Annotated in this window: 54 protein-coding genes and 2 tRNA genes (1 of these 56 cut by a window edge); 31 read left to right on the top strand and 25 right to left on the bottom strand. The window is 72.6% G+C overall.

Annotated features, from left to right (window positions below):
• Positions 1-684: class F sortase (locus B7P34_RS13885; RefSeq protein ID WP_223267831.1), on the top strand; the 684-nt coding region annotated here is incomplete at its 5' end.
• Positions 685-702: 18 nt separating this feature from the next.
• On the opposite strand, the gene B7P34_RS13890 is transcribed toward B7P34_RS13885, so the two are convergent.
• Entirely contained in the window at positions 703-1,221 is a 519-nt protein-coding gene (locus B7P34_RS13890; RefSeq protein ID WP_106676347.1) for a MarR family winged helix-turn-helix transcriptional regulator, read from the bottom strand.
• 130 nt (positions 1,222-1,351) lie between these two features.
• Between B7P34_RS13890 and B7P34_RS13895 the strand changes: the two genes are divergently transcribed.
• A complete protein-coding gene (locus tag B7P34_RS13895; RefSeq protein ID WP_106676349.1) occupies positions 1,352-2,503 on the top strand; it encodes a questin oxidase family protein in 1,152 nt (383 codons plus the stop codon).
• A 177-nt stretch (positions 2,504-2,680) separates the two neighbouring features.
• Here the strand turns inward: B7P34_RS13895 and recQ are convergent, their stop codons facing one another.
• Together recQ and B7P34_RS39390 are read right to left on the bottom strand one after the other, a co-directional pair.
• Positions 2,681-4,597, bottom strand: a complete 1,917-nt coding sequence (recQ, locus tag B7P34_RS13900) for a DNA helicase RecQ (RefSeq protein ID WP_106676350.1) — start codon at positions 4,595-4,597, stop codon at positions 2,681-2,683.
• Positions 4,598-4,688: 91 nt separating this feature from the next.
• Entirely contained in the window at positions 4,689-6,779 is a 2,091-nt protein-coding gene (locus B7P34_RS39390) for a restriction endonuclease (RefSeq protein ID WP_189382754.1), read from the bottom strand.
• Between the two features lie 212 nt (positions 6,780-6,991).
• On the opposite strand from B7P34_RS39390, the gene B7P34_RS13910 reads away from it, so the two are divergent.
• Positions 6,992-8,224, top strand: coding sequence for a cytochrome P450 (locus B7P34_RS13910; RefSeq protein WP_223267832.1), 1,233 nt, complete (start codon positions 6,992-6,994; stop codon positions 8,222-8,224).
• Positions 8,225-8,229: 5 nt separating this feature from the next.
• Positions 8,230-9,501, top strand: a complete 1,272-nt coding sequence (locus tag B7P34_RS13915; RefSeq protein ID WP_106676449.1) for a cytochrome P450 — start codon at positions 8,230-8,232, stop codon at positions 9,499-9,501.
• A gap of 95 nt (positions 9,502-9,596) precedes the next feature.
• Here the strand turns inward: B7P34_RS13915 and B7P34_RS13920 are convergent.
• From B7P34_RS13920 to B7P34_RS37470, 3 genes are all read right to left on the bottom strand, one after another.
• Positions 9,597-9,669, bottom strand: a tRNA-Arg gene (locus B7P34_RS13920).
• A 39-nt stretch (positions 9,670-9,708) separates the two neighbouring features.
• A complete protein-coding gene (locus B7P34_RS38555; RefSeq protein WP_223267833.1) occupies positions 9,709-10,071 on the bottom strand; it encodes a hypothetical protein in 363 nt (120 codons plus the stop codon).
• A 1-nt stretch (position 10,072) separates the two neighbouring features.
• Positions 10,073-10,222, bottom strand: a complete 150-nt coding sequence (locus B7P34_RS37470; RefSeq protein ID WP_189382756.1) for a hypothetical protein — start codon at positions 10,220-10,222, stop codon at positions 10,073-10,075.
• A 101-nt stretch (positions 10,223-10,323) separates the two neighbouring features.
• Here B7P34_RS37470 and B7P34_RS13930 point away from each other — a divergent pair, with 101 nt between their 5' ends.
• The gene (locus tag B7P34_RS13930) at positions 10,324-10,956 is read left to right on the top strand and encodes a TetR family transcriptional regulator (protein ID WP_106676354.1); all 633 of its coding nucleotides are present in this window, start codon (positions 10,324-10,326) and stop codon (positions 10,954-10,956) included.
• On the opposite strand, the gene B7P34_RS13935 is transcribed toward B7P34_RS13930, so the two are convergent.
• Positions 10,922-12,241 carry a M6 family metalloprotease domain-containing protein gene (locus B7P34_RS13935; RefSeq protein ID WP_223267834.1) on the bottom strand — a complete coding sequence of 440 codons (1,320 nt, stop codon included), beginning with the start codon at positions 12,239-12,241 and terminating at the stop codon, positions 10,922-10,924. The genes B7P34_RS13930 and B7P34_RS13935 overlap by 35 nt on opposite strands.
• A gap of 409 nt (positions 12,242-12,650) precedes the next feature.
• On the opposite strand from B7P34_RS13935, the gene B7P34_RS13940 reads away from it, so the two are divergent.
• The 3 genes from B7P34_RS13940 to B7P34_RS13945 are packed head-to-tail and all read left to right on the top strand — an operon-like array spanning position 12,651 to position 15,045.
• Positions 12,651-13,364, top strand: coding sequence for a TetR/AcrR family transcriptional regulator (locus B7P34_RS13940; RefSeq protein WP_223267835.1), 714 nt, complete (start codon positions 12,651-12,653; stop codon positions 13,362-13,364).
• Positions 13,361-13,528, top strand: coding sequence for a hypothetical protein (locus B7P34_RS37475; protein ID WP_189382758.1), 168 nt, complete (start codon positions 13,361-13,363; stop codon positions 13,526-13,528). The genes B7P34_RS13940 and B7P34_RS37475 overlap by 4 nt, the downstream gene beginning before the upstream one ends.
• An 8-nt stretch (positions 13,529-13,536) precedes the next feature.
• A complete protein-coding gene (locus B7P34_RS13945; protein ID WP_106676357.1) occupies positions 13,537-15,045 on the top strand; it encodes an MFS transporter in 1,509 nt (502 codons plus the stop codon).
• Between the two features lie 96 nt (positions 15,046-15,141).
• Here the strand turns inward: B7P34_RS13945 and B7P34_RS13950 are convergent, their stop codons facing one another.
• Positions 15,142-15,684 carry a MarR family winged helix-turn-helix transcriptional regulator gene (locus B7P34_RS13950; protein ID WP_106676359.1) on the bottom strand — a complete coding sequence of 181 codons (543 nt, stop codon included), beginning with the start codon at positions 15,682-15,684 and terminating at the stop codon, positions 15,142-15,144.
• 119 nt (positions 15,685-15,803) lie between these two features.
• On the opposite strand from B7P34_RS13950, the gene B7P34_RS13955 reads away from it, so the two are divergent.
• Complete coding sequence (locus tag B7P34_RS13955; protein WP_353620245.1) at positions 15,804-16,658, top strand: dioxygenase family protein; 855 nt, start codon at positions 15,804-15,806, stop codon at positions 16,656-16,658.
• Positions 16,659-16,838: 180 nt separating this feature from the next.
• Here B7P34_RS13955 and B7P34_RS13960 read toward each other — a convergent pair whose 3' ends face one another.
• Complete coding sequence (locus B7P34_RS13960) at positions 16,839-17,306, bottom strand: hypothetical protein (protein ID WP_106676360.1); 468 nt, start codon at positions 17,304-17,306, stop codon at positions 16,839-16,841.
• 445 nt (positions 17,307-17,751) lie between these two features.
• Between B7P34_RS13960 and B7P34_RS13965 the strand changes: the two genes are divergently transcribed.
• Entirely contained in the window at positions 17,752-18,753 is a 1,002-nt protein-coding gene (locus B7P34_RS13965) for a sigma-70 family RNA polymerase sigma factor (protein ID WP_106676362.1), read from the top strand.
• Between the two features lie 137 nt (positions 18,754-18,890).
• Here the strand turns inward: B7P34_RS13965 and B7P34_RS13970 are convergent, their stop codons facing one another.
• Positions 18,891-19,850 (bottom strand): helix-turn-helix transcriptional regulator, encoded by a 960-nt coding sequence (locus B7P34_RS13970; RefSeq protein WP_106676363.1) that lies wholly within the window; start codon positions 19,848-19,850, stop codon positions 18,891-18,893.
• 129 nt (positions 19,851-19,979) lie between these two features.
• Here B7P34_RS13970 and B7P34_RS13975 point away from each other — a divergent pair, with 129 nt between their 5' ends.
• Together B7P34_RS13975 and B7P34_RS13980 are read left to right on the top strand one after the other, a co-directional pair.
• Positions 19,980-21,467 (top strand): MFS transporter, encoded by a 1,488-nt coding sequence (locus B7P34_RS13975; RefSeq protein ID WP_106676365.1) that lies wholly within the window; start codon positions 19,980-19,982, stop codon positions 21,465-21,467.
• Positions 21,468-21,601: 134 nt separating this feature from the next.
• On the top strand, positions 21,602-22,381 hold the full coding sequence (locus B7P34_RS13980) for an LppX_LprAFG lipoprotein (RefSeq protein ID WP_189382764.1): 780 nt from the start codon (positions 21,602-21,604) through the stop codon (positions 22,379-22,381).
• On the opposite strand, the gene B7P34_RS13985 is transcribed toward B7P34_RS13980, so the two are convergent.
• The 5 genes from B7P34_RS13985 to B7P34_RS14005 all read right to left on the bottom strand — a co-directional run bounded on the left by B7P34_RS13985 (position 22,371) and on the right by B7P34_RS14005 (position 25,907).
• Positions 22,371-22,904, bottom strand: coding sequence for a DUF6879 family protein (locus B7P34_RS13985; protein WP_106676369.1), 534 nt, complete (start codon positions 22,902-22,904; stop codon positions 22,371-22,373). The two genes, B7P34_RS13980 and B7P34_RS13985, sit on opposite strands and share 11 nt — an antisense overlap.
• 75 nt (positions 22,905-22,979) lie before the next feature.
• The gene (locus B7P34_RS13990) at positions 22,980-24,146 is read right to left on the bottom strand and encodes a methyltransferase domain-containing protein (protein WP_106676371.1); all 1,167 of its coding nucleotides are present in this window, start codon (positions 24,144-24,146) and stop codon (positions 22,980-22,982) included.
• Entirely contained in the window at positions 24,143-24,442 is a 300-nt protein-coding gene (locus B7P34_RS13995; protein WP_106676372.1) for a hypothetical protein, read from the bottom strand. Before B7P34_RS13995 ends, B7P34_RS13990 begins: the two co-directional genes overlap by 4 nt.
• 86 nt (positions 24,443-24,528) lie before the next feature.
• On the bottom strand, positions 24,529-25,374 hold the full coding sequence (locus B7P34_RS14000; protein WP_106676374.1) for a helix-turn-helix domain-containing protein: 846 nt from the start codon (positions 25,372-25,374) through the stop codon (positions 24,529-24,531).
• Entirely contained in the window at positions 25,371-25,907 is a 537-nt protein-coding gene (locus tag B7P34_RS14005) for a DUF6879 family protein (RefSeq protein ID WP_146166814.1), read from the bottom strand. Before B7P34_RS14005 ends, B7P34_RS14000 begins: the two co-directional genes overlap by 4 nt.
• 381 nt (positions 25,908-26,288) lie before the next feature.
• On the opposite strand from B7P34_RS14005, the gene B7P34_RS14010 reads away from it, so the two are divergent.
• From B7P34_RS14010 to B7P34_RS14035, 6 genes are all read left to right on the top strand, one after another.
• Complete coding sequence (locus B7P34_RS14010) at positions 26,289-27,197, top strand: hypothetical protein (RefSeq protein ID WP_106676378.1); 909 nt, start codon at positions 26,289-26,291, stop codon at positions 27,195-27,197.
• Positions 27,198-27,279: 82 nt separating this feature from the next.
• On the top strand, positions 27,280-27,738 hold the full coding sequence (locus B7P34_RS14015) for a GntR family transcriptional regulator (RefSeq protein ID WP_106676380.1): 459 nt from the start codon (positions 27,280-27,282) through the stop codon (positions 27,736-27,738).
• Positions 27,735-28,640 (top strand): ATP-binding cassette domain-containing protein, encoded by a 906-nt coding sequence (locus B7P34_RS14020; RefSeq protein WP_223267836.1) that lies wholly within the window; start codon positions 27,735-27,737, stop codon positions 28,638-28,640. Before B7P34_RS14015 ends, B7P34_RS14020 begins: the two co-directional genes overlap by 4 nt.
• Positions 28,637-29,605: an ABC transporter permease subunit gene (locus B7P34_RS14025; RefSeq protein ID WP_106676382.1), complete on the top strand. Its 969-nt coding sequence runs from the start codon at positions 28,637-28,639 to the stop codon at positions 29,603-29,605. The genes B7P34_RS14020 and B7P34_RS14025 overlap by 4 nt, the downstream gene beginning before the upstream one ends.
• Positions 29,606-29,787: 182 nt before the next feature.
• Positions 29,788-30,573 (top strand): class I SAM-dependent DNA methyltransferase, encoded by a 786-nt coding sequence (locus B7P34_RS14030; protein WP_106676384.1) that lies wholly within the window; start codon positions 29,788-29,790, stop codon positions 30,571-30,573.
• A gap of 28 nt (positions 30,574-30,601) precedes the next feature.
• A complete protein-coding gene (locus B7P34_RS14035; RefSeq protein ID WP_223267837.1) occupies positions 30,602-31,363 on the top strand; it encodes a VIT1/CCC1 transporter family protein in 762 nt (253 codons plus the stop codon).
• A gap of 201 nt (positions 31,364-31,564) precedes the next feature.
• Here the strand turns inward: B7P34_RS14035 and B7P34_RS14040 are convergent, their stop codons facing one another.
• Positions 31,565-32,659: a P1 family peptidase gene (locus tag B7P34_RS14040; RefSeq protein WP_189382766.1), complete on the bottom strand. Its 1,095-nt coding sequence runs from the start codon at positions 32,657-32,659 to the stop codon at positions 31,565-31,567.
• Between the two features lie 13 nt (positions 32,660-32,672).
• Complete coding sequence (locus tag B7P34_RS14045) at positions 32,673-33,872, bottom strand: low temperature requirement protein A (RefSeq protein ID WP_106676391.1); 1,200 nt, start codon at positions 33,870-33,872, stop codon at positions 32,673-32,675.
• 170 nt (positions 33,873-34,042) lie between these two features.
• Between B7P34_RS14045 and B7P34_RS14050 the strand changes: the two genes are divergently transcribed.
• On the top strand, positions 34,043-34,246 hold the full coding sequence (locus tag B7P34_RS14050) for a hypothetical protein (RefSeq protein ID WP_106676392.1): 204 nt from the start codon (positions 34,043-34,045) through the stop codon (positions 34,244-34,246).
• A gap of 68 nt (positions 34,247-34,314) precedes the next feature.
• Here B7P34_RS14050 and mscL read toward each other — a convergent pair whose 3' ends face one another.
• The 5 genes from mscL to B7P34_RS14075 form a co-directional block, all read right to left on the bottom strand.
• On the bottom strand, positions 34,315-34,788 hold the full coding sequence (gene mscL, locus B7P34_RS14055; protein WP_106676394.1) for a large conductance mechanosensitive channel protein MscL: 474 nt from the start codon (positions 34,786-34,788) through the stop codon (positions 34,315-34,317).
• Positions 34,789-34,880: 92 nt separating this feature from the next.
• Positions 34,881-35,732, bottom strand: coding sequence for an S-methyl-5'-thioadenosine phosphorylase (locus B7P34_RS14060; RefSeq protein ID WP_189382768.1), 852 nt, complete (start codon positions 35,730-35,732; stop codon positions 34,881-34,883).
• A 154-nt stretch (positions 35,733-35,886) separates the two neighbouring features.
• Entirely contained in the window at positions 35,887-36,198 is a 312-nt protein-coding gene (locus tag B7P34_RS14065; protein WP_106676396.1) for an FmdB family zinc ribbon protein, read from the bottom strand.
• A 66-nt stretch (positions 36,199-36,264) separates the two neighbouring features.
• Positions 36,265-37,536 carry an MFS transporter gene (locus B7P34_RS14070; protein ID WP_106676398.1) on the bottom strand — a complete coding sequence of 424 codons (1,272 nt, stop codon included), beginning with the start codon at positions 37,534-37,536 and terminating at the stop codon, positions 36,265-36,267.
• 214 nt (positions 37,537-37,750) lie between these two features.
• Positions 37,751-39,331, bottom strand: a complete 1,581-nt coding sequence (locus tag B7P34_RS14075; RefSeq protein WP_106676399.1) for a potassium/proton antiporter — start codon at positions 39,329-39,331, stop codon at positions 37,751-37,753.
• Between the two features lie 258 nt (positions 39,332-39,589).
• Here B7P34_RS14075 and B7P34_RS14080 point away from each other — a divergent pair, with 258 nt between their 5' ends.
• On the top strand, positions 39,590-42,466 hold the full coding sequence (locus B7P34_RS14080; protein WP_106676401.1) for a penicillin acylase family protein: 2,877 nt from the start codon (positions 39,590-39,592) through the stop codon (positions 42,464-42,466).
• Positions 42,467-42,606: 140 nt separating this feature from the next.
• On the opposite strand, the gene B7P34_RS14085 is transcribed toward B7P34_RS14080, so the two are convergent.
• Positions 42,607-43,230: a 5-formyltetrahydrofolate cyclo-ligase gene (locus tag B7P34_RS14085; protein ID WP_106676403.1), complete on the bottom strand. Its 624-nt coding sequence runs from the start codon at positions 43,228-43,230 to the stop codon at positions 42,607-42,609.
• Positions 43,231-43,281: 51 nt separating this feature from the next.
• Between B7P34_RS14085 and galU the strand changes: the two genes are divergently transcribed.
• The 7 genes from galU (at position 43,282) to B7P34_RS14120 (ending at position 48,674) form a co-directional block, all read left to right on the top strand.
• Positions 43,282-44,184 carry a UTP--glucose-1-phosphate uridylyltransferase GalU gene (galU, locus tag B7P34_RS14090; RefSeq protein ID WP_106676405.1) on the top strand — a complete coding sequence of 301 codons (903 nt, stop codon included), beginning with the start codon at positions 43,282-43,284 and terminating at the stop codon, positions 44,182-44,184.
• A 76-nt stretch (positions 44,185-44,260) separates the two neighbouring features.
• Positions 44,261-45,538, top strand: a complete 1,278-nt coding sequence (gene glp, locus B7P34_RS14095; RefSeq protein WP_223267840.1) for a molybdotransferase-like divisome protein Glp — start codon at positions 44,261-44,263, stop codon at positions 45,536-45,538.
• A gap of 62 nt (positions 45,539-45,600) precedes the next feature.
• Complete coding sequence (moaC, locus tag B7P34_RS14100) at positions 45,601-46,104, top strand: cyclic pyranopterin monophosphate synthase MoaC (RefSeq protein WP_106676409.1); 504 nt, start codon at positions 45,601-45,603, stop codon at positions 46,102-46,104.
• Positions 46,101-46,622: a MogA/MoaB family molybdenum cofactor biosynthesis protein gene (locus tag B7P34_RS14105; protein ID WP_106676411.1), complete on the top strand. Its 522-nt coding sequence runs from the start codon at positions 46,101-46,103 to the stop codon at positions 46,620-46,622. The genes moaC and B7P34_RS14105 overlap by 4 nt, the downstream gene beginning before the upstream one ends.
• 41 nt (positions 46,623-46,663) lie before the next feature.
• Positions 46,664-47,242, top strand: coding sequence for a GNAT family N-acetyltransferase (locus B7P34_RS14110; RefSeq protein WP_223267841.1), 579 nt, complete (start codon positions 46,664-46,666; stop codon positions 47,240-47,242).
• Positions 47,243-47,393: 151 nt separating this feature from the next.
• A complete protein-coding gene (sepX, locus tag B7P34_RS14115; RefSeq protein ID WP_106676415.1) occupies positions 47,394-48,509 on the top strand; it encodes a divisome protein SepX/GlpR in 1,116 nt (371 codons plus the stop codon).
• A gap of 91 nt (positions 48,510-48,600) precedes the next feature.
• Positions 48,601-48,674: transfer RNA gene (locus tag B7P34_RS14120), tRNA-Ala, on the top strand.
• 90 nt (positions 48,675-48,764) lie between these two features.
• Here the strand turns inward: B7P34_RS14120 and B7P34_RS14125 are convergent.
• Positions 48,765-51,083 (bottom strand): alpha-N-acetylglucosaminidase, encoded by a 2,319-nt coding sequence (locus B7P34_RS14125; protein ID WP_106676417.1) that lies wholly within the window; start codon positions 51,081-51,083, stop codon positions 48,765-48,767.
• A gap of 259 nt (positions 51,084-51,342) precedes the next feature.
• Between B7P34_RS14125 and B7P34_RS14130 the strand changes: the two genes are divergently transcribed.
• From B7P34_RS14130 to B7P34_RS14140, 3 genes are read left to right on the top strand one after another with little or no spacing between them, the layout of a single operon-like run.
• Positions 51,343-51,855 (top strand): hypothetical protein, encoded by a 513-nt coding sequence (locus B7P34_RS14130; protein WP_106676419.1) that lies wholly within the window; start codon positions 51,343-51,345, stop codon positions 51,853-51,855.
• A gap of 20 nt (positions 51,856-51,875) precedes the next feature.
• Positions 51,876-53,132, top strand: a complete 1,257-nt coding sequence (locus B7P34_RS14135; protein WP_106676421.1) for a sensor histidine kinase — start codon at positions 51,876-51,878, stop codon at positions 53,130-53,132.
• Positions 53,133-53,189: 57 nt separating this feature from the next.
• The gene (locus B7P34_RS14140) at positions 53,190-53,684 is read left to right on the top strand and encodes a hypothetical protein (RefSeq protein WP_106676423.1); all 495 of its coding nucleotides are present in this window, start codon (positions 53,190-53,192) and stop codon (positions 53,682-53,684) included.
• Positions 53,685-53,765: 81 nt separating this feature from the next.
• Here the strand turns inward: B7P34_RS14140 and B7P34_RS14145 are convergent, their stop codons facing one another.
• Positions 53,766-54,251 (bottom strand): GNAT family N-acetyltransferase, encoded by a 486-nt coding sequence (locus tag B7P34_RS14145; protein ID WP_106676425.1) that lies wholly within the window; start codon positions 54,249-54,251, stop codon positions 53,766-53,768.
• A 35-nt stretch (positions 54,252-54,286) separates the two neighbouring features.
• On the opposite strand from B7P34_RS14145, the gene B7P34_RS14150 reads away from it, so the two are divergent.
• On the top strand, positions 54,287-54,652 hold the 5' portion of the coding sequence (locus tag B7P34_RS14150; protein ID WP_189382770.1) for an exodeoxyribonuclease III. It continues 423 nt past the right edge of the window; only the first 366 of its 789 coding nucleotides appear in the window; it begins with the start codon at positions 54,287-54,289; its stop codon lies beyond the right edge, outside the window.

Here is a 54,652-nt window from a genome sequence, read left to right on the forward strand (position 1 = left end):
GCCGCCCGGCCCGGCCGCCGCCCGCCGTCCCCCCAGGCGCGCGACTCCCGGCGCAAGGCCGTCGTCGCCGTGCTGCTCGCCGCGGCCCTGTGCGCGGGCAGCTGGCTGATCCGGCGCGGGGCCGACATCCAGGACCCGCCCCCGCAGCCCTCCGCGGCCGAGGCGTTCTCCGCCACCGGGCCCCGTACGGAGCCGGAGCGCGGCGAGCGCGCGGTACCGCCGCTGCCGATCGCCGTGCCCACGCGCGTACGGATCCCGGCCATCGACGTCGACGCGCCGCTGGAGCCCCTGCGGCTGCTCGACGACGGCAGCCTCTCCAGCCCGCGGGACGACGAGAGCAACGTCGCCGGCTGGTACGCGGACGGCGCCGCGCCCGGCACGACCGGCACCGCCGTCGTCGCCGGCCACGTCGACACCACCACCGGGCCCGCCGTCTTCTACAACCTCGGCGCCCTGAAGAAGGGGTACCGCGTGGAGATCGCGCGCGCGGACGGCCGGACGGCGCTCTTCACCATCGACGCGATCGAGGTGTACAGCCGGACGGACTTCCCCTCGCAGAAGGTGTACGGGCCCGCGAAGCGCGCCGAGTTGCGGCTGATCACCTGCGGGGGCGGGTTCTCGGAGGAGAGTCACGCCTATCTGGGGAACGTGGTGGTTTATGCGCACCTGAGTGGGGTGCGGTGAGTCGGGCGGGCGGGGTCGTCAGGCGCCGTCGGACGGTGCGCCGCCCCCGGCGGCCTGCGTCTCGCGGGCCCACGCCGTCAGGCCCGCGACGAACCCCGCCCGGTCGCGGGGCGACAGGCTGTCGAGCGCGCGCAGCAGCGGCTGCGAGCGGGTCGCGATGAACGCCTCGACGGCCGGCCGGTGAGCGTCCACGACGGCCACGAGCGTGCGGCGCCGGTTCGCGGGATCCTCGCGGCGCTCCACCAGGCCGGCCCTGTTCAGCGCGCCGACCAGCTCGCTCGTGGTCGACAGCGACAGCCGCAGCCTGCGCGCCAGTTCGCTCACGGCCAGCGGCGCTTCGGCGATCAGCTGCGGCAGGACCGCGCCGTGCCGCGCCGTGAGGTTGTGCGCCTCGAAGAGCGCGCGCAGTTCGTCCGGCATCTCGGTGCGGGCCTGGCGCATGTACGGGGAGAGCAGCGGGACGAGACCGATCGCTTCGGTCTCTTCCGGAGTGGGAAGCCGGGGGCGGTCCTTCCCGGGTGCGGGGTCGTGCGGCATACTGCGAGTCTAGACGCTTCGGAAATCCGAACTATTGTGGAATCCGAAGGTTCGAGGAGCCGGGGTCCGGGGCTGGGATCCGGGGCCCGGGATCCTCGATTTCGCGACTCGCGCAAGGGGGAGCTCTGCCATGCCCGCGATCCACTACCACGACGCACTCAACGACGCGCTGGAGCGCATGGACGACCTGGGGTACGAGCGCGGGGCCGGCGCCGACCTCGCCAACCACGGGCCCATGGGCGCCGAAGCGCTCGCCGTCCTCGGCCACGGCGGCGAAGTCGCCGCCTGGGTCGAGGGCTACCGCACCGCCATGCCCCACCACGAGGTGCCCGCCCGCAGCTTCGCCCTCGACCCCGCCGACGAGACGTCCTGGCGCCCCGCGCTCGGCGACTTCTCCCGCGCCGGCGACTGGGAGGAGCTCTTCCGCCGCGAACTCGCCGCCGCGCCCTGGCGCGACGTGCTCGCCCGCTGGTGGCCCCGGCTCCTGCCCGGCCTGCTCGCCGGCCTGACGCACGGGCTGATCCGCACCGCCCACGCCGTGCGGTCCCTCGCGGCCGTGTCCGGGTCCGTGTCCGTGTCCGTGTCCGCGGGTGCGGGTGCGGGTGCGGACGCCGGACAGCCGACGCAGCATCAGCTCACCGAGCTGGCCCGGGGGCTGGCCTACTGGGCCGCCCGGTTCGCCCACCTGCCCGGCGAGGTCCGCATGAGCGGGCAGCACGACCTGGCGGGCGCCATCGCCGCACTGCCCCGCACCGCCTACGCCGGGCCCGGCAAGCGGGGGCGCGCCGTCGCCGCACAGCGGCTCGCCCGGCCCGCCGAACTGGCCGGCTACCACGAGGCGCTGGGCTCCCTCGCCCCCACCGGAACGCAGTGGCTGCTGAGCGAGATGACCACCGCCTTCGCCGGGGTCTACCTCGGCCACCCCGAGCTCTTCCCCGTACCGCTCGTGCACGCGGTCACCGCGCCCGCCGCCGTACGGCTCGTGCTGCCGCACCTGCCCGACGAGCTCCACGAGCCGTCCGCGGCCGCGCTCTGGCACGTCCACACGACGCTGCTGCTGGCCTTCACCGACGACCGGGGCGGGGAGGAGACGGCGGCCCGGGAGGCGGCGGAGACGGACGTGCCGCCGTTCGACGAGCTCATCGCCCGGGCGGTGGAGCACGGGGACGAGCACGTCCTGAAGTTCACGGAGGCGTGCCGGCGCGAGCACGCGCTGCGGCCGGATCCGCGGTACGGGGCGGCGGTGCTGGCGGCGCAGCAGCGGATCAAGCCTCGGCGCTGAGGTTCCGGCGGGTGGGTGGGGGCCGGGTGCCGGGGCCTCCGGGGCAGGGTCCCTGGACCGTATATTTACGGCGCCCCTCCCCCTGCGTGTTCTTGCCCGGCACTTGGCGCCACAAATACACGTCAGCGTCCAGGGACCCTGCCCCTGCGGCCCCGGCCCCCTCCCGCCGTCGTCGTCTCAGCCGTCCGTTCCTGTGGTGGTTGTGCGGAGCTCCGTCAGGAGTTCCAGGATCTTCTCGCCGTGCTTCGCCAGCTTGCTTTCGCCCACGCCGCTCACGCCTGCCAGTTCGTCGAGGGACGTGGGGGAGCTCGCTGCGATTTCGCGGAGTGTTGCGTCGTGGAAGATCACGTACGCCGGGACGCCCTGTTCCTTTGCCGTGGCACCGCGCCATGCCCGGAGTGCTTCGAAGATCGGCAGTGCTTCCGTGGGGAGGTCCGCCGGTGCCGGGCGCTTGGCGGAGCCGCCCGACTTCGTCGACGTTCGCGTCGGGCGCTCCGGCTCGCTCCGCAGCTTTACCTCGCGCCGTCCTCCCAGCACCTCCCCGCTCGCGTCCGTCAGGACGAGCGTGCCGTAGTCGCCCTCGACGGCCAGCAGGCCCTGCGCCAGCAGCTGACGGACCACACCCCGCCACTGCGCCGTGCTGAGCTCGGTGCCGATGCCGAAGACGGTGAGGCCGTCGTGGTCGTGCTGGATGACCTTCGCGGTCTTCTTGCCGAGGAGGATGTCGATGATCTGCCCGGCGCCGAACTTCTGGCGCCGCTCGCGCGCGAGCCGGTAGACCGCGGAGAGGAACTTCTGGGCGGCGATGGTGCCGTCCCACGTCTCGGCGGGGGTGAGGCACGTGTCGCAGTTGCCGCAGGGGCCGCTCTCCTGGCCGAAGTACGCGAGGAGCCGTACGCGGCGGCACTCGACCGTCTCGCACAGGGCCAGCATCGCGTCCAGGTGGGAGGCCAGGCGGCGGCGGTGGGCCTCGTCCCCCTCGGAGCCGTCGATCATCTTGCGCTGCTGGACGACGTCCTGCAGGCCGTACGCCAGCCAGGCCGTGGACGGCAGGCCGTCGCGCCCGGCGCGGCCCGTCTCCTGGTAGTACCCCTCGACGGACTTCGGCAGGTCGATGTGGGCGACGAACCGTACGTCCGGCTTGTCGATGCCCATGCCGAAGGCGATCGTCGCGACCATCACGATGCCGTCCTCGCGCAGGAAGCGCGCCTGGTTCGCGGCGCGCGTGCCCGCGTCGAGCCCTGCGTGGTAGGGCAGCGCCTCGATGCCCTGCTGGACGAGGAAGGCGGCGGTGTCCTCCACGCTCTTGCGGGAGAGGCAGTAGACGACGCCGGCGTCGCCCGCGTGCTCGGTGCGCAGCAGCTCCAGGAGCTGCTTCTTGGGGTCGTTCTTCGGGACGATGCGGTACTGGATGTTGGGCCGGTCGAAGCTCGCGACGAAGTGCCGGGCGCCCTGCAGCTGCAGCCGGGCGGCGATCTCGGCGTGCGTGGCCTCCGTGGCCGTCGCGGTCAGGGCGATGCGGGGCACGTCCGGCCAGCGCTCGTGCAGCGCGGACAGGGCCAGGTAGTCCGGGCGGAAGTCGTGGCCCCACTGGGCCACGCAGTGCGCTTCGTCGATGGCGAAGAGGGAGATCTTGCCGCGGTCGAGGAGCCGGAGCGTGCCTTCCACGCGGAGCCGCTCGGGGGCCAGGTAGAGCAGGTCCAGCTCGCCGGCCAGGAACTCCGCCTCGACCAGCCGGCGCTCGTCCATGTCCTGCGTCGAATTGAGGAAGCCCGCCCGGACGCCGAGGGCCCGCAGCGCGTCCACCTGGTCCTGCATGAGGGCGATCAGGGGAGACACGACCACGCCGACGCCCGGCCTGACCAGGGCCGGGATCTGGTAGCACAGCGACTTTCCGCCGCCGGTCGGCATCAGGACGAGCGCGTCGCCGCCGGTGACGACGTGCTCGATGATCGCCTCCTGGTCGCCGCGGAACGCGTCGTAACCGAAGACGCGCCGCAGGCAGCCCAGGGCCTCACTGCCCGCGGCGGCGGGCGTGGGGGAGGGGGAAGGGATGGGGGCGGCGGGGCGGGCGGTCTCGGTGAGGTCGGCCATGCGGAAAGTCTAGGGGGGTCCGGTGACACGGGGCGGGGCCTGTGGATAACTCCCGGAGGGTGATCTTGCGCGGCTGCCTGCCGGCCTTTTCCTACGCCACCTCGATCCCGTAGTCCCCCAGCAGCTCCTCCAGGCCGCCCCGGTAGCCCTGGCCGCCGATCACGAAGTCCCAGTCGCCGTTGGCCCGCTTCCGGAAGGAGCCGAGCACGAGCGCCGTCTCGCCCGCCCGGCCGTCGGAGACCTCCAGCTGCCCCAGCTCGGCCCCGGCCGCGTCCGTCAGCCGGATCCGGGCGTCCGTGAAGCCCGCGAGGTCGGCGTCCGGGTTCACCGCGGGGTCGACGGCCGCGACGAGCACGAGCCGGTCGGCGTCGGAGGGCAGCGCGTCGAAGGCCACGCGGACCGCCGCCTTGTCCCCGCGGGGCGGCGGCACGGTGCGCACCGCCCCGTCGGGAGTGGCGGTGTTGTTGAAGAAGACGAAGTGATCGTCGCTGAGGACGCGGGTGCCGCGGCAGACGAGGGCGCACACGTCGAGGGCGACGGCGCCGGACCAGCCCATGCCGAGGACGTTGTGCTCGGCGGAGTCGCCGGGTGCGGTGTCGTCCGGCGCGCTCGCCGGGGGAGCGGCCCGCCCCGTACGGTCTCCCGCGCCGCCGCCCAGCCGGCCCCGCAGCCCGTGCCGCCCCAGCAGCCCCACCAGCTCCTCGCCCGAGACGAGAGTGAGCGGTTTGCCGTTCGCGAAGGCGTACGAGCCGGGGCCGAAGCCGGAGGTCGTGACCAGCACGCCCTTGTTGGCGCCCGCGCCCTGCACCGTGCCGTACAGGTCCCGGACCGCGGTCGGCGGGACCGTCTTGCGGTACCGCTTCACCTGCACGATGATCCGGCCGCCGCTGATCGGGTCGGGGTCCAGCGCCTCGACGTCCACACCGCCGTCGTTGGACCGGGTGGTCATCACCGCCTGCATGCCCCGCGCGCGGAACAGCTGGGCGACCAGCGCCTCGAACTCGACCGGGTCCATCTCGTACAGGTCGGGGTCGTCGCCGCCCCCGTGCGAGACGACACTGCGCCCGACGTCGGCGGGCATCCGGCCCGGCCGCACGGCGACGAGCTGGTCGGGCCGGGCGGACAGCAGCCCGCCCAGCCCGTCGGTGAGGCAGTCCACCGCGCTGACCTGCTCCAGGTGCAGCCCGGCGAAGACCGGCCGGGAGACGGAGACCGAGGCGAGGACGATCTGGGCGCGGCGGCCCGTGGCCGGGTCGTGGTCGTCGACGAAGCCGTTGACGACGACGGACTCCAGCACCCCGGAGCCGTCCGCGGCGAAGAGGTCGCGCAGCACCAGCAGCACGCACTGCGCCAGCACGTCCCGGTAGACGGCCCGGCGCTGCGCCGCGGGCCGCGCCGTCTCCTTCTCCTCGTCGGCGGTCGGCATGTACCGCACCGCCTTGGCCTCCGGCACGATGTCGTACCCCGGCAGCTCCCACAGCAGCACCAGCTGCCGGGCCCCCGGGTCGTACGCGGCCGACACCTGGTGCGGGAACTCGGCGGGCCAGGCGGAGGAGGCGTACAGCGCGGCCGAGAAGTAGTCGACGACGGCGTCGGGGTCCCCGGCGCGCAGCGCCGTGAGCATCTCCTCCACGCCCGCGTTGTGCTCCCGGACCTCGGTCAGCTGCACGGCCGCCCACTGCTCGTACTGCCGCCGGTACGCGTCCAGTTGCTGCAGCCGGGCCGCCTCGGCGGCCTGCGCGGCCCGCAGGTCGTGGTCGTACTGCTCCCGGCCGCGGCTCGCGCCGAAGCCCCAGCCGCCCTGCGCCTGGTACAAGACCGGGTCCGGCATCGGCACCGGCTGTCCCAGGTGCCCCGGGTGGAACGGCTCCACCGTCTCGGACCGGCGCAGCGCCGCCGTCGAGAACGCCGGCACCCGGCACCCCGCCACCAGCAGCCCCGTCAGCTCCGCGACCCGGGCGTCCAGCTCCTCCGTGCGCCGCCGCGCCTCGGCCTCGCGCCGCTGCCGGTAGGCGGCCCGCTGCTCCCGGTCGGCCCGCGCCGCCTCGCGCGCCGCCGCCCGCTCCCGCCGCTCCTGCTCCCGCTGGAACTGGATCTGTTCGCGGTGCTCGGCCTCCTGACGGCGCTGCTGCTGGCGCTGCGCCTCGGCCCAGATGCCTATCAGTCCACTGGAGCGACTCATGTGAACACTTTAGTCATTTAGTAAGTGTTATCCCTGCTCGGGCCCTGGCTGTAGGTGATGTGACGAAGTGTCGGCGGGGCGCGTGGCGGGCGCTGTAAGCCGTACGGGTGATTTTCCCGGCGCGCCCCGTTGCCCGTGCGGCATTCGCGGGGAGCTTGACGTGAGGGGGCAACCCCGGCAACAGCAGGTAACCGCAAGCAGGCAACAGGCGGGTGGGACAGCTGATGGCGACCACGACAGCATCCGGCTCCGAGCAGCACCCGGTGCGCTTCTGGGCCGTGGAGGACCTCCGCGGGCTCGACTTCGACCCCTTCATGGCCGAGCGGCTGCGGGAGGAGCCCGTCTCGCGGGTCAAGCTCCCGCACGGCGAGGGCCACGCCTGGCTCGTGACGCGCTACGAGGACGTCAAGTTCGTCACCTCCGACCCCCGGTTCAGCCGGCAGGCCGTGCTCGGCCGCCCGATCACCCGGCTGGCCCCCCACTTCATCCCGCTCGACGAGGCCGTGGGCTTCGCCGACCCGCCCGAGCACACGCGGCTGCGCAAGGCCGTGGCCCGCTCCTTCACGCCCGCCAGCCTCGAACGGCTCCGGCCCCGTGCCGAGCGCGTCGCCGGTGAACTCCTCGACGCCATGGAGCACGAGGGCCCCCCGGCGGATCTGATGAAGCACCTGAACGGGCCCCTGCCGCTCGCCGTCATCAGCGACCTGATGGGCGTGCCGGACGAGCACCTGCCGCGCATGGCGCACTGGACGGAGGTCCTGCTGTCGGCGGGCCACGGGCGGGAGGCCAGCGACCGGGCCAAGGCGGAGATGGCCGCCTACTTCGTGGAGATGCTGGGGCGCAAGCAGAAGGAGCCGGGCCCCGACCTCGCGAGCGAGCTGGCCGCCTCCGTCGCCAAGGGCGACCTCAGCACGGAGGAAGCCGTCGCCATCGCCCTGCTGATCCAGGCCAGCGCCGCCCACGCCGTGCGCAACAACAGCAGCAACATGGTCTACGCCTTGCTCACCCACCCCCAGCACCTGGAGCGGCTCCGCCGCGAGCCCGGGCTGCTGCCGCAGGCCATCGAGGAGCTCCTGCGCTACATCCCGCACCGCAACGCCGTCGGCCTCGGCCGCATCGCCATGGAGGACGTCGAGGTGGGGGGCGTGCTGATCCGGGCCGGTGAAGTGGTGCACTCCTCGTATCTCACGGCCAACCGCGACCCCTCCGTCTTCGACCACCCGGACGAGATCGACTTCGACCGCGAGCACAATCCGCACCTGTCCTTCGGACACGGACCGCACTTCTGCCTGGGCTCGATGCTCGCCCGCCTGGAATCCGAGATCATGCTCACCGCGCTGATCACCCGCTTCCCGGATCTGCGCCTCGCGGAGCCCGTGGAGAAGATCCGGTGGCAGCGGAGCGCGCTCATCAGGGGACCGGAACACCTCCCGGTCGTGTGGTGAGCCGCATGACGACGCACTCTTCGCCCGCCCCGCCCCCGGACGGGGCCGCCGCAGGGGAATGCCCGGTGGCCGGCGCCCGCCCGCCCGGGGAGACGGTCCACGACTGGCCGGTCGACCACCTGCCCGGCCTCGCCTTCGACCCGCTCATGCACCGGCTGCTCCGCGAGGAGCCGATCGCCCGGATCCGGCTGCGGTTCGGCGAGGGCGACGCCTGGCTGGCCACGCGCTACGAGGACGTGAAGACGGTCGCCGCCGACCCCCGGCTGAGCCGCGCGCTCACCGTCGACCGGCCGGTCACCAGCATGACGCCGCACGTCGTGGCCCCCGCCGGCGGCGTCGGCCGCACCGACCCGCCCGACCACACCCGCATCCGCCGCCACGTGGCCCTCACCTTCGGCCGCAAGCGCGTCGCCGCCCTGCGCCCCCGGGCCGAGGAGCTCGCCGACCAGATGCTCTCCCGCATGGCGGAGGAGGGCGCCCCGGCCGACCTCACGGAGTGGCTCACCGGCCCCCTGCCCGCCCAGCTCATCGGCGAGCTCCTCGGCGTCCCGCCCCACGACCTCGACCGGCTGCAGAACTGGCGCAGCGTCATCCTCTCCAGCAACCACTCCGAGCAGGAGAGCAACGCCGTCAAGGGCGAGATCGCGGGCTACTTCAAGGCCATGGCCGCGCACCGCCGCGAACACCCCGGCGACGACCTGTTCAGCGCCCTGGTCGAGGCGCAGAAGGACGGCGGCCTCAGCATGCCGGAGCTGATCTCGCTCGCGGTGATGCTCGTCCTCAACGGCATGGACGCCGTCCGCAACCAGGTGTCCAACATGGTGTACGCCCTGCTCACCCACCCCGAGCAACTGGCCGCCCTGCGCGCCCGCCCGGACCTGCTGCCCCAGGCCGTGGAGGAGCTGCTGCGCTACATCCCGCACCGCAACGGCGTCGGCCTGCCCCGCATCGCCACCGAGGACTTCCAGGTCGGCGACGCGACGATCCGCAGCGGCGAGGTCGTCTACGTCTCCTACCTGGCCGCCAACCGCGACCCGACCGTCTTCACCGACCCGGACGAACTCGACCTCACCCGCGACGAGGCCCCCAACCTCTCCTTCGGCCACGGCCCGCACTACTGCGTGGGCGCCCTGATCACCAGGATGGAGGCCGAAGTCATGCTCACCGCCCTCCTGAACCGCTTCCCCCGCCTGCGCCTGGCCGTCCCGGAATCCGAAATGCGCTGGCGCCGGGGCTCCATCAACCGCGGCCCGGAGTCCCTACCGGTCGCCTGGTAGCCCGGAGAGCACGGGCAGCTCGGAGAGCACAGGTGGCCCGGAGCACGAAGGAGCCCTCCCGTCCGGACGGACGGGAGGGCTCCTTCTTCCGGCTGTGCCCCCGGGCAGATTCGAACTGCCGACACCCGCTTTAGGAGAGCGGTGCTCTATCCCCTGAGCTACGGAGGCAAGGTAGCCGTCAGTGTAGCGGGTGGCGGGGCGGCGGGGTCAGGGGCCGAGGCTCCAGGACAGGGTGTGGTCCGTCGTGGCCAGGGCCGCGAGGACGATCAGGTCGGCGGCGCCCAGGGTCAGGCCCAGGAGCGCGCGGCCGCGGCGGGTCGTGCCGCGGGCGAGGGCCAGGCCGGCCAGGACGAGGGCGAGGGGGCCCAGGACGACGTTGAAGACCAGGAGGCCGACCAGGCCGAGGACGAAGGAGGCGACGGCCATGCCGTCGGCCTCGCGGCGGGCGGGCGGGGCGGGCGTCTTCCGAGCCTTCTGCTCCGCCTTCTGCCGCGGCTCTGTCTTCTCCGTCTTCTGCGGCGTCCGCTCGGCGGAGCGCCCCGTCAGCGTCGTCGTCATGTCAGTGCTCATGTCAGTGCTCCCTCCTGCGCTCGCGGACGGCGAAGACCAGCAGCCACAGGGCGATGGCCGCGGCCGCCGGGACGACCACCGGGAGCGTGAGGTGTGCGGCGGCGCCCACGAGGACTCCCAGGAGGAGCACGGCCGCCACTAGGAAGATCATGTCCTTCCCCTTCTTGGGTGAACAGTTGGAATGACAGTTGTTCACTGAAATCCAGCGTAGCGCTCCTGGCGCCCTGTGGCAAACAGTTGTTTACTGAATTCATGAACAGCAGCACCCGCGCCACCCTCGGGGTCCGCCAGGCCCAGAAGCTGAAGACCCGTCAGGCCCTCCTCGACGCCGCCCTGAAGCTGCTGGAGGAGCAGAGCCTGAGCAGCCTCGGGCTGCGGGAGGTCACGCGGGTGGTGGGGGTCGCGCCGGCCGCGTTCTACCGGCACTTCCGGGACATGGCGGAGCTCGGGGTCGCGCTCGTCGAGGAGTCGCTCGGGAGCCTGCACGTGATGATCCGGGCCGTGCTGGCGGAGCAGCAGGAGGCGGAGGAGGTCATCGACCGCAGCGTCGAGGCCGTGGCCGAGCACGTACGGCGGCACCCGGCGCACGTGCGGTTCGTCGCCCGCGAGCGGCACGGCGGGGTGCGGGCGGTGCGGGAGGCCATCGCGGCGGAGCTGGCGCGGTTCGGGGACGAGGTCGCCGATGCGCTCGCCGCGCAGGAGGTGTCGCGCGGCTGGAGCGCCGAGGACGTGCGGATGCTCGCCGGGCTCTACGTCGACCACCTCGTGATGACCGCGTCGGCCTTCCTCGAAGCCTCCGCCGACGAGCAGCGGGTCATCGCCGACACCGCCCGGCGGCAGCTGCGCCTGATCAGCCTCGGCCGCCGGCACTGGCGCGCGGCCTGACCGTCCGCACCCGCACCCGCCAGTCGCCCCCGTCCGTCGCGCCCAGCACGTCGACCGTCACTCCGGGCCCCGTGTACGTCTGCCCGGCCGCGTACGGGGCGTCGCTCAGCGCCGCGTTCACGTTCAGGTCGCTCGTGTAGCAGCCCCGGCTGCCGGGTGTGGCGTCGGCGACGCGCACCGGGCCGGAGCCCGTGTACATGGTCGTCGTGACGGCGGTGACCAGGACGCCCGGGCGGCACACCACGTGGTCCAGCGGCCCGGGCGCCCGCGCCTCCAGCGTGATCGCGGTGTGCCGGGAGACGGGGAGCACGGCGAGCTTGAGGCCGCCGGGGACGGACGTCGGCGTCAGGGCGAACGAGCGGTCGCCGGGCCGGTCCAGGCAGCGCACCTGCGCCGGGGCCAGCCAGCCCAGCTTCCACTTGTGCCAGGCGAGGAAGTCCTCGGACGGGCCCCAGTCCTCGTCCATCGGGTCCCAGTGCCCCACCGGCGTCTTCAGCAGGGCGGAGCCGCGGCCCGTGTAGTAGAGGTCGGGCAGGCCGAAGCTGTGGGCGTTCTCGTGGTTGAGGACGCGGAAGGGGCTGTCGCCCGTCTGCCGGCTCCAGATGAACGACACGTTCATGAAGGAGGTGCCCTCGGCCGTCGTCAGGCCGGTGGGGGTGCCGGCGAAGGTCACCGACCGCACGTCCTCGGTGGCCGGCGGCCCCGCGTCCGGCGTGACCAGCACGTTGATCAGGTCGTAGCGCCGGAAGTCGACGGTGTCGTCCACCGCGTCGAGGATCTCCGCCGACAGCGCGGCGTAGCCGTCGTCGCTGCTCGCGTCGAAGGGCGTGCCGCGCTCGATCCCGTACGCGGGGTACGGGCGGGACATCCGGATCCAGCGCAGGACGGGCGTGGAGCGGTAGTCGAGCCGGCCGTAGGAGCTGGTCCGGTAGTAGTCGGCGACGGCCGGGAAGAACTCGGCGTAGCGCTCCTGCGGGGTGACCTTGGCGGGGGCGTCGGGAAAGTCGATCAGGAAGGTGATCGCGCGCACGACGCCGCTGGAGGGGGCGTAGCCGGGCGGCGTGAGGGCGGTCTCGGAGACGTTGTCGGTGGCGCCGGGCAGCGCGCACGGGCCGCTGGGCGGCCGCGCCCCGGTGTCCGCGAGGGCCGGCGGGCCGCCCTGCGCGCCGGCCCCGCGGTCCGGCCCGCCCCGGCCCGCGGGCACGGGTGAGGTCATGGCGAGCGTGGTCACGGCCATGACCACGATGGCCAGCGTCTTCATGACCACGACGGCCGGCGTCTTCATGCCCGGGTGCCTCTCAGGGGCTGGGTGCCTCCCGGGCGCGGGGTGCCTCCCAGGGGCGGCCGCAGCGCCGCCCTCAGTGATCACCCTCCGCCGCCGGTCCGCGGCGCGCTCCCCGGACTGCGGCAGATGGGGCATCGCGGGCTACGGCGGACGGCGCATTGCGGGCCTGCGGCAGATGGGGCATCGCGGGCTTGCGGCAGATGGGGCATCGCGGGCCTGCCACAGATGGGGCATCGCGCCCCTTGTCGTCCCATCGCCGCACCGTTGCCGTCCCTCCAGGACAAACGTGATGCGCATCACCTCGCACCCCCGAAATATCCGGGGACGCTCTCCCCGTTTACCCCTCGTACGCACGAACCGGGGAATCCCTCCCCGGTTGCGGAAACCCCTCTCCGAAGGAGCAAAGGCCGTGGTCACCGCCCACCCCCCGCGCCTCCGCGCCGACGCCCTGCGCAACCGCGAGCGGATCGTCGCCGCCGCGCGCGAGGCGCTCGTCGAGTACGGGGCCGAGAGCTCCCTCGATGAAATCGCTCGACGAGCCGGGGTCGGCAATGCCACGCTGTACCGGCACTTCGCGGACCGCCGCGAGCTGATCCACCACGTCACCCTTCACGTCATGGCCCGCCTCGCCGAGCGGGCCGAGGCGGCACGAGCTGAGGAGCCCGATGCTTTCCGATCGCTGAGGCGGTTCGTCCACGCCGCCGCGGACGAACGCGTCGGTGCGCTCTGCACGTTGCTGGAAGAGGGCATGGACCCCGGCCACCCCGAGCTGGTGGCCGCGCGTGACCGCCTCGACGGGCAGATCGAGCAGATGATGGCGGACGCGCGCGCGTCCGGTCAGCTGCGGGACGACATCGCGGTCGGCGATCTCATGGTCGCCGTCACGCAGTTGACCCGCCCGCTGCCCGGCAAGGGCTGCGCGGTCTTCGACCAGTTCATCCACCGGCACCTGCAGCTGTTCCTCGACGGCCTGATGACACCGGCCCGGTCCGAACTGCCCGGCTCCGCCGTCACCTTGGAGGAGCTGCGCCGTCAGAAGCGCTGCGCCGCCGCGGGCCCGGCGGCCGGGGACTCCGCTGCCGCGGATCCCGTCGCCGGTGACTCCGCCGCCGGAACCGGATGACCTCCCGCACCGCCACGGCCCCCACCGAAGACTTCACCGAGCCGAGCGAGCTGAACTGGCCGAGCAAGCCCAGCAGGCCGAGCAGGCCGGGCAAGCCGAGCAAGCCGTACGTCTCGGAAAACACCCCCACCGTCCCGCACCACCCACCACCGCCGCCGAGGTAGGCCCACCCATGCCAGACGTCACCACCCCCCTCGACCCCAAGCGCTGGAAAGCGCTCATATTCATCGCCCTGGCGCAGCTGATGGTCGTCCTCGACGCGACCATCGTGAACATCGCGCTGCCCTCCGCCCAGGCCGACCTCGGCATCTCGGACGGCAACCGCCAGTGGGTCATCACCGCCTACGCCCTCGCCTTCGGCGGCCTGCTGCTCTTCGGCGGCCGCGTCTCCGACCTGTGGGGCCGCAAGCGGGCGTTCGTCATCGGCCTGATCGGCTTCGCCGCCGCCTCGGCCCTCGGCGGCGCCGCCGTCAACACCGGGATGCTGCTGGGCGCCCGCGCCCTGCAGGGCGTCTTCGGCGCCCTGCTCGCGCCCGCCGCGCTGTCGCTGCTCGCCGTCCTCTTCACCGAGGGCAAGGAGCGCGCCAAGGCGTTCGGCATCTTCGGTGCCATCGCCGGTGCCGGCGGTGGTGTCGGCCTGATCCTCGGCGGCCTGTTCACCGAGTACCTCAACTGGCGCTGGACGTTCTTCGTGAACATCCCCTTCGCCGTCGTCGCCGCGGCCGGCGCGATCGCCGTGATCCGCGAGCCGGCCGGCAGCCGCAACCCGTCGAAGCTGGACGTCCCCGGCGTCATCCTGGCCACCCTCGGTCTGGTCTCGCTGGTCTACGGCTTCACCCGCGCCGAGTCCGACGGCTGGACGGCCGGCAGCACCCTCGGCTTCTTCGCCGCCGCCGTGGTCCTGCTGTTCGCCTTCGTGGTCGTCGAGAAGAAGGTCAAGGCCCCGCTGCTGCCGCTGCGCGTGCTCACCGACCGCAACCGCGCTGGCGTCTACGTCTCGCTGGGCCTGGCCGCCATCGCGATGTTCGGCCTGTTCCTCTTCCTCACCTACTACCTGCAGGTCGTCCGCGGCTACTCGCCGGTCAAGACCGGTCTCGCGTTCCTCCCGATGATCGCCACGATGATCACCGGTTCCACGCAGATCGGCGCCCGCCTGATGAACCGCGTCCCGGCGCGCTTGCTGATGGGCCCGGGCTTCCTGCTCGCCGCCGTCGGCATGGTCCTGCTCACCCAGATCGACCTGGACACCTCCTACACGGCGGTCGTCCTGCCCGGCCTGATGCTCATGGGCCTCGGCATGGGTACGGCGTTCATGCCGGCGATGAGCCTCTCCACGTACGGGGTGCAGGCGCGTGACGCCGGTGTCGCCTCCGCGATGGTGAACACCTCGCAGCAGGTCGGCGGCGCCATCGGCACCGCGCTGCTCAACACCATCGCCGCCAGCGCCACCACGGACTACTTCAAGTCGCACATGAAGTCCGCGGGCGACCCGAAGCTGCTCACCTTCCAGTCCATGGTGCACGGCTACTCCACCGCCGTGTGGTGGGCGGTCGGCATCCTGGGCCTGTCCGCGCTGGTCGCGGTCGTCTTCGTCAACGCCGGTCAGCAGGGCGGCGGCGCCCCCGCCGGCTCGGGCGACGGGGAGAACGCGGAGAACTCCGTTCCGGTCATGGCTCACTAACGCCGGACCCTCACCACGCATACGAAGGCCCCCGCCGGGAACGGCGGGGGCCTTCGTATGCGTACGGAGGAGGTGCGTACGGAGGCCGGCGCAGCGCTACCGCAGCCAGGGCAGGTCCGCCCCCGCCGGCTGCAGCCCCGCGGCGATCGTCCGGCACATGTCGCCGAACTGGGCCACCTGCTCGGGCGAGAGCCGGTCGAAGAGCGCGGCCCGGACGGCGGCGACGTGCCCCGGCGCGGACCGGCGCAGCATCTCGTACCCCTCGTCCGTGAGGACGGCCAGCTGGCCGCGCTTGTCGGACGGGCAGTCCTCGCGGCGCACCCAGCCGCTCTTCTCCAGCCGGGCGATGGCGTGCGAGAGCCGGGACCGGGTGATCTTGGCGTGCCGGGCGAGGTCCGTCATCCGCAGCCGGCGGCGCGGCGCCTCCGAGAGGTTGACGAGCAGTCCGTAGTAGACGTGCGGCATCCCGGCGTCGCGCTGCAGCTGCCGGTCGAGGTGGTCCTCCAGGAGGGTGGTGGCGTGCAGGTACGCCCGCCAGACGTCCTGCTCGGCGTCGCTCAGCCAGCGCGGTCCGGCGGCGCTGCCGGCGGCGGCCTCCCCCTCGGGACGCGCGATGTCCTCTTCGGGTCGTTTGGTCATGACATCCACTGTTTCACCCACCGGTTTCCTGTCGCTCCCACACTGCGTTCTTGAAGTTTAAATAAGCCGGGCTTAAGCTTGGTAATGAAAGCTTGAGAGTTCAAGTAAATGGAGGGCGGATGTCTGACGTCGACACCCCCATCGGCCCCATCGGCGCCCCCATCGGGGCCGCCACCGGGGCGGCCGGCATTCCCGCCGGAGCCGGCGCGCGCATGCCCGCGCTCTACCTCTCGCACGGCGCCCCGCCCCTCGCCGACGACGAGCTCTGGACCGCCGAGCTCGCCGCCTGGTCCGCCGACCTGCCCCGGCCGGCCGCGATCCTCGTCGTCTCCGCCCACTGGGAGGAGGCGCCCCTCGCCCTCGGCGCGACGCGGACCGTCCCGCTCGTGTACGACTTCTGGGGCTTCCCCGAGCACTACTACCGGGTCCGCTACGCCGCCCCCGGCGCTCCGGAGCTCGCCGAGCGCGTCCGCAAGACGCTGCGCGGCGCCGGCACGCCCGTGCAGGACGTCCCGGACCGGGGCCTCGACCACGGCGCGTACGTCCCGCTCGTCGAGATGTACCCGGACGCGGACGTCCCCGTCCTCCAGATATCCCTGCCCACCCTCGAACCGCGCCGGCTGATGGAGATCGGGCGCAAGCTCGCGCCGCTCCGCGACGAGGGCGTCCTGATCGTCGGCAGCGGCTTCTTCACCCACAACCTGGCCGCGCTGCGGCACGCGGGCTCCGGGCCGCCCGGCTGGTCGGCGGAGTTCGACGCGTGGGGGCGCGAGGCGCTCGCCGCGCAGGACGTCGACGCCCTCCTGGACTTCGAGCGCAAGGCCCCGGCGGGCCGCCTCGCCCACCCGCGGACCGAGCACTTCGCCCCGCTGTTCGTCACGCTCGGCGCGGCCGAGGGCGAGCTGGACAGCCAGCGCAGCGTCATCGACGGGTTCTGGATGGGGCTGGCGAAGCGCTCGGTCCAGTTCGGGTAGTCCGGGCAGTCCGGGCAGTCCGGGCAGTCCGGGGAGAGCGGGTAGAGCCGGCAGGCAGGGTGAGCATCGGGGCGGGCCGGGTGCGTAGGGGTGCATCGGCCTTCACGCTAGGGCCGCTCGTCCGGAATGCGGAACCGTCTGAGGTCCTACGTCGCAGGCCCTGTCCTGTCCTGTCACGCGTCACTCGCCGCGTCGCGTCGCCTCACGCCGCATGTCGGCCCGGTGCTCGTGCCCGTAGAAGACGTAGTACGAGGCCACCCCCATGCCCAGCCCGGTCAGCACGCCGATGCCCGCCGAGCGGATTACCGTACCGCCGCTGAGGGCGTGCAGGAATCCCATGCTGCCGCCGAAGAGCGCCCCGAAGGCCGCCGCGCGGACCTCGGCGATCATCGTGTTGCGCTCGCGGAGCAGGGCGTAGCCGGCCGCCATCGCGATCAGGCCGGCGACGACGCCGATGACGACCGCGGCGCCCGTGGTGTAGCCGTTGTTGCCGGCCAGGAAGATGGCGAAGAGTCCGAGGGCGACCCCTCCCGTGAGGGGCACGGCCCAGGTCCAGCGGGCCGGTTCGCCCAGGCGGGTGCCGCGCGCCACCGGGCCGGGGCCCTCGTGGGCGGCGTGGTGGTGCCCGGGCATGATCGAGTGCGTCATCGCGGGGCTCCTCTCTCGTCCCACCCCGTCCCACCAGCGCACACCCGCGCCGGGGCGGGGGCAAATCGATCAAAGGGTGCACGGCAACCACGGAGCCGTCCGCGCCGTCCTTGAGGGTGGGAGACCGGTCAAGGGCGACGCTCCCGCCGGTGTGACGACCGTCTCAGCCGGCTGCGGCACCAGGGGCGCGCGGGACTGCCGGGACACCTCGCCGTGTGGTCTGACCTGCGCTTCCGTAGGTCTTCCCGGCATGCCTCCGACGCCTGTGGCCGCGCAGGATACTGCATGATCACCAAAAACAAGATGTTCCGTGGGAATTCTGTCCGGATTCCAGTCGTTCTTTCCATCGGACGGGGCAACCGTGACAGGGTCCGCCCAACAGGGAAGCCCGTTCGGGCCACGTGCCCCGCCCGTCCCGCGACCGACTCATCGCAAGGGAGTACGCATGGCAACCCGTGCCGTCGCCCGTCGTCAGACTGCCGACAAGGGCGCTGAGGGGGCGAGCAGTGTGCGCGCCTCCGGGGAGATCGCCGACCGCGATCTGGTGGGCATGTATCTCGACGAGATCGCGCGTACGCCCCTGCTCGACGCCGCCAAGGAGGTCGAGCTCTCCCAGACCATCGAGGCGGGCGTCTACGCCCAGCAGGTCCTCGACGGCCTGGAGGATCCGGGCAAGGGCGCGAAGGCCGCCTCGCGCGAGGAGCTGGAGGCCATAGCGGCCGAGGGCGCGCGGGCCAAGGACGTCTTCATCAAGTCCAACCTGCGTCTGGTCGTGGCCGTGGCCCGCCGCTATCCGCGCAGCGGCCTGCCCCTCCTCGACCTGATCCAGGAGGGCAACGCGGGCCTCGTGCGCGCCGTGGAGAAGTTCGACTACACCAAGGGCTTCAAGTTCTCCACGTACGCGACGTGGTGGATCCGCCAGGCGATCACCCGCTCCATCGCCGACCAGTCCCGCACGATCCGGCTTCCCGTCCACCTCGTGGAGGAGCTCGGCCGGATCCGGCGCGTCCAGCGCGAGTTCAACCGCGAGAACGGGCGCGACCCCGAGCACGCCGAGATCGCCGAGGAGCTGGGCACCACCGCCGAGCGCGTCGGCGACGTCCTGGACTGGGCCCGCGACCCGGTCAGTCTGAACATGTCCGTCGACGACGAGGGCGAGACCCAGTTCGGCGACCTGCTGGAGGACACCTCCGCGGTGTCGCCCGAGCAGTCGGTGATCGCCCTGCTGCGCAGCGAGGAGCTGGAGGACCTCATCGGCCGCCTCGACCAGCGGACCGCTTCGATCATCAAGGCGCGCTACGGCATCGAGGACGGCCGCGAGCGCACCCTCACCGAGGTCGGCAAGCAGCACGGCCTGACCCGGGAGCGGATCCGGCAGATCGAGAAGCACGCCCTGCTGGAGCTCAAGAAGATGGCGCACGACACGGGCTTCGACGCGGCGGCGTAGTGACGTAGCGGCTTAATAGGGCATAACCTCATAGACCGGGCCCCGGCGCCACCCCCCCCTGCGTCGGGGCCCTCCTTTGCCCTCCTATCCGTTGTCCTCCTGCCCGCTCAGGTGGCCGCTGCCCTCCTGCCCGCTGCTCAGGTGGCCGCGCGGCTGATCCGTGCCCCCAGCTCGCGCAGGTGCTCCACCAGCTCCCGCGGCTCGTGGACCGTGAAGTCGCAGTCCAGCAGGGCCAGCCGGAAGGCGACCCACTCCAGGGAGTCGGCGACCTCCAGGTCGATCCGGCAGGTCGTGCCGTCGACCGGCTGCGGGGCCCCGAGGTGCTGCGGGAGCCGTGCCGCGACGAACTCCGCGGGGGCGTGCAGCGTCGCGACGACCCGCATCGTCGACTGCATCCGGCCCAGCGAGCCCTTCATGAACTCGGCGGCGTTCGCGGCCGGCAGCTCGCGCGGCGCGAAGCGGGCGCCCGTCGCGAACGGCTCGCTGACCCGGTCGACCCGGAAGGTCCGCCAGTCGCCGCGGTCGATGTCGTAGGCGACGAGGTACCAGCGGCGCCCGGTGCTCACCAGCCGGTGCGGCTCGACGAGCCGCTGCGTCTCGGCGCCGTCCCCCTTGCGGTACGTGAAGCGCAGCCGCTCGTTGCCGGTGGCGGCCGAGGCCATGACCGTCAGCGTCCGCGGGTCGACCGTCGCGCCGTCCCCGGACGTGATCGGGACCGTGGCCGCCTGCAGGGCCGAGACCCGGTGCCGCAGCCGGGACGGCAGCACCTGTTCCAGCTTGGCGAGGGCCCGCACGGACGCCTCCTCGATGCCGTCGACGGCGTGCCCGGCGCCCGCCCGCAGCCCCACGGCGATGGCCACGGCCTCCTCGTCGTCGAGGACGAGGGGCGGCAGCGCGGCGCCGGCCGCGAGCCGGTAGCCGCCGACCGCGCCCATCGTGGCCTGTACGGGATAGCCGAGGTCCCGCAGCCGCTCGATGTCCCGCCGGATGGTGCGCGTGGTCACGCCGAGCCGCTCGGCCAGCTCGCTGCCCGGCCACTCGCGGGGGGTCTGGAGCAGGGAGAGCAGGTTCAGGAGCCGTGCCGGAGTGTCGGTCATGACTCCAGGGTCGCAGCGAAGTGGGACACAAGCTGTCCTACATGGGGGCTACGGTCGTTTCATACGCCGAACACGCCCCACCCATCCACCCGTCTCACGACTCTCACGACCGAAAGGCCAGGTCCATCCATGACCACCGATTCACCGCCCACCGACCGCCGCCGCTGGCTGGCGCTCGCGGTAGTGATGACCGCTTCCTTCATGGATCTGGTCGACGTCACCATCGTCAACATCGCGATGCCCAGCATCCGGCGGGACATCGACGCCTCCTTCAGCGTCCTGCAGTGGCTCAGCGAGGGGTACGCCCTGGCCTTCGCGATCGGCCTGATCACCGGTGGCCGGCTGGGCGACATCTACGGCCGCAAGAAGGTGTTCCTGCTGGGCATCGGCGGCTTCACGCTGGCCTCGATGCTGTGCGGCATCGTCAGCGACCCGCAGCTGCTCGTCGGCGCGCGCGTCCTGCAGGGCCTGATGGGCGCCCTGATGGTGCCGCAGGTGCTGTCGATCATCCACGTGACGTTCCCCGCGCACGAGCGCGGCAAGGTCTTCGGCATGTTCGGCGCGGTCGTCGGCCTCGGCGCCGTCTCCGGCCCGCTGCTGGGCGCCCTGCTCACCCAGTGGAACCTCTTCGGCCTCGAATGGCGCCCGATCTTCCTGATCAACCTGCCCGTCGGCATCGCCGGCCTGATCCTCGGCCGCCGCTTCATCACCGAGTCCAAGGCCCCGAAGGCCCTCAAGCTCGACCTCGTCGGCGTCGCCCTGGCCAGCGTCGGCCTGCTCATGCTGCTCTACCCGCTCACCCAGGGCCGCGAGCACGACTGGCCGCTGTGGGGCTTCATATCCATGGCCGCCTCCCTGCCCGTCTTCGGCGCCTTCGTCGCGTACGAGCGCCACAAGACCCGCAAGGACGGCTCGCCGCTGGTCGAGCTCTCGCTGTTCCGGGTCCGCAGCTTCGCGGGCGGCGTCGGCGTGCAGCTGGTCTTCGGCATGACCACGGGCATCTTCTTCATGGTCTGGACGATGTACATGCAGATCGGCCTCGGCTGGTCCGCGCTGCGGGCGGGCCTGACCGGCATCCCGTTCTCGCTCGCCGTGTCGACGGCGGCCGGCATGTCCGTCCAGAAGCTCGTCCCCCGCTTCGGCCGGAAGGTGCTGCAGGCGGGCGCCCTGGTCATGGCCGCCGGCGTCCTGACGTACATCTGGGAAGCGGACCGCTACGGCGCCGACATCAAGTCCTGGCAGATGGCGCTCCCGCTCATCGTGATGGGCGCGGGCATGGGCCTGATCGTCTCCCCGATCACCGACGCCATCCTCTCCGAGGTCCCGCGCGAGCACGCCGGATCCGCGTCCGGCCTGATCAACACCACGATGCAGCTGGGCAACGCGATCGGGCTCGGCCTGGTCTCGGTCGCCTTCTTCTCCGTCGTGGACGACGCGGACCCGCGGCGCGAGTCGATGGCCGACATCTTCGGCGGCGCGTTCACCCACGCGCTGTGGTGGGTCGCGGGCGGCATGGCACTGGTCTTCGCCCTGCTGTTCCTCCTTCCGAAGCGGCGGGCGGTGGAGGACGCCCCGGCGATGGAGCACGAGCCGGAGGCGGAGCTGGCGGCGGCCTGATCGGAAGCCGACACCCTCGAAGCGCCTGGTGGGCTGTGCCCCACCAGGCGCTTCGCCATAACTGACGGGCCTTTCGGTGGGGTCGAACGTATATTTGGCACCTTGTCATGCCGAATTGCGCCCCAGGAGTACCGATGCGTTTACGCCGCCCCGTCGCCCTCACGAGTAGCACCGCTGCAGCACTGCTGCTGTGCGCGGGGTGTTCCGAGGCCCGGAAACCGTCCGTCGACCACGGGGCGGCCGTACGGGCGGCGGTGGACGCGACCGGCCGCAGCACGGCCCGCATCGACGAAAAGATCGAGATGGGCGACGGCGAGAGCCAGAAGTACACCATCTCCATCACGGGCGACTTCGACATGGCCGGCGACAAGGGCCGCCTCACGGCCGCGCTCGACGCCTCCCCCCAGCGCCTCGACGAGATCTTCGCGAACGGCAACGTCTACCTGAAGGGCGTGGACCCGGCGGCACCGGAGACGTGGGGCTTCGTCGCCCGCGACAAGGTGGAGGCCCGCTACCTCCTCCGCGCCCCGGCGAACGACCCGGAGCACGTGCTGCGGCAGGTGGCCGCGATGCGCAAGGTCAAGAAGGAGGGTGAGGAGAAGGTGAACGGGGCCCGCACCGTGCACTACAGCGGCACGCTCGACTTCGACACGGCCACCCTCCGCATGGAAGCGGAGATGCGCACGAAGGTCGACCAGGCTCGCGAACTGTCCGGTGGCGAACTCCCCATCCGGGCGGAAGCCTGGATCGATGACCAGGGCCACATCGTCCGTACCCGGATCTCGCACCACGTGGGCGCGGCCGGCAGCACCGCGACGATGACCCTGTCGAACGTCGGAAAGCCGGTGGAAACGAAGGCCCCGAAGGATGCGGCCCCGGTGGTGCTGGAGAGAAGCGGCCCTCTCATGGGTTGAGCCGCGCCTGGAACTGCCGCGTGGCGACGGCGTGATGCCAGGCCGCGTCCCGCGCCTGGCACGCGTGGACGACGGCCTGGGCATCTTCACGAACGCGGACGCCGAGATCCTGCCCCTGGTCGTCGAAGACGAACTCGACGACGGTCCGGGAATCAAACAGCCAGAAGTCGAAATCCGGCAGACCGATGCGCACGGCGTCGGCCCGGTACAGATTCCGGATGTCCTCGCCCGCTTCGACATTCCCCAGACCGGAAGCCAGCAGGAAGCGCTGCCCTTCCGTCGGCGGATCGTCCACGAGCCGTACCCGCTCGAACCGCTTCCCGAGCTCCGTCTGCTTGCGGACGTTGCCGTGCCAGGGATGGTCGGGCTGGTAGCCGAACGCCGTCCGGCCGGCTTTGAACCGCGCCCATTTAGGGCTGAGCCGGTCCGAGGCGTACCCGCGCTGTGTCTCCAGTCGCCATGCGGTGTGCTCGAAGTCCTCGAAGAAGTGGGTGATGTCCTCGAAAGGAACGAGCTCCGCCATGATCCTCCTCAGTGCCGGTTGAACACTGCCCACACTTGGGCGACCGAACACCCGTCGGCCGGATTGACGTCTCTGTCACAAGACGCAGCTCGGATCGTCCAGCCAGACGCGGGTGCGTCCTCCCTGCTCGACGGTCAGCCCGAAGCGTTCGAAGCCGGGACGGCCGTGGGCCTGCCACCACTCGTGTGCCGTCTCCACCTCGTCCCAGAGTCGGCGCGGTCCGGACTGGTAGACCTTGGCCTCGTTCCGGCCGGCACGGAAGACGGCGGCCGCCCATGACGTGTCCGAGAGCCCGTAGAGCCAGACGGTGCGCCGTCCCTCCCGTTCGCGGTCGGCTACGCGGGTGACGTCCGGTACGAGCAGGCCCGGCACGAACCCGTCCAGGTCGGCCGCGGGCAGCGACGTGACCGAGGTGTCGGCGCGGTCCATCGCCCCCGGCGGCACGTACGCCGCGTGCTGCCGCCGCACCAGCCGCTGCGAGCGCATCCGCATGAAGCCCACGGGGCGGGTGAAGGGGCCGGACGCGCTCCGGCCGTCCTCGGCGACGACCAGCCGGGCCGTGGCCTCCTCCGGGCCGTAGTACGTGCCCCAGGGGACGAGGATGACCCCGCCGGGGACGGTCTGGTCGACCCATTCGAACGGGATGTCCCGCAGACCGCAGGTCGCGATGATCCGGTCGTACGGGGCGCGTTCGGGGAAGCCCAGGCATCCGTCACGGTGCAGGACGCGGACCGGTAGCCCGGCCCGCTGCAACGCCGCCCGCGCGTCGGTCGCTACGACACCGTCCACGTCCACCGTGACGACGTTGCCCGCCCCGGCCCGGTGGGCGAGCAGTGCCGCGTTCCAGCCCGTGCCCGTCCCGATCTCCAGCACCCGCTGCCCTTCGCGGACGTCCAGGTCCGCGAGCATGGAGAAGACCAGGCTCGGCATCGACGACGAGGAACTGAACGACCTTCCGGGCTCCGGTCCGTTGTGGGCGCCGTCGTCCCACTGCGTGACGATGGGGCAGTCGGAGTCGGCGTACCTCTGCCACGCGTCCGGGTCGCGCGCCTTGTCGACCGTGCGGCTGCGGCCGGTGGCCATGTCGTGCGGCCACATCACGCCGGGCAGGAAGTCGGCCCGGCGCACGGCGTCGAAGGCGGCGACCCAGGCGGGTTCGAGGGCGCCCGTGCGGAGGAGGAGCCGGCGGAGTCCGTCCCGGCCGGAGTCCACGTCGGCGGCCTGTGCGGTTGGTGTGGTCATTTGCCGTGCGTCCCGCCGCCGGGAGGCGTCGAGCCGTCCGGGGTCGGCTCGTCGGGCGGGGTCCAGGGCTGCCCGGGGTGACCGTCGCCTTCGTCCTGCGGCTTTCCGTGGCCACCGGCCTGCGCGTACGGGGTGCTCGGGTGGACGCTCATCACGCGCTCCTCCGGTTGATCGGTGTGCTCCTGCTCGTGCCGCGCCCTCGCTTCCGAGAGCACGATGACGTCGCCCCAGCGGCCGTCCCGCACGGCGGTCGCGCGGGCGAGGGTGAGTTTGAGGCACTGCCTGCATCGGGTCATGGCAGGACCGTAGGAGCGGTTGTTTCGCGTGTCGCGCGGTGTTTCTCGATGTTTCCCGCAGGCGCCGGTGAGTGTCGCAGTGTTGCTCACGCGAGGTCCAGGGATGCCCGGGCGCGGGCGATCAGCCGCTGGGCTTGTCGGCCGTAGACGGCGCTCTTCTTCAGGGTCTCCCACACCCGCGTGTACAAGGTCACGTTCTCCGCGTCGTCCAGCCACAACTCCGCGTGCCAGTCCTCCACGATGACGAGGCGCTGGTCGTAGATCCAGAACCCGTTGGCAGGCGGCAACCCCAGCCGTGCGCCGAACGGGACAATGCCCAGAGAGACGGTGTCCAGCCCGGCCGCCATGCCCATGAGGCGGTCCAACTGCCCGGCTAGCACCTGCGGTGGGCACACGAGGGTGTGGAGAGCGGCTTCGCCCATGACGATGTGGTACTGCTTGCCTCGCGTGTACAGCGTTTCCTGCCGCTTCATGCGGGCGCGCACGGCCTCATCAATGTCCCGTACCGACTGGTGGAGTTCGGTGTACGCCGTGAAAATGTGACGGGCGTACTCCGTTGTCTGGAGCACGCCCACGATCATTGCTGCTTCCCACGCGCGCAGGACTGCCGAGCGCTGGTATTCGACGGCCAGAGCCTCCTGGACCGGGCGGTGGCCGGCGGCGAGCTGCCGCCGCCAGCTCCGCTGGCTGGTCTCCAGGCCGCGGAGCCGGGCCTTCAGTTCCTCCCCGGCTTCCGGGCGACCCGTTTCCCTCGCCCATGTACCCAGATCATCCGGCGTGACCGTCTGCTTGCCGTTCTCCAGCTTCGAAATCTTGGAGTACGGCCACCCGCACCTTGCGGCCAACTGCCGTACCGTGAGCCCTGCCTCGGTGCGCAGCTCACGCAGCCGCGCACCGAGAGCGATCCGGCCCTGCTGGAAATCGGTCGTCACCCAGCGGAAGCTACCCGACCCGCGAACTCTTCATGGGGGATTGCGTGGTGCCAGGCAGCGTCCCGCACCTGGCAGTACCGTACGACCTTCACCGGGTCGGTGATCAGCTCGACGCCGGTCATGCGGTCGGCGTCGTCGAAGTGCAGGAGTGCCACTACCCGCGAGTCGAAGAGCCAGAAGTCCTCGGAGGGCAGCCGAAGCCGCTCTGCGTCGCTGCGCCAGAGATTACGGATGTCTTCCCCGACGGCTGCGTTCCGCCGTGCTCCGTCGAGGAGGTAGAGCTGGCCGGGCGTGGGCGGGTTGTCCACGATCCGTACGCGTTCGAACCGCTTGCCGAGCGCCGCCTGTTCGCGACGGGATGCGCACCACGGGTCGTTGAGGTCGTACTCGGCGTCCCGGCCCTGCGTGAACCGCTGGTAGGTCTCCGTCTCCTCGTCGGACCGGTAGGCGCGCCGGGTCTCCAGACGCCATGCCGTGTGCTCGAACGTTTCGAACATGCCGTCGAACTCGTCGAATCCGATGAGTACGGGCACGTGCTCCACGAGTTCGTGCCGATCATCCAGAGCCTGCGAGCCATGGCGGTCACCTCTCGTTCGTGTCGGGTCGTGCCCCGACGTGATGCGCAACGTAGCGAGGCGATCGAGAAACACGGTAGGTCGCCGAATGCGGCCGGGTGTTCGTGCTTGAGCTCCGGGCTGCGGGGGTCGGGGGGCGAGCGCTTTTTCTGAGGAATGGGGGGTTGGTTCAACCCACCCTCCCTCCCAACCCCGCCTATACCACGGCGGGTTCACTTTTGGTGATCGGGTTGCGACGGCCCGTCGCCGCGCTCTAGCGTTCGCAGCAACAAACAACCCCGGTCAGGTGCGGGAACACCTGCCGGGGTTTGACCACCAGATCGTCTAGGAGTCGATCCTGTGGCTGACGCCGACCTTAGCGCTGCCCCGCGCTCCCCGCACCCTCACCCCTCCGCCGCCCCCGGCTACGGCAAGCGCACCGCACCCGATCAAGCCCCCCGCCGCCGCGGCGACTTCGCTCATCTCCGGCCCCGCGAAGCGTCCATCGCCGCCTTCATCGACCGGCTTCCCGATGGGGCCGCGATGGATGCGAAGACCCTCGCGGCGCACCTCGCCGACTACGGGCAGGCCGCCTGCCGGACCGCTCTGCGGCGGCTTTCGGAGGCCGGGCATCTGCGGCGGGTGACGGAGTGGATCAAAGGTGACAGCGGGAGTCAGCACTGGGTCACGCGCACGTATTTTTCCCGTACCGCCCGGGACGACGCCTGGTGGGAGGCCGTCCTGACCAGCGGCGTTGCGCCGCAGCCCGTTGAGGGGCGGCCCGCTGCCCGGCCGCCCCGGCAGGGCCGGTCGCGGGCCTATCTCCTGCTCGCCGGTGTCGGCCGCATTGACCCCCGGATGACGCTCTCCGCGGCCGAGTGCCAGGCCCTCGAAGGGCTCGTCCAGGAATGGCTGGATCTCGGCGCCGACGACGAGGAGGTCGTACGGGCGCTCACCGGCGGCCTGCCGCCGGAAGTGCACAGTGCCGGGGCGCTCGCCCGGCGGCGGCTCGTGGACAAGATGCCGCCCGAACGGGCGCCTGAACCGTCCCCGCGCCGTCCCCTCCGCCCCCTCCGCATCCTCGAATGCACCGTCTGCCGTACCCCCGGCCGCCCCGAAGCGCTGCCCGGCGGGCTCTGTCGTGACTGCCGGGGCGAGAGCCGCGCTGATCAGTGGCCTGATCCGGCGGTCGTCCGGGATCGTGCCGACGGCATCCGGCGGCTGGTCCGGGCCGCCTCGCGGGCCACCGTGCCCCCGTCCTCCTCCTGATCCTCCTCCTGATCCTGATTTGACGATTGTCGTACCCCCTCCGCATCATTCCACTAACACGTTAGTGAAACGAGGGTGCCGAATGATCGCGTTCCGGATCGACCGGCGCAGCGGTGTGGCCACCTATCTGCAGCTCGCTCACCAGGTCAGACAGGCGCTCCGGCTGGGCGTGCTGGAGCCGGGGGACCGGTTGCCGACGGCCAAAGAGGTGGTCGAGGCCATCGCCGTGAACCCGAACACCGTGCTCCGCGCCTACCGGGAGCTGGAGCGCGAGGGGCTGGTCGAGCCGCGGCCGGGGCAGGGCACGTTCGTACGGCGGTCCCTGGCGCAGCCGGCCGCCGCCGCGGACTCGCCGCTGCGGGCCGAGGCCGCCGCCTGGGTCGGCCGGGCCCGCGCGGCCGGGCTGGAGCGGGAGGACGTCGCGGCCCTCGCCGCCTCCGTCCTCGACGACGCCTTTCCGCTGCCCGATCCACCACCGCCCTTCATCCCGGCCCAGAAGCAGAAGCCCGAGCACACGCACACGCAGGAGGAAGACACGTGACCGACGACCCCACCACCGCCCTGCGGGCGACCCGCCTGGGACGGAGGTTCCGCGGTGGCTGGGCCCTGCGCGACTGCGACTTCGCCCTCCCCGCCGGCCGGATCACCGCCCTCGTCGGCCCGAACGGCGCGGGCAAGAGCACGCTGTTCCACCTGGCCACCGGCCTCCTCCGGCCCACCTCCGGCGACCTGCGCGTCTTCGGCGCCGAGCCGGGCAGCCAGGCCGCCCGCGACCGCACCGCGTTCCTCGCCCAGGACAAGCCGCTCTACCCCCGCTTCACCGTGGACGAGACCCTCCGCTTCGGGCGCGAGCTCAACGGCGACTGGGACCACGCCTCCGCCGAGCGCATCGTGCGCGCCGGGAACATCCCCCTCGACGCCCGCGTCGGCGCCCTCTCCCCGGGCCAGGCCACCCGCGTCGCCCTCGCCCTCGCCTTCGGCAAGCGCCCCGACCTGCTGCTCCTGGACGAACCGCTCGCCGACCTCGACCCGCTCGTCCGCATCGAGGCCATGGGCCTGGTCATGGCCGAGGTCGCCGACCGCGGCACCACCGTCGTCATGTCCTCCCACGTGCTGTCCGAACTGGAGAACGCCTGCGACCACGTCCTGCTGCTCAAGCAGGGCGCCGTACGCCTCGACGGCGACACCCAGCGGCTCTGCGACACGCACGTCCGGGTCACCGGGCTCGCCGACCCGGCCACGGACGACGGACTGCCTCCGGACGTCGACCGCGCCACCGTCGTCGAAGCCGCCGTCACCGGGCGGCAGGTGCACGCCCTCCTCCGTCACAGCGACTGGTCCCCGGCCGAACCGTGGATCGTCGAGAACCCCTCCCTGGAAGATCTCTTGCTCGCCTACCTGCGTTCCGACCAGCCCGCCGAGGCCGCCGGGGCCGCCGCATGAAGGGAACCCTCTGGCTCGCCTGGCGCCAGCAGCGCGCCCTGATCCTGACCGGCGCCGCCGTCCTCCTCGCCGTCACGGCCTGGGTCGTCGTCATGCGCATGGACATGACCGACTTCATCAGCAGCCACCACATCGACACCGCCGGCTGCAAGGGCTGGGACGGCGGCTGCGAGAGCGAGGCCGTCCTCAAGCTGCTGGACGACAACAACGGCCCCCTCCGCGCCCTCGGCTCGCTCAGCACCGCCCTGCCCGTCATCATCGGCATCTTCTGGGGCGCGCCCCTGCTCGGCCGCGAACTTGAAAGCGGTACGTGGAAGCTCGCGCTCACCCAGGGCGTCGGCATCGGCCGCTGGTTCACGACCCGCTTCGCCCTCGCCACCGCCTGCACCGTGATCGGCTCGGCCGTCCTCGCCGCGCTCGTCGCCTGGTGGTGGTCGCCCGTCTCGAACATGCTCAACGGCCTCTACTGGCACGACGGCTACATCTTCAACGCCACCGGCCCCGCCGCCGTGGCCTGCGCCCTCTTCGGCCTCGCCGCCGGCACGGCCGCCGGCCTGCTGATCCGGCGCACCCTGCCCGCCATGGCCGCCGTGCTCGGCGCCGTCGTGGCCGTCCGGTTCGCGCTCAACGCCTTCCGCTCCGACTGGATCTCGCCCCAGCTGTGGGTCAGCCAGGGCGACGCGCCCCGCCGCGAGATCGGCAGCGGCTGGTCGACCGGCGAGTTCGGCTTCCTCGACGCCGCGGGCCGCAAGTACGCGATCCCGGACGCGTGCGCCTGGGGCGAAGGCCTGCCCGACCTCAAGACGTGCATGGCCCAGAAGGGCTTCACCGGCCGCTACCGCACGGTCTTCCCCAGCAGCGACTTCTGGACCTTCCAGTGGATCGAGACCGGCATATTCCTCGGCCTCGCCGCCGTCCTCGTGGCTGTCATCTGCTTCGTGCTCAAGCGGCGGCCCCTTCCGTAGACCGGCCCCTTCCGTAGACCGGCCTCTCCCGTAGACCGGCCTCTCCCGTAGGCCGGCCTCCCGGCTCACTGCAGGCCTGCCGGCTCGCTGCCGCCTACCGGCTCGCTGCCGGCCTCCCCGCTCACTGACCCGACCGATCGTTCCCTCATCCGCGTAACCCCCTCACCACGGAGGTCCCGCCCGTGTCCTCGCGCAAAGCCACCGCACTGCTCAAGAACCGCAGCAACCTCTCCCACAAGGTCCGTTACGCGGTGACCCACCCCGCCCGCATCGCCCCCTACCTCAAGCGCACCGCCCGCGACGGCTGGCTGCGCATCAAGCACCCCGACCACGTCGACTACTACCGCGCCGTCATGGCCTCCGACACCGCCCGCAACCCCGAGGCCGCCGTCGGCAGCAAGACCCACGACCGCTGGCTCGCCCTCGGCAAGATGCAGTTCGACTACCTCAAGGAGCACGGCCTGGCCCCGCGCCACCGCATGCTCGACATCGGCTGCGGCAACCTCCGGGCCGGCCGGCTCTTCATCGACTACCTCGACGCCGGCCACTACTACGGCATCGACATCTCGCCCGACATCCTCATCTCCGCCAAGCACACCCTCACCACCTACGGGCTTCAGGAGAAGCTCCCGCACCTCACCATCACCCAGAACCTCACCCTCGACTTCCTCCCCGACGCCCACTTCGACGTCGTCCACGCCCACAGCGTCTTCTCGCACTCGCCCATCGAGGTCATCGAGGAGTGCCTGGCGCACGTCGGCCGGATCCTCGCACCGGGCGGCTTCTTCGACTTCACGTTCGACCGCACGGAGGGCACCGAGCACCAGGTGCTCCGCGAGGACTTCTACTACCGCACCGGCACGCTCGTCGCCCTCGCCGAGAAGCACGGGCTGCGCGCCCGCTTCATGGACGACTGGGAGAAGCGGCCGCACGGCCAGTCGAAGATCCGGGTGAGTCTGCCGGAGTGATGCGGGGGAACGGTGGGAACCTCGCCACGTGAGTGATGAGACCCCCGCCGTGCCCGCCCGCCAGGACCCTCACGGGGAACCGCACCAGGAACCCCACCAGGAGCCCCACGAGGGCCCCCTCGGCAACCGCCTCAACCGGCTGCGGGCCGCCGTCCTCGGCGCCAACGACGGCGTGGTCTCCACGGCCGGCCTCGTCGTCGGCGTCGCCGGCGCCACCGACTCCCGCGGCACGCTGCTGACCGCCGGGCTCGCCGGACTGCTCGCCGGATCCATGTCCATGGCCGCCGGCGAGTACGTGTCGGTGAGCACCCAGCGCGACTCCGAACGGGCCGCCCTCGCCCTGGAACGCACCGAACTCGCCGTCGCGCCCCAAGCCGAGCTCGACGAGCTCACCGGGCTCCTCGAAGGCAAGGGCCTCACGCGCGAGCTCGCCCGCGAAGTCGCCGAACAGCTCACGGAGCACGATGCTCTGCGCGCTCACGCCGAGGTCGAGCTCGGGATCGATCCCGACGAGCTCACCAGTGCCTGGCAGGCCGCCGGGGCGAGCTTCCTCGCCTTCACGGCCGGATCGCTGCTGCCGCTGCACGCCATCGTGCTTCCGCCGGCGCACCTGCGGCTGGCGGTCACGGTGGTGGCGGTGCTCGCCGCGCTCGTGCTGTGCGGGTGGGGGAGTGCGCGGATGGGGGACGCGCCGGCGGGGCGGGCGGTGCTCCGCAATGCGGCCGGCGGGGCGTTGGCTATGGCCGTTACGTATGCGGCGGGGTCGCTGCTGGGTGCGGCCGGGGTGTGACGGGCCGCTCCGCGGGGGCGTGGTTATTACGGGTGCGGGGCGTACGGGGCTTGTCGCGCAGTTCCCCGCGCCCCTTTATCGGGGCGGTGCCGGGTGTGCGCGGCTTTTTGGCTGCGGGTTGTCCGTGGTTGCTCGCGCAGTTCCCCGTGCCCCTTATCGGGGCGCGTCACCTCCGCGGATTTCGGCAAGCCCGTACGTCGGTTACCCGTACAACTCCCTATACGACGGGAACACCCCTCCCGGCCCCTCCACCGATTCCGCTGCCAGGGCCGCCTTGACCACCGCGCGCGTCACTGCGTCCGCCCCGGCCGCCAGGATTTCGTTCAGGGCGCCCGCCGCCAGCAGCGTGGCCGTGTCGCCGAAGACGTCTTCGGACAGCAGCGGGCGGTCTCCCGTGGACAGGGCGAAGACGGTGTCGCCGTCGTTGAGCAGGTGGACCGGGCGGACCGCGCGGGCCAGGCCGTCGTGGGCCGTGCCGGCGAGTTTCCGGGCCTGGGCGCGGGTCAGTTCGGCGTCGGTGGCCACGACCACGAGGGTGGTGTTGAGCGGCGGCCGGACGGACGCCGCGGAGCGCTTCGCGGACTCCTCCCGGGCCGCGGCCAGCCGCTGTTGCGCGGCCGCGTGCCGGGCCGCGGCGGGGTATTCGACCGCTCCCTCGTACAGCTGCCCGTAGAGGACGCCCGTCGCCGGATCGACCGCCGAGCCCGCCGCGTTGAGGACGGCGAGCGCCGCGACGGTCGTGCCCGAGGGCAGCACCGCGCTGGCCGTGCCGACCCCGCCCTTCATGCCGCCGGCCACCGCGCCCGTGCCGGCGCCGACGTTGCCCTGGGGGACGGGCGCGCCCACGTCCTCGCGGGCCGCGGCTTCGGCGGCCTCGCGGCCCAGGGCGGCGTCCGGGCGGGCCCGCCAGTCGCCGCCGCGGCCGAGGTCGAAGAGGGCGGCGGCGGGGACGACCGGGACGACCTGGGACGGGTCCGGGCCGACCCGGAAGCCGCGGCCGCCGTCCTCCAGCCAGGCCATGACGCCGGACGCGGCGTCCAGCCCGTAGGCGCTGCCGCCGGAGAGGACGACCGCCTCGACGCGCTGGACGAGGTTGCGCGGGTCGAGGGCGTCGGTCTCGCGGGTGCCGGGGCCGCCGCCGCGGACGTCGACGGCGGCGACGGCGCCGCCTTCCGCGGTGAGGACGACCGTGGTGCCGGTGAGCGCGCGCTCGCCGCGGTGCCGGGCGTGGCCCACGCGGATGCCGGCGACGTCGGTGAGCGCGTCCATGGCCCCGGGGGCGGGTGCGTTCGTCATGCAGCCATGCGTATCACGCCTCCGCGGGCCGCGGGTTCCTTGTGGACAACCAGACTCCCGTCCCCACGGTCGCCGACGCCACCAGCCCCGTCAGCAACACCGCGCTGCCACCCGCGAACGTGCAGGCCAGAATGGCCAGCGCGGACACCGGCAGCACCAACTGCTGGGCGGGGCCCCGCTTGTAGTGGCGTGAGTGGAACAGCCAGACCAGGAACATGAACAGCGCCCCGGGAACCGTCACCGCGCCCGCCGCCGCGAACGTGGAGACGTGCGCCTTGCCGACGGCCTGCTCGACCGCCACCTCGATGCCGGCGCCGATCGCCGCCGCCGACGCGAACACGAAGTAGTGCCCGTAGCCCCACAGGAACGACTGCCGGTTGGAGGCCAGGTGCTGGTGGATGGGGACGGCGAAGTAGATCCAGAACGCGGCGAAGATCAGCAGCAGGCCGCCGGCCGCCATCGGCAGCAGCTCGCCCAGCTCCTCGCTCTCCTCCAGCGCCGACTGCACGGCCACCGTGGCCGCCGAGACCGTCTCGCCCAGCACGATGATGGTGAACAGCCCGTACCGCTCGGCGATGTGGTGCGGGTGCCAGGCCGTCTGCCAGTTCCGCTCGGCGAACAGCGGCACGGCCAGCTCCGCGCAGGCCATCACCAGGAACACCCACGGCTTGGCCCGGTCCGGCAGGAACAGCACGCCCAGCCAGCCCACCTGGCACAGCGAGACCCCGGCCGCGTACGTCAGCGCCGTCCGCCGCTCCGCGCCCCGCGTGGAGTGCGCGGCCCGCAGCCACTGCGACACCAGCGCCAGCCGCATCACCAGATAGCCGAACCACACCACCGAGAAGTCGCTGTGGTCGAAGGCGCGCGGAATGCCCGCCGACAGGATCAGCACGCCGGTGATCTGGATCAGCGTCACCACGCGGTAGAGGACGTCGTCCGTGTCGTACGCGGACGCGAACCACGTGAAGTTCAGCCACGCCAGCCAGATGGCGAAGAACACCATCAGATAGCCGGGCACGCCGTGCGCCGCGTGCCCCTCGGCGAGCGCGTGCACCAGCTCGCGGCCCGCGACGGCCACCGCCACGACGAAGCACAGGTCGAAGAAGAGCTCCAGCGGCGTGGCCGTCCGGTGCGGCTCCTCGCGTCCGCGGCCCGTCATGCGGCGTACTACGGACGGGGGCGGCGGCCCGCCGTGGGGGGCGTCCTCGCTCATACGGCGATTCTCACCGCGTACGGGTTCGCTCGCGCGGCGGAGCCGTGCGTACGGGCTCGCGCGGCGGGAGCGCGCCTACGGGGCCGCGCCCGGTCCGGCACCACCGGTCTCCGCCGTCGTGGTTCCTCGCCGTTGCGGCGGAAGAAAAGTGCGCCGCTTACCCTGGGCGTATGAGTGACACCGCCCCCGAGACCGCTGCGCAGCCCGCCCCGCGGCCGCGTAACCCCGCAGCCGCCGCCCTGATCTTCGACGACCCGCTGTCGCAGCAGTCCTCGGACGACACCGACCGCGGCTGGGGCGACCGTCCCGCCTCCGGCGGTTCCGCCGCGGATCTCGCCCGCTTCCTGGACGAGAAGCCGCCGCACCACATCTGAGCCCGCAGGCCCACCGGGGCGCCGGCACCTCTATCGGAGCGCCGGCACCTCTACAGGGGCTACCGGGTCTACCGGGGCGCCGGCACCGTCTCCGAGCCCGGCTCGCGCCGCTGCTCCACGAGCGCGTCGCGGATCTGGGCGAGCAGCTCCAGCTCGGTCTCCCTGGCGGGGGCGGCCGGCTGCCGCGCCGCCTGCCGCTCCTGCCAGCGCTTCATCGGCAGCAGCATCAGGAAGTAGACGACCGCGGCCGTGATGAGGAAGGTCAGCGAGGCGCTGAGCACGGAGCCCCACTGGAGCGAGACGCCCTGGGTGACCTCGCCGGTCTTGGCGTTCACGGCGCAGGGGCCCTTGATGCAGACCGCGTAGTGGTCGAGGTCCTTCGTGCCGAAGGCGCCCACGACCGGGTTGATCACGCCCTTGACCACCGCGTTCACGATGTTCGTGAACGCGGCGCCGATGACGACGGCGACGGCGAGGTCTATGACGTTGCCCCGCATGAGGAATGCTTTGAAGCCTCCGAGGACCCCGGTCTTCGTCGTCACTGCTCAAGCCCTTCTGTCACTGATTCCGCCCGGATGGTCCGGATATTCCGGAATGAAGGATTCCATATCCGGCCGGCGGACCCCAGCGGCCGTCAGGGCAGTTCGATACCCAGGTCCCACCCCTTGTGCACGTCCGCGCACAAGCAGTTGCGCTCCTTGGTCTCCGGCAGGGCGGTCACGGCCGCGAAGAGCACCTCGCGCAGCCGGCCCACGTTCTCCCCGAAGACCCGCATGACCTCGTCGTGCGAGACGCCCTCGCCGGACTCGGCGCCCGCGTCCAGGTCCGTGACCAGCGCCATCGAGGTGTAGCAGAGCTCCAGCTCGCGGGCGAGGACGGCCTCGGGGTGCCCGGTCATGCCGACGACCGACCAGCCCTGGGCGGCGTGCCAGCGGGACTCGGCGCGCGTCGAGAAGCGCGGCCCCTCGATGACGACCATCGTGCCGCCGTCCACCACCGGCTCCCAGCCCTTGCCGCGCGCCACCGCGACCGCCACGGCGCGGCCGGTGGGGCAGTAGGGGTCGGCGAAGCTGGTGTGGACGACGTTGGGCACCCGGCCGTCGGGCAGCATCTCGCCGTCGAAGTAGGACTGCGCCCGCGCCTTCGTGCGGTCCACGAGCTGGTCCGGCACGACGAGCGTGCCCGGCCCGTAGTGCGGCTGCAGCCCGCCGACCGCGCACGGGGCGAGGACCTGGCGCACGCCCAGCGAGCGCAGGGCCCACAGGTTGGCCCGGTAGTTGATGCGGTGGGGCGGCAGGTGGTGGCCGCGGCCGTGGCGGGGGAGGAAGGCGACCCGCCGCCCGGCGAGCTCGCCGACGAAGACGGAGTCGCTCGGCGACCCGTACGGGGTCATCACCGTGACCTCGGTCACGTCCTCCAGGAAGGAGTAGAAGCCCGACCCGCCGATGACGCCTATGTCCGCCCGCGCGCTGTGCATTTCGACCATGGACGTCACCCTAACGGCGGGCGGCGGTACGCCACAGGGCCCTTCACCTCCGTACGGGATCCGAGCGGGATCCGTGCGGGATCCGCAAGGGATCCGCGGGAGGTGAAGGGCCCTGTGGGCGAAAGCGCGGTGACGGCCTGGGCGGCTGGGCGACCTAGGCGGCCGAGGTGCCGGTGGCGGCGGGCGCCGACGACGGCTTCGACTCGCTGCTCTTCGCGGCCGGAGTCGTGGTCGTGGTGCTGGACGACGACGAGGACGACTTCGCGGCGGGCGAGCTGCTGGACGACGAGCCGCGGCTGTCGTTCCGGTAGAAGCCGGAGCCCTTGAAGACGATGCCGACCGCGGAGAAGACCTTCTTCAGGCGCCCCTGGCAGGCGGGGCACTCGGTCAGGGCGTCATCGGTGAACTTCTGCACCGCCTCGAGGCCCTCGCCGCACTCGGTGCACTGGTACTGGTAAGTCGGCACTTGCTCCTCCTGGCACTCTCACTCGTTGAGTGCTAACGACGCTCCATACTGCAGTATTCCGGTCTCTCAGTCCACCGGAACGGCCTCACGGTGACCGACCCCACGTGCCGCGACGACCGACTCGGAGCGCGGAGTCAGGGCCTTCCGCAGCGCCAGCAGGACCACCAGTGCGACGGCCGTGCCGCCCAGCGGCACCAGGAAACCGGTGCTCGCGCCGTGGGCGTCGATCAGGCTGCCGCCCACGGTCGCGCCGGCCGCCTGGCCGAGGCCGACGGCGCCGGTGAGCCAGGTGAACGCCTCGGTGCGGGCGCCCGCCGGGACCAGCTTCTCCACCAGCGTGTAGCCGGTGATCAGCGACGGCGCGATGCACAGACCCACCAGCATGCCCAGGGCGCCCAGCAGCACCATGTGGTGCGCGGCCCACAGCGGGGTCGTGGCCAGCACCAGCAGCGGGTAGGCCAGCAGCAGGCGGCGCTGCGGGCTCGTCTTCCAGGCGATGACGCCGCAGGCTATGCCCGCGATCATGTTTCCGGCCGCGAAGGCGCCGTACATCAGGCCGTTCAGGCCCGGCTCGCCCATCTCCTTGGTGAAGGCGGTCATCGACACCTGCATGCCGCCGAAGACGGTGCCGATGCCCAGCATGACGATCGCCAGCACCCGCACGCCCGGCACGGACAGCGCCGAGACGCGCTTGCCGGCCTCGGCCGCACCGGCCGCCGCGCGGCTCGCCTGCGGCTGCGTGCGCCGCTGCGAGGCGAACAGCAGACCGCCGGCCAGCGTCAGCACGGCCTCCGCGACCAGGCCGGCGGCCGGGTGGACGCCGGTGCACAGCGCCGTGGCCAGCACCGGGCCGATCACGAACGTGAACTCGTCGGTGACGGACTCGAAGGCCGCCGCGGTGGACATCAGGGGCGAGCCGTCGAGCTTGTTCGCCCAGCGGGCCCGCACCATGGGGCCGATCTGCGGGGTCGAGGCACCGGCCGGCGCGGCCGCCGCCAGCAGCGCCCACAGGGGCGCGTCCGACAGCGCGAGCACCGTCAGCAGCGAGATCGCCGCCGCGTGCACGACGACGCCGGGGATCAGCACCGCGGCCTGGCCGAAGCGGTCCGCGAGCTTGCCGCTCTGCGGCGCGAACAGGGCCATCGCCACGCCCGCGGTCGCCGAGACGGTGCCCGCGGTCTGGTAGGAGCCGGTGGTGTCGTTGACCAGCAGCAGGATGCCGATGGTCAGCATTGCGAACGGCTGCCGGGCCAGGAAGCCCGGCAGCAGGAACGTCCACGCGCCGGGGGTGCGCAGCAGCTGCCCGTATCCGGGCCGTTCGTTGACCGTGGATGCCACGGCCCAGGCCTTTCCGCCGCCTGGTAGCGCGCCACCGGACGGGATGCCGCCACGGAGCGCGCCGAGAGCTGTCCTCTCGCGCAGGACCGTGGTAGATGCCTTCCGGCCGCCTCGTGCGACCGCGGCCGCCGTGCGGTCGCGCCAGCCCTGCATCAGGCAGAGTTGGTTCGGTGTGTAGCTAGGGAAATCTCCCGCTGGGAGCGGGAGTGAATGATTACTTCCTCTTTATCATACGGGGCCCCTTGGATATGCCTATGGCCTTCGTCACAGAGGCCCCGGCGGAGGGCCCCGCGGAGGGCTCCGCGCGCTCCCCGCCCGTCCCCAGCCAGCCCGCGAGCTTGCCGCCCTCGCCGACCGCCCGCAGCCGCTTCTCGGTCGCGTCGCGCACCGGGTCCGTGGCCACCACCAGCAACTCGTCGCCCAGCCGCAGCACCGTCGAGGGCCCGGGCACGAAGCTCTTGCCCTCCCGTACGACCAGCGTGACCGCCGCCCCGGCGGGCAGCCGCAGCTCCGAGACCTCCACGCCGTGCATCCGCGAGCCCTCCGGGATGGAGACCGACAGCAGGTGGCCGCGCAGCCGCTCCAGCGGCGCGGACTCGATGCCGAGGTCCTCCGGCGGCTCGTTCTCGCCCAGCCGCAGGTGCCGGGCCAGCCAGGGCAGCGTCGGCCCCTGGACCAGGGTGTAGACGATCACCAGCACGAAGACGATGTTGAAGATCGTGCGGCTGTCCTCCACCCCGGCCACCATCGGGATGGTGGCGAGGACGATCGGCACGGCGCCGCGCAGCCCGGCCCACGACAGCAGCGCCTTCTCCTGCCAGGGCGTACGGAAGGGCGCCGTGCTGAGGAAGACGGACACCGGCCGCGCGACCATCGTCAGGACCAGCCCCACGACCAGCGCGGGCAGGATGTCGTCGCCCAGCTCGTGCGGCGTGACCAGCAGGCCCAGCAGGACGAACATGCCGATCTGGGCGATCCAGCCGAGCCCCTCGGCGAAGCCGCGCGTGGCCGGCCAGTGCGGCAGCTTGGCGTTGCCGAGGATCAGCGCCGCGAGGTAGACGGCGAGGAAGCCGGAGCCGTGCGCGAGGGCGCCGCCCGCGTAGGCGGCGGTGGCGATGGCCATCACGGCGATGGGATAGAGGCCGGAGGCGGGCAGGGCCACGCGCCGCAGCGTGTACGAGCCGAGGAAGCCGATGGCGATGCCGATGGCGGCGCCGATCGCCAGCTCCAGGGCGATCTTCCCCAGGAGCAGGTACCAGTGCTCGACGGGCCCGGCCGCCGAGAAGGCGACGACGAGGATGACGACGGGGGCGTCGTTGAAGCCGGACTCGGCCTCCAGGACGCCGGTGAGCCGGGCCGGCAGGGGAACGTTGCGCAGGACGGAGAAGACGGCCGCCGCGTCCGTCGAGGACACCACCGCACCGATGATCAGGGCCTGCCGCCATTCGACGCCCGCCAGGTAGTGCGCGGCGGCGGCGGTCAGGCCCACGCTCACCGCGACGCCGAAGGTGGACAGCACGGCCGCCGCGGGCAGCGCGGGTTTGATTTCGTGCCACTTCGTGCCGAGTCCGCCCTCGGCGAGGATGACGACCAGGGCGGCGTAGCCGATGACCTGGGTCAGGCCCACGTCGTTGAAGGAGACGCCGATGCCGTCCTGGCCGATGGCGACCCCTATGCCGAGGTAGATGAGCAGGCTCGGGAGCCCGCTGCGCGAAGAGATGCGCACCGCCGCCACCGCGACGAGCAGCACGAGGGAGCAGATCAGCAGGAGTTCGTTGAGGTGGTGGACAGTCAGGGGCCGGTCCCTTCACGAGTGCACAGGAGTGCTTTGCCACGAACAGGGCCGGAACGTTCCTCCGGCCCATCGGAACTTCATTTCCTCATCTAATATTTTACGGGTTCTTAACGCCTCGCGGGCGGGCGAGGGTTCCGGGAGGGCGCGAGAGGGACCCATGTCACTGCACGGTCCGGCATCCGCGTCCGGTCGTCCGGCGCCCTGCGCCTATGGTTGCTTCCAGCACTCCAGGACCACCCTGCCCCTCTAAGGACAGCGATGCCCGCCAACAAGACCGGCCCTTCCGGCAAGTCCGGCAAGAAAAAGAAGGGGCGCCGCGCCCGCCTGCTCGTGATCACCGTGGTGCTGCTGCTCGTCGCGGGCATCGGCTTCGGTGCGTACTGGAGCGTGAGCACCGTGCGTGCCTCCTTCCCGGAGACCAGCGGGACCCTCCAGCTCAAGGGTCTCGGCGGAGAGGTGAAGGTCGCGCGCGACGACCACGGCGTTCCGCAGATCTACGCGAACAGCGCCGAGGACCTCTTCCGCGCCCAGGGCTTCGTCCAGGCGCAGGACCGGTTCTGGGAGATGGACGTCCGGCGCCACCTGACGGCGGGCCGCCTGTCCGAGATGTTCGGCGAGGGCCAGGTCGAGACCGACGCGTTCATCCGCACCATGGGCTGGCGGAAGGTCGCGCAGGAGGAGTACGACACCAAGCTGTCGGCCGCCACCAAGAAGTACCTCCAGGCCTACTCCGACGGAGTCAACGCCTACCTCAAGGACCATCAGGGCAAGTCGCTGTCCGTCGAATACGCGGCCCTGGAGTTCAAGAACGACTACAAGCCCGAGAAGTGGACCCCGGTCGACTCGGTCGCCTGGCTCAAGGCCATGGCCTGGGACCTGCGCGGCAACGTGCAGGAAGAGATCGACCGCTCCCTCGCCTCCACGCGGCTGAGCCCCCAGCAGATCGAGCAGCTGTACCCGGCGTACCCGTACGACCGGAACAAGCCGATCGTCGAGGGCGGGGCCATCGACCCGGCGACGAAGGAGTTCGACCCGAAGGCCACCCCGGCGGCACCGGGCTCCACCGGTGAGAGCGGCGGGACCGGGCGCACCGGCAACGCCCGCACGGGCACGCCGGGCGGCACGGGCGCCCAGGGCAACGCCGGCACCCCCGGCACCCCCGGCGCCTCCGGCACCCCGAACAGCGGCAGCGCGGCCACCAGCGGCGGCGCCGGCGCGGCCGGCGGCCTGCGCACCGGCCTGACCTCGCTGTCCAACACCCTCGACAAGATCCCGGCGCTGCTCGGCAAGTCCGGCAACGGCATCGGATCCAACTCGTGGGTCGTCTCCGGCCAGTACACGACGACCGGCAAGCCGCTGCTCGCCAACGACCCGCACCTCGCCCCGCAGATGCCCTCGCTCTGGTACCAGATGGGCCTGCACTGCACCAAGACCGGCCCGTCCTGCCCGTTCGACGTCGCCGGCTACACCTTCGCCGGCATGCCCGGCGTCGTCATCGGCCACAACCAGGACATCGCCTGGGGCATGACCAACCTGGGCGCGGACGTCTCCGACCTCTACCTGGAGAAGGTCACCTCCGGCAGCTACCTCTACGACAACAAGCAGGTCCCCTTCGCCACCCGCAAGGAGACCATCAAGGTCGCCGGCGGCGACGAGCGCACCATCACCGTCCGCTCCACCCGCAACGGCCCCGTCGTCTCCGACCGCAACGACGAGCTCGGCAAGGTCGGCCAGGACGCCCCCGTGAAGGACCCGGCGCCGGACCGCGCCGAGGGCTACGCCGTCTCCCTGCGCTGGACCGCGCTGGAGCCCGGCAGCACGATGGACGCCCTGATGGACCTCAACCGCGCCACCGACTTCGCGTCCTTCCGCAAGGCTGCGGCCGGCTTCGACGTCCCCTCGCAGAACCTGATCTACGCCGACACCAAGGGCAACATCGGCTACCAGGCCCCCGGCCGCATCCCCGTCCGCAAGGGCGACGGCCGCATGCCCGCCCCCGGCTGGGACCCCGCCTTCCAGTGGACCGGCTACCTCAAGCCGCAGGAGCTGCCCTGGGAGCTCAACCCCAAGCGCGGCTACATCGTCACCGCCAACCAGGCCGTCACCGACAAGAAGTACCCCTACTCCCTCACCGGGGACTGGGGCTACGGCGCCCGCAGCAAGCGCATCGACGACCTGATCCAGTCGAAGATCAAGGACGGCGGCAAGATCTCGACGGACGACATGCAGAAGATGCAGATGGACAACAGCAGCGAGATCGCCAAGCTGCTCACGCCCTACCTGCTGAAGATCGACCTCAAGGGCACCAACGAGCGCGAGACGAAGTACGTCCGCGAGGCGCAGAAGCTCCTTGAGGGCTGGGACTACAACCAGGAAGCCGACTCCGCCGCCGCCGCGTACTTCAACGCCGTGTGGCGCAACACCCTCAAGCTCGCCTTCGGCAACAAGCTCCCCAAGGAGCTGCGCGTCAAGGGCCAGTGCCTGCGGGTCCACCCCACCAACGACGCGGGGCCCCAGGAGGACCTGGAGGGCAAGACCCGCCTCGTCCGCGAGTGCGGCGAGCGCGAGCCCGACTCGGCCCAGCCCGACGGCGGCGACCGCTGGTTCGAGGTCGTCCGCTCCATCCTCGACAAGCCCGGCGACGAGTGGTGGAAGACCGGCGGCCGCGGCGGCGCCGCCAACCGCGACGAGCTGCTCGCCCAGGCCATGAAGGACGCCCGCTGGGAGCTGACCTCCAAGCTCGGCAAGGACGTCAACTCCTGGAGCTGGGGCCGCCTCCACCAGCTCAACCTGAAGAACCAGACCCTCGGCAAGGACGGCCCCGGCATCGTCCAGTGGATGCTCAACCGCGGCCCGTGGAACCTGGCCGGCGGCGAGGCCGCGGTCAACGCGGCGGGCTGGAACGCGGCCGGCGGCTACGACGTGATCTGGGTCCCGTCGATGCGGATGGTCGTCAACCTCGCCGACCTCGACAAGTCCCGCTGGATCAACCTCACCGGCGCGTCCGGTCACGCGTACAACGCGCACTACTACGACCAGACGGACAAGTGGGCCAAGGGCGAGCTCTTGCCGTGGGCGTTCTCCGCGGATGCGGTGAAGAAGGCGACGGACGCGGAGCTCACTTTGAAGCCGTAAGGCTTGATGCCGGTTCGGCACCGCCGGGCACCTCCGGTGGGGGCTGGGCGCCGCTGCGGCGGGGGTTTGCTGCCCGGACGGGCTGGTTTTGCTGAGACCTCAGCAAAACCAGCCCGTCCGGCGTTTGAGGACGAGCGCGTTCAGCGCGAAAAGCGGCGCACCCCGCCCGGGGTGACCACCGCGTCCACGGGACGGTCGTGCCCCTCCGCCGGCACTTCGGCGATCACCTCGCTGTCGTACAGCAGCACCACCAGCGACGGAGTCGCCCCGGCCCGGTCCAGACGGGCCAGCACGCGATCGTAAGAACCCCCGCCGCGGCCGAGCCGCATCCCGCGTGCGTCCACCGCGAGCCCGGGGAGCAGCACCGCGTCCGCGGCCGTCACGGCCTCCGGCCCGAGCCGGAGGCCGTCCGGCTCCAGAAGCCCCCGCCCGGCCCGTGCGAGACGGTCCGGGCCCTCGTACGCCGCCCAGTCGAGATCGTTGTCCTCCAGGAGGACGGGGAGCAGCACCCGTACCCCCCGCCGGCGGAGCGCCTCCAGGAGCGCGCGCGTGCCCGGCTCACGCCCCACAGACACGTAGGCCGCCACCGCCCCCGCCTCCGCGAGCTCCGGGAGCTCCAGCGCGCGGCGGGCCAGCGCCTCACCCGCCGCGGCCACGTCATCCGTGGTCAAAGCGGACCTCACCGCCAGGAGACCCCGCCGCAACTCCGCCTTCGTACCGTCGTACTTGATCACTGTGCGTACAAACTCCTTGCCTGGGGGCATACTCGGTGGAGCCTCATCCTCCGCACAATCTCAACGGATAGTGTTCGGCCCATGACTCACTCGCGTCCTCGGATCAGCAAGGCTGTCATCCCTGCAGCCGGTCTCGGCACCCGATTTCTGCCTGCCACCAAGGCCACGCCCAAGGAAATGCTGCCTGTCGTGGACAAGCCGGCGATCCAGTACGTGGTGGAGGAGGCCGTCCTCGCCGGGCTCTCGGACGTCCTCATGATCACTGGGCGTAACAAGCGTCCGCTCGAGGACCACTTCGACCGCAACTACGAGCTGGAAGAGGCGCTGCGCCGCAAGGGCGACGAGTCGCGGCTGGCACGCGTGCAGGAGTCGAGCGACCTGGCGACCATGCACTACGTGCGCCAGGGCGACCCGCGGGGCCTGGGGCACGCGGTCCTGTGCGCCGCCCCGCACGTGGGGAACGAGCCCTTCGCCGTCCTCCTCGGCGACGACCTGATCGACATCCGGGACCCGCTGCTGTCCCACATGGTCGCGATCCAGCGCAAGCACGGCGGCAGCGTGATCGCCCTCATGGAGGTCGAGCGCGAGCAGATCGGGATGTACGGCTGCGCCGCCGTGAAGCCGACCGACGCCGAGGGTGTGGTGCAGGTCACGGGCCTGGTGGAGAAGCCCGATCCGTCGGAGGCGCCCAGCAGCTACGCGGTGATCGGCCGGTACGTCCTCGACCCGGCGGTCTTCGATGTGCTGCGCGAGACGCCGCCCGGCCGCGGCGGCGAGATCCAGCTCACCGACGCCCTGCAGGCGCTCGCCGCCGAGCCGGGCCTGGGCGGGCCCGTGCACGGCGTGATCTTCAAGGGCCGCCGCTACGACACCGGTGACCGCGGCGACTACCTGCGGGCCATTGTCAGACTGGCCTGCGAGCGCGAAGATCTTGGTCCGGACTTCCGCGCCTGGCTCCGTCGCTATGTGACCGAGGAGATGTAGCCCCTTGAGCAGCACCGCCGACACGGCCACCGGCTCCGTTCCCGCCCCGACGGACGGGCGGGACGACCCGGGCCGCCTGTGGACGGTGGACGAGCACCTCGCCGACATCCTGGCGAAGGTCCGCCCCCTGGAGCCGATCGAGCTGCAGCTGCCCGAGGCCCAGGGGTGCGTCCTGGTCGAGGACGTCACCGTCCCGGCCGCCCTCCCGCCCTTCGACAACAGCTCCATGGACGGCTACGCGGTCCGCACGGCCGACGTCGAGGGCGCCACGGAGGAGTTCCCGGCGGTCCTCACCGTCGTCGGCGACGTCGCCGCGGGCAGCGGCACGCCGCCCACGGTCGGCCCCGGCGAGGCCGCCCGGATCATGACGGGCGCCCCGCTGCCGCCCGGAGCCGAGGCCGTCGTCCCCGTCGAGTGGACGGACGGCGGCACGGGCGCCGGCCCGGCCGACGCCATGGCGGCCCACAGCGCGGTCCCCGAGCGCTCCGGCGGGGAGGTCCGCATCCACCGCCCCGTCGCCGCCCGCGCCCACGTCCGGGCCCGCGGCAGCGACGCCTGTACGGGCGAGCTCGCCCTCGCCGCCGGGACCGTCCTCGGCCCGGCCCAGATCGGGCTGCTCGCGGCCATCGGGCGCGCCACGGTCCTGGTGCGGCCGCGTCCGCGCGTGGTCGTCATGTCGACCGGCAGCGAGCTCGTCCAGCCCGGCGAGGAGCTGGCGCCCGGCCGGATCCACGACTCCAACAGCTTCGTCCTCTCCGCCTGCGCGCGGGACGCCGGGGCCATCGCGTACCGCGTCGGCGCCGTCGACGACGACGCCGCGACCCTGCGCGCCACCTTGGAGGACCAGCTGATCCGCGCCGACGCCGTCGTCACCAGCGGCGGTGTCAGCGTCGGCGCGTACGACGTGGTCAAGGAGACGCTGTCCGGGCTCGCCGGCGAGGAGGGCAGCGTCGCCTTCCGGCGGCTGGCGATGCAGCCCGGCAAGCCGCAGGGTTTCGGCCGGATCGGCCCCGACCGGATCCCGCTCTTCGCCCTTCCCGGCAACCCCGTCAGCTGCTACGTCTCCTTCGAGCTCTTCGTCCGCCCGGCTCTGCGGGCGCTCATGGGGCTCGACCCCGTCGACCGCACCACCGTGCGCGCCGTGTGCACCGATGCCGTCACGTCGTCGCCGGAGGGCCGCCGCCAGTTCCTGCGCGCGCGGTACGAGGCGGGCGACGGCACGGTCTCGCTCGTGGGCGGCGCGGGCTCGCACCTGGTGAAGGCCCTCGCGCAGGCCAATGCGCTCGTCGTCGTCCCCGAGGCGGTCACGGCGCTGGAGGCGGGCGCGGAGGTCGACGTCATCCCGCTGGGCTGAGCCCCCTCCCCGGGGCGCTGCCGGTACGGTGTCTGCCCACACAGGACCGGACCAGGAGAAGCATGAGCAGCGCCGCCGCCCAGGACTCGCCGGAGCCCTCCCGCCTCACCCACCTCGACAGTGCGGGAGCGGCCCGGATGGTCGACGTCTCGGCCAAGGAGGTCACCGCGCGCACGGCCCGCGCCGGCGGCCGCGTCCTCGTCTCGCCGCGCGTCGTGGAACTCCTGCGCGGCGAGGGCGTCCCCAAGGGCGACGCCCTCGCCACCGCCCGCATCGCCGGCATCATGGCCGCCAAGCGCACCCCCGACCTGATCCCGCTCTGCCACCCCCTGGCGCTCTCGGGCGTGACGGTCGACCTGTCGGTCGCCGACGACGCCGTGGAGATCACCGCCACGGTGCGGACGACGGACCGCACGGGCGTGGAGATGGAGGCGATGACCGCGGTGAGCGCGGCCGCCCTGACGATCGTCGACATGGTGAAGGCCGTCGACAAGGGCGCCGTGATCACGGACATCAGGGTGGAGGAGAAGACGGGCGGGAAGTCGGGCGACTGGAGCCGGTCATGAGCGCCCCGGAGCAGGCTCGGGCTCAGGCCATGAGGGCCCTCGTCGTCACCGCCTCCAACCGTGCCGCCGCGGGCGTCTACCCCGACAAGGGCGGGCCCCTCCTCGCCGCCGGGCTGGAAGCCCTCGGCTTCGCGGTCGACGGGCCCGTCGTCGTCCCCGACGGGGAGCCCGTCGCGGCGGCCCTCCGGGACGGGGTCGCCGCCGCCTACGACGTGATCGTCACCACCGGCGGCACCGGCCTGTCCCCGACCGACCGCACGCCCGAGGCGACCCGCCCCCTCCTCGACCGCGAAATCCCCGGCATCGCCGAGGCCGTCCGTGCCGAGGGCCTGGCGAAGGTGCCCACGGCCGCGCTCTCCCGCGGCCTCGCCGGACTGGCCGGCCGCACGCTGATCGTGAACCTGCCCGGGTCGACGGGCGGCGTCCGCGACGGCCTCGCCGTGCTGGGCCGGCTGCTGGTCCACGCCGTGGAGCAGGTCCGCGGGGGCGACCACCCGAGACCCGGGGGCCCGCACTGAACGCCGGCTGGCCGGCCCGGCCGGAGGACGGGGACGTCGTCCTGCGCCCGATCCGGATGCGCGACCAGCACCAGTGGCGCGAGGTCAACCGGCGCAACCGCGACTGGCTGCGCCCCTGGGAGGCCACGATCCCGCCGCCCCCGCCGGGCGGCCCGGTCACGCACCGCCCCACGTACCGGCAGATGGTGCGGCACCTGCGGGCCGAGGCGCACGCGGGGCGCATGCTGCCGTTCGTCATCGAGTACCGGGGCCGGCTGGCCGGGCAGCTGACCGTGGCGGGGATCACATGGGGCTCGATGTGCTCGGCCCACGTCGGCTACTGGGTGGACGAGGCCGTCGCGGGCCGCGGCGTGATGCCGACCGCGGTCGCGCTCGCCGTGGACCACTGCTTCCGCGCCGTCGGCCTGCACCGCGTGGAGGTGTGCATCCGGCCGGAGAACCTCCCCAGCCGCCGCGTGGTGGAGAAGCTGGGCTTCCGCGAGGAGGGGCTGCGGCCCCGCTACCTCCACATCGACGGCGCCTGGCGCGACCACCTGGTCTACGCGCTGACGGCCGAGGAGGTCCCGGAGGGGCTCCTGCAGCGCTGGCACCGGTCCCGCCCCGGCACACCCCAGAAATAGAATAGATATTCGAAAGTGACCGTCAATCGACGGTATTCGAGTCGACTCGGTCCCAACAATCACAAAAAAAGTTCGAGATATCAGCCGGATCGTGCGACACACCGGGCCAATTGGCGGAATCCCCTGCGCGTACCCCTCTACGGTGTGAAGTGTGAGCAGCAGCGGCCTCATCTACGCAGTCATCGTCGGGGCCTGGGCCGCCTACTTGGTGCCGATGTGGCTCCGTAGGCAGGACGAGCTCAATGAAGCCCGTCCGACGGAACGCTTCAGCACCGCCATCCGGCTCTTGTCCGGGCGGGCGGGGATGGAGCGCCGTTACGCCAAGGACCTGGAAGTGCGCGCCGCCGACGACGCGCCGGTCTCAGGCGAGCCCGGGGAGCCGGCGGCCCGTGCGCCCGAGCCGGAAGCGCCGACCGAAATGGTCGACGTCCGGCCCTTCGGCATGCCCGGAGGAGGCGGTGCGCCCCCGGCGGAGGCGCCGGCCTCCGCGGGCCCGCCCGCGGGCTCGCCGGGCGCCCAGGGAGCCGCGGGGGAGCGCGCCGGGTCCTCCGCGACCCCGACGGCCGCCGCCGCACGCGCCCGGCGCACCAAGGTCCTCGCGCGCCGCCGCCGCACCACGGTCGTGCTCTTCCTCGCCTTCACCCTGGGCGCGGTCGTCGCGGGCGTGGGCGGCCTGGCGTTCCTGTGGGTGCCGGCCGTCCCGGCGGTGCTCCTCAGCGCGTACATCGTCCACCTGCGGATCCAGGAGCGGCGGCGCTTCGCGTTCACCATGGACCAGCGCCGCGCCGAACTGGCCGCCCAGCGCCTGCGCGAGGGCCGCGTCCGCCCTCGCCAGGCGGCGGACCCCCACGCCGCCGCCGACCCCGTTGACACCGTCGCCCACCCGTCGCCCGCCGCCGACCACACGGTCGAGCCGTCGCCCGCCGCGGGCCGCCGCGCCCTCGTGGAGCAGACGGACCACGCCGAGTGGGTCGACCAGCAGCGCGACCGCGGCGCGGCCGAGGGCTGGGACCCGGTCCCCGTCCCCCTGCCCACGTACGTCACCGCGCCGGTCGCCCCGCGCGCCGGCGACGACACCGACCTGGGCGCCCCCGACACCTGGAGCTCCGCCCGCTCCAGCACCGCCGACCCGGCCGCGGACCGGGCGCGCGCCGCCGCGGAGGAGCGCCGCCCGTCCCGGGCCCGCCGCCGTCCCCGCGAGGGCGGCCGCACGCCCCTCTTCGACCAGTACGCCGACGACGACCGCCCCCGCGCCGCCAACGAGTGATCCACGCCACTTATCCGCCCCCGGCCGCCTGACCAGCGGGAGCGGATTACCGAGCACCCGGATGGAGCTGCTAGAGTTTCACTCGTTGCAAGGGCCTGTGGCGCAGTCCGGTAGCGCACCTCGTTCGCATCGAGGGGGTCAGGGGTTCGAATCCCCTCAGGTCCACAGCAATGGATCCCGTCCGATCTGACAGATCGGACGGGATCTTTTTTATGCGCCTTTGCGGGCGCCGCAGTTGTGCGGGCGCGGCAGCCGTCAGAGTTTGCGGGCGACGCGCCGGGCCACCTTCACCACGTCGCCCGCCGGCTTCGTCCGCAGGGCGGGGCGGTGGCGGAGCCAGTCCTCCTCCAGGGCGTACCAGTCGACGGGCTTCGGCTTGCGGCGTGTCGTGAGGGAGGCGTCCAGTTCCTTGAAGTACGTCGTCCAGCGCTTGCGGTAGAGGCCGCCGACCAGGCCCGACCACTCGCGGTTGGCGTAGTCGTGGAGCTTGCCGGCGTCGGCGGAGGGGCGGGGGCCCCAGGTGGTGAGGAGGGTGAGGGCGTCCTGTTCGAGGCGGTCGCGTTCGGCCTCGGAGGAGCCCCAGGCGCGGGCGGCCGCCGTCCAGTGGCTGAGGAGGTGGCGTTCGTCGGTGGCGACGGTCTCTTCGAGGAGGGCCATCCAGTCGAGCCACTGGCGGGCCAGGTCGCGCAGGCGGGCCCGGTCGCCGGCCTCGTAGGCCGCCTTGATGCGGGGCAGGAGGGTGCGGCTGCGGTTGGAGATCGACTGGCGCGTCACGTCCATGAGGTCGTAGCGGTAGGCGGAGCTGCCGCGCAGGGCGGGAGCGACCGCGAGGAGTTCGGGGAGCGCCTTGTCGAACGCGGCGGCGTCGTAGCGGAGCTGACGCGGTGACCAGGTGGCGGCGTGCGTGACGGCCAGGTCGGGGCGGGCGCCGAAGAGGCCGTCGGCGGCCTCGCTCCAGCCGTCCTCGCGGGTCGTGCCGTAGGCGGTGCGGCGCAGGACGTCCCAGGCGCGGGCGGCGTGCGGGTCGGCGGCGCCGTAGCGGTAGCGGGGCCAGCGCGCGAACCAGTCCTCCAGGTCGATCCGGCCGTCGGTCCAGGCCAGGTCGCTGAAGAGGGCGAGCGCGGCGGGGTTGTTGTCGGCGGCCTCGGGCATCAGGGCGATGCCCTTGAGCGCGCTGCCGGGTTTGGTGCGCCAGTCCTCGTAGAGCCGCGCCCAGTCGCGGGTGTTGGCGCCCATGGCCGTGTGCCCGCCGAAGTTCCAGATGGAGCCGAAGGCGTACGGGGTGCCGCCCCAGTCGTCCTCGCGGTCGGTGACCTGGGGGTAGTGGTCGGGGACGCCGTCCAGGACGAGCATCCGGTCGCGGTCGACGGCGTCGAGGATGGCGCGGCGCGGGTTCTCCTGCCAGCCGAGGATCGCCCAGGTGGCGCGGGGGTGGGCGGCGCGCAGGGCCTTCTCGACGGCGCGGGCGGCGTCGGCGACGGGCACGTCGCCGGGCTTGCCGCCCTCGTGCAGCAGGTCCATCTTGTACATCGACGTGGCGCCGTAGAGCTCCTTCTGGACCCGGTAGAAGGTCGCGGCGACGCGCCGGAAGTGCGCGGTGCGCGGGTCGAGCCAGTCGGGCCGGCGGAAGCCGCCCCACGTGCCCTGCGGGACGGTGCGGGCGCCGGGGTTGCGCTGGGCGAAGCCGGGCGGCACGGTCCCGTAGTAGCCGGGGAGGACGGGCGTCATGCCCAGCTCCCGCAGCCGGCTGACGATCTTCTTCGCCAGGGCCGTGCGGCGCTCCAGCAGCCCGGCGGAGAGCGGCCCGCCGTAGCCCTCCATGTTCTGCAGCAGCCACCACGGCTGGTGGGCCGGGCCCGGCAGCCACGCGCGCAGCTCGGCGTCGCCGTAGCCGTGCTCGCGGAACGTGCGGTGGTAGACCGCGTCCGCGCCCGCGTAGACGAGGACCTCGTTGAAGCCGTGCAGCGCCAGTACATCGATTTCGCGCTGCCAGTAGTCCCACCCGTTGTAGGGGCCGGTGTAGCCGTCGCTCGTGTCGTTGAGCACGAAGCGGTGGGGGACGTTCGCCGTCCGGACGACGGGGGTACGGACGCCGGGGAGGCGGGCGGGCAGGGCCGCGGTCTGCGTCCCGTTCCAGGAGAAGTGGGCGTGGGCGACGTGTCTGAGGTACCAGTGGAGGCCCGTGAGCTGCACGGCGGGCGTCGTGCCCGACACCTCCAGCGCGCCTTCCCGTCCGGACACCCGGAAGGCGTCCGCGCCGCCCTTGCGCGGCACCGTGCGGAAGGTGACCTGCCGGTGGTGGGCGGGCAGCAGCCGGGCGAGGGCCGCGGCGGCGGCTCCGGCGGCTCCCGGTGCGGCCGCGCCGTCCGCGTCCTCCGCGCCGGGGAGGCCGGCCGTGGAGCTCTCGTCCCCGGCGGAGGCCGCGGCCTCGGTGTCCGAGGCGCCGGAGTCCCCGTCCGGGCCGCCCGGCCCCCCGGAGCTCCCCGGCCCGGCCGCCGCGGCCACGCCGGGCACCGTCCCCAGAGCCGCCGCCCCCGCAAGGGCACCCAGGAGCCTGCGACGTGCCATGTGCATGAGTGACCTCCACCGTGACGAGTGCGATGCTCCTGCGACAGCCGTGACAGGAGTGAACGAACCGGACCACTGGGGCGCGTTACGCGCTTCAGGCGCGGCGATCCTACGAGCTGATGAGCGCCACGCCGCAAGGACGCGGGCGTCGAACCAGCCACGCCGGTTACATTTGGCACGAATGGCCCCATCGGAACGGCCCGGCCTGCTAGGCGCCACCGCTCCGGCCAGCCGCCGGCCCCGCCGGCCCGACCCGAGGAACCGCGTGCGACCGCTCACCGCAGCGCCCGGCGCCGTGGCCCTCGCCGCGGGCCTGCTCGCCATGGGCGCCCTGCTGACCGCCTGCACCGACCCCGGCGGCCTGGAGGTCTCCGGCCCGGCCCTCAGCCCCTCGCCGGGCACGGAGGCCGTGTACGTGATGGGAGGAGGCACGGAGGCCGCGGACAAGCCGCCGCTGCGCCGCCCGGCCGCCCTCACCCTCTCGCCCGGAGCCGCCCTCACCGAGCTGCGCTGGCAGTCCTGGGGCGGCCCGACGGCCGAGGCGTACGGCAGCGTGCGCGGCACCTGGTGCCGCCCCGCCTGCGCCCCGGACCGGCCGTACGCCGCCAAGGTCACCCTCGGCGGCCTCGTCCGCCGCGCCGCCGACAGCGACGGCAACGGTGACGGCGGCGACGAGGGCACCGCCTACTACACCCGCGCCACCGTCGACCCCGAGGGCCTGCCCGGCTCGCTCGCCCACGAGCTGCGCGACCTGCGGCTCCCCGTCCCCCCGCGTTAGCCGCCGAGGAGCTGGAAGCCATGGGACTGCGCACGAAGATCGGCGTGGCGATCACCGCCACCGCCGCCCTGGTCGCCGTCATCATGGGCCTCGTCGTCCACCACCGCACCGCCACCAGCCAGCTGGAGACCGCGCGGGAGTCCCTGGAGAGCCGGCTCGCCACGGCCGTCGAGGACCACGCCGCGGGCGTCGACCGGGCGCGCACGCTCATCAACCCCGAGCGCATACCCGGGCCGCTGCGGAAGGCCGTCGACGCGGGCAAGCGCGCCACGTACCTCGACCGCAGCGGCCCCGTACCGATGCTGTGGGCCGCCAGCCGCCTCGGCCCCGACACGATCGTCGTCAAGCACCCCTACTCGCGGCAGGCCGCCAACCTCGACAAGCTCGACGAGGCCCTGTGGTGGGCGGGCGGCCTCGGCACCGCCTTCGCCGGCATCGTCGGCGTCGGCCTCGCGACCGTCGCCGGGCGCCGCCTCAACGCCTCCGCCCGGACGGCCGAGCGCATCGCCCACGGCGACCTCAGCGCCCGCCTCCGGCCGCGCGGCGGGCAGGACGAGATCGCCCGCCTGACCGTCGCCGTCAACACCATGGCCGACGCACTGGCCGCCCGCCTCCAGGCCGAGCGCGAGGTCACCTCCAACATCGCCCACGAGCTGCGCACCCCCGTGGCCGGCCTGGTCGCCGCGGCCGAGGTGCTGCCGCCCGGGCGGCCCGCCGAGATGGTCCGGGAACGGGCCGAACGCGTCCGCTCGCTCATGGAGGACGTCCTGGAGGTCGCCCGGCTCGACGGCACCGCCGAGCGGGCCGACACCGAGCTGCGGACGCTGGGCGAGCTGACGCGGCGCGCGGTCCGCGCCGCCGAGGTGGACGGCAAGGGCACGGCCGAGGTGCGGGTCGCGCGCGACTGCCTCGTCGAGACCGACGGCCGCCGCGTCGAGCGGATCCTCGCCAACCTCGTCGCCAACGCCTTCCGGCACGGCGGCGCGCCCGTGACCGTGGAGGTCGACGGCGGCACCGTCCGGGTCCGCGACGGCGGCCCCGGCTTCCCGCCCGAACTGCTCAACCGCGGCCCCCAGCGCTTCCGCACGGGCTCCCGCTCCGGCCTCGGCCTGGGCCTGACGATCGCCGCGGGCCAGGCCCGGGTCCTCGGGGCGGCCCTCACCTTCGCCAACCCGGACGGCGGCGGCGCGCAGGCGACGCTGGACCTCACCGCGTCCGTACGGGAGGGGGACCCGGCGCCGGAGCCGGCACGGGACGGCGACCCCGAGCCCTCCTGAGGTGCGGGGCAGGCTCCTGAGGTGCGGGGCGGGCCGACTGCCCCAACAGTGGAAGCCATGAAAGACGACAACGTCCTCTTCCTGAACGTCCCCTCGCCCGAGAAGGGCCACCGGGCCCTGGACGCCCTGCGCGAGGCGCACGCCGCGGGCCGCCTCAAGCTCCGCGAAGGAGCGGTAATCTCCCGCGCCGACGACGGCACCCTCGACTTCCCCGACGCCGTCGACAACTCCGGCACGGGCCGCGCCTTCGCCGTCGGCGGCTTGCTCGGCGGCCTGCTGGGCATCCTCGGCGGCCCGCTCGGCGTCATGATCGGATTCGGGGCGGGCGGCCTCATGGGGGGCGTGCGCGACGCCCGCGAGGCCACGGCCGCGAACGCCGCCCTGGAGATGCTCGCGGCGGAGGTCCCGCCGGGCAGCACGGTCCTGGCCGTGGAGCTCGTCGAGGACGGGCCGGAGGAGGCCGACGCGATCCTGGAGCCGTACGGGGAGGCCACGCGCTACCGGACGGACGACATCCGCCACGAGGTGGAGGCGGCGATCGCCGAACACTGACGCCCTCCCGGCGGGTCATGACGCACGCGCCGGCAGCGGAGTCCGGCGGTGCCGGACCGAGCCCGGCCCGCTGCCGGTCCGCTACAGCGATTTCGTGAAGCAGCGGCTGCTCTCGTACGCGCGGTACATGCCGAACTTCTCCCCCTCCGGCACCGGCGCGTACCCGCTCGACGCGTACAGCGCGATCGCCTCCGGCTGCTTCGCGCCCGTCTCCAGGACCATCCGCGTCCGGCCCGCCGCCCGGGCGTCCTCCTCCAGCGCCGCGAGGATCCTGCGCGCGAGCCCCCGCCCGCGCGCCTCCGGTATCACGTACATCCGCTTCAGCTCGGCGTCGCCGTCCGCGAAGCCCTCGCCGCCCGCGGCCTCCCGGGAGCGCCAGCCGCCGGTGGCGACGGGCGCGCCGCCGGGCTCGTAGGCGATGAGATACAGGCCACACGGCGGGGCGAACTGGGCCGGCTCCAGCGGGGTGAGATCACCGTCTCCGTACCGTTCCGCGTACTCCAGTTGGACCCGGTCCTGCAGCTTCACGGCGTCGGGATGGTCGTATGCGACCGGCAAGATCTGCATTCAAGGCATCGTACGGAAGTCGGTATCGTGCCGGAATGCTGACCGTTACGAGCGTGAATGTGAATGGCCTCCGCGCGGCCTCCAAGAAGGGCTTCGTGGAGTGGCTGGCGCGGACCGAGGCGGACGTCGTGTGCCTCCAGGAGGTCCGGGCCGAGCCGCACCAGCTGCCCGACGAGGTGCGCGAGCCCGAGGGCTGGTTCACGGTCCACGCCCCGGCGGCGGCCAAGGGGCGCGCGGGCGTCTCGCTCTACTCGCGCCGCGAGCCGGACGCCGTGCGCATCGGCTTCGGGTCGGCCGAGTTCGACGGCAGCGGCCGCTACGTGGAGGCCGACTTCCCGGGCGTGACGGTCGCGAGCCTCTACCTGCCCTCCGGCGAGGTCGGCACGGAGCGGCAGGACGAG

The organism is Streptosporangium nondiastaticum, assembly GCF_003011965.1.
In the GTDB taxonomy this organism is placed as follows: domain Bacteria; phylum Actinomycetota; class Actinomycetes; order Streptomycetales; family Streptomycetaceae; genus Streptomyces; species Streptomyces nondiastaticus.

Excerpts from the sequence above, each read along its gene's own strand:
- B7P34_RS13890 (WP_106676347.1), bottom strand. The coding sequence starts at position 1,221 with ATGCCGCACGACCCCGCACCCGGGAAGGACCGCCCCCGGCTTCCCACT.
- B7P34_RS13895 (WP_106676349.1), top strand. The coding sequence starts at position 1,352 with ATGCCCGCGATCCACTACCACGACGCACTCAACGACGCGCTGGAGCGC.
- recQ (WP_106676350.1), bottom strand. The coding sequence starts at position 4,597 with ATGGCCGACCTCACCGAGACCGCCCGCCCCGCCGCCCCCATCCCTTCC.
- B7P34_RS39390 (WP_189382754.1), bottom strand. The coding sequence starts at position 6,779 with ATGAGTCGCTCCAGTGGACTGATAGGCATCTGGGCCGAGGCGCAGCGC.
- B7P34_RS13915 (WP_106676449.1), top strand. The coding sequence starts at position 8,230 with ATGACGACGCACTCTTCGCCCGCCCCGCCCCCGGACGGGGCCGCCGCA.
- B7P34_RS38555 (WP_223267833.1), bottom strand. The coding sequence starts at position 10,071 with ATGAGCACTGACATGACGACGACGCTGACGGGGCGCTCCGCCGAGCGG.
- B7P34_RS37470 (WP_189382756.1), bottom strand. The coding sequence starts at position 10,222 with ATGATCTTCCTAGTGGCGGCCGTGCTCCTCCTGGGAGTCCTCGTGGGC.
- B7P34_RS13930 (WP_106676354.1), top strand. The coding sequence starts at position 10,324 with ATGAACAGCAGCACCCGCGCCACCCTCGGGGTCCGCCAGGCCCAGAAG.
- B7P34_RS13935 (WP_223267834.1), bottom strand. The coding sequence starts at position 12,241 with ATGAAGACGCCGGCCGTCGTGGTCATGAAGACGCTGGCCATCGTGGTC.
- B7P34_RS37475 (WP_189382758.1), top strand. The coding sequence starts at position 13,361 with ATGACCTCCCGCACCGCCACGGCCCCCACCGAAGACTTCACCGAGCCG.
- B7P34_RS13945 (WP_106676357.1), top strand. The coding sequence starts at position 13,537 with ATGCCAGACGTCACCACCCCCCTCGACCCCAAGCGCTGGAAAGCGCTC.
- B7P34_RS13950 (WP_106676359.1), bottom strand. The coding sequence starts at position 15,684 with ATGACCAAACGACCCGAAGAGGACATCGCGCGTCCCGAGGGGGAGGCC.
- B7P34_RS13955 (WP_353620245.1), top strand. The coding sequence starts at position 15,804 with ATGTCTGACGTCGACACCCCCATCGGCCCCATCGGCGCCCCCATCGGG.
- B7P34_RS13960 (WP_106676360.1), bottom strand. The coding sequence starts at position 17,306 with ATGACGCACTCGATCATGCCCGGGCACCACCACGCCGCCCACGAGGGC.
- B7P34_RS13965 (WP_106676362.1), top strand. The coding sequence starts at position 17,752 with ATGGCAACCCGTGCCGTCGCCCGTCGTCAGACTGCCGACAAGGGCGCT.
- B7P34_RS13970 (WP_106676363.1), bottom strand. The coding sequence starts at position 19,850 with ATGACCGACACTCCGGCACGGCTCCTGAACCTGCTCTCCCTGCTCCAG.
- B7P34_RS13975 (WP_106676365.1), top strand. The coding sequence starts at position 19,980 with ATGACCACCGATTCACCGCCCACCGACCGCCGCCGCTGGCTGGCGCTC.
- B7P34_RS13980 (WP_189382764.1), top strand. The coding sequence starts at position 21,602 with ATGCGTTTACGCCGCCCCGTCGCCCTCACGAGTAGCACCGCTGCAGCA.
- B7P34_RS13985 (WP_106676369.1), bottom strand. The coding sequence starts at position 22,904 with ATGGCGGAGCTCGTTCCTTTCGAGGACATCACCCACTTCTTCGAGGAC.
- B7P34_RS13990 (WP_106676371.1), bottom strand. The coding sequence starts at position 24,146 with ATGACCACACCAACCGCACAGGCCGCCGACGTGGACTCCGGCCGGGAC.
- B7P34_RS13995 (WP_106676372.1), bottom strand. The coding sequence starts at position 24,442 with ATGACCCGATGCAGGCAGTGCCTCAAACTCACCCTCGCCCGCGCGACC.
- B7P34_RS14015 (WP_106676380.1), top strand. The coding sequence starts at position 27,280 with ATGATCGCGTTCCGGATCGACCGGCGCAGCGGTGTGGCCACCTATCTG.
- B7P34_RS14025 (WP_106676382.1), top strand. The coding sequence starts at position 28,637 with ATGAAGGGAACCCTCTGGCTCGCCTGGCGCCAGCAGCGCGCCCTGATC.
- B7P34_RS14040 (WP_189382766.1), bottom strand. The coding sequence starts at position 32,659 with ATGACGAACGCACCCGCCCCCGGGGCCATGGACGCGCTCACCGACGTC.
- B7P34_RS14045 (WP_106676391.1), bottom strand. The coding sequence starts at position 33,872 with ATGAGCGAGGACGCCCCCCACGGCGGGCCGCCGCCCCCGTCCGTAGTA.
- B7P34_RS14050 (WP_106676392.1), top strand. The coding sequence starts at position 34,043 with ATGAGTGACACCGCCCCCGAGACCGCTGCGCAGCCCGCCCCGCGGCCG.
- B7P34_RS14060 (WP_189382768.1), bottom strand. The coding sequence starts at position 35,732 with ATGGTCGAAATGCACAGCGCGCGGGCGGACATAGGCGTCATCGGCGGG.
- B7P34_RS14080 (WP_106676401.1), top strand. The coding sequence starts at position 39,590 with ATGCCCGCCAACAAGACCGGCCCTTCCGGCAAGTCCGGCAAGAAAAAG.
- B7P34_RS14085 (WP_106676403.1), bottom strand. The coding sequence starts at position 43,230 with ATGCCCCCAGGCAAGGAGTTTGTACGCACAGTGATCAAGTACGACGGT.
- galU (WP_106676405.1), top strand. The coding sequence starts at position 43,282 with ATGACTCACTCGCGTCCTCGGATCAGCAAGGCTGTCATCCCTGCAGCC.
- moaC (WP_106676409.1), top strand. The coding sequence starts at position 45,601 with ATGAGCAGCGCCGCCGCCCAGGACTCGCCGGAGCCCTCCCGCCTCACC.
- B7P34_RS14105 (WP_106676411.1), top strand. The coding sequence starts at position 46,101 with ATGAGCGCCCCGGAGCAGGCTCGGGCTCAGGCCATGAGGGCCCTCGTC.
- B7P34_RS14125 (WP_106676417.1), bottom strand. The coding sequence starts at position 51,083 with ATGCACATGGCACGTCGCAGGCTCCTGGGTGCCCTTGCGGGGGCGGCG.
- B7P34_RS14135 (WP_106676421.1), top strand. The coding sequence starts at position 51,876 with ATGGGACTGCGCACGAAGATCGGCGTGGCGATCACCGCCACCGCCGCC.
- B7P34_RS14140 (WP_106676423.1), top strand. The coding sequence starts at position 53,190 with ATGAAAGACGACAACGTCCTCTTCCTGAACGTCCCCTCGCCCGAGAAG.
- B7P34_RS14145 (WP_106676425.1), bottom strand. The coding sequence starts at position 54,251 with ATGCAGATCTTGCCGGTCGCATACGACCATCCCGACGCCGTGAAGCTG.